At 54.3% G+C, this 57671-nt stretch carries 49 protein-coding genes (1 of these 49 running past the window's edge); 25 read left to right on the top strand and 24 right to left on the bottom strand.

All coding sequences use genetic code 11. The annotated features are described in order from the left end of the window. A protein-coding gene (locus KKG35_15860) for a DUF4384 domain-containing protein (GenBank protein ID MBU1739605.1) crosses the window boundary here: on the top strand, positions 1 to 700 show its 3' portion. 152 nt of this gene lie to the left of the window's left edge; 700 of the gene's 852 nt are visible here — the last part of the coding sequence; its start codon lies beyond the left edge, outside the window; the stop codon is at positions 698 to 700. Between the two features lie 382 nt (positions 701 to 1082). Here the strand turns inward: KKG35_15860 and KKG35_15855 are convergent, their stop codons facing one another. After that, the gene (locus KKG35_15855; protein MBU1739604.1) at positions 1083 to 3509 is read right to left on the bottom strand and encodes a caspase family protein; all 2427 of its coding nucleotides are present in this window, start codon (positions 3507 to 3509) and stop codon (positions 1083 to 1085) included. Between the two features lie 261 nt (positions 3510 to 3770). On the opposite strand from KKG35_15855, the gene KKG35_15850 reads away from it, so the two are divergent. Continuing rightward, positions 3771 to 5195, top strand: a complete 1425-nt coding sequence (locus KKG35_15850) for an autotransporter outer membrane beta-barrel domain-containing protein (GenBank protein ID MBU1739603.1) — start codon at positions 3771 to 3773, stop codon at positions 5193 to 5195. A 344-nt stretch (positions 5196 to 5539) separates the two neighbouring features. Here KKG35_15850 and KKG35_15845 read toward each other — a convergent pair whose 3' ends face one another. Continuing rightward, entirely contained in the window at positions 5540 to 5677 is a 138-nt protein-coding gene (locus tag KKG35_15845; protein ID MBU1739602.1) for a hypothetical protein, read from the bottom strand. 188 nt (positions 5678 to 5865) lie between these two features. Between KKG35_15845 and KKG35_15840 the strand changes: the two genes are divergently transcribed. Beyond that, on the top strand, positions 5866 to 6975 hold the full coding sequence (locus KKG35_15840) for a GGDEF domain-containing protein (GenBank protein ID MBU1739601.1): 1110 nt from the start codon (positions 5866 to 5868) through the stop codon (positions 6973 to 6975). A gap of 64 nt (positions 6976 to 7039) precedes the next feature. On the opposite strand, the gene KKG35_15835 is transcribed toward KKG35_15840, so the two are convergent. The 5 genes from KKG35_15835 to KKG35_15815 all read right to left on the bottom strand — a co-directional run bounded on the left by KKG35_15835 (position 7040) and on the right by KKG35_15815 (position 13259). Further along, positions 7040 to 7882 (bottom strand): glycosyltransferase, encoded by an 843-nt coding sequence (locus tag KKG35_15835; protein MBU1739600.1) that lies wholly within the window; start codon positions 7880 to 7882, stop codon positions 7040 to 7042. Between the two features lie 5 nt (positions 7883 to 7887). Next, positions 7888 to 8847, bottom strand: a complete 960-nt coding sequence (locus tag KKG35_15830) for a biotin--[acetyl-CoA-carboxylase] ligase (protein ID MBU1739599.1) — start codon at positions 8845 to 8847, stop codon at positions 7888 to 7890. Then, a complete protein-coding gene (locus KKG35_15825; GenBank protein ID MBU1739598.1) occupies positions 8838 to 9485 on the bottom strand; it encodes a hypothetical protein in 648 nt (215 codons plus the stop codon). Before KKG35_15825 ends, KKG35_15830 begins: the two co-directional genes overlap by 10 nt. A 92-nt stretch (positions 9486 to 9577) precedes the next feature. After that, positions 9578 to 11833, bottom strand: coding sequence for an acetyl-CoA carboxylase carboxyl transferase subunit alpha/beta (locus tag KKG35_15820; GenBank protein MBU1739597.1), 2256 nt, complete (start codon positions 11831 to 11833; stop codon positions 9578 to 9580). Between the two features lie 19 nt (positions 11834 to 11852). After that, positions 11853 to 13259 (bottom strand): acetyl-CoA carboxylase biotin carboxylase subunit, encoded by a 1407-nt coding sequence (locus tag KKG35_15815; protein MBU1739596.1) that lies wholly within the window; start codon positions 13257 to 13259, stop codon positions 11853 to 11855. Positions 13260 to 13695: 436 nt separating this feature from the next. Here KKG35_15815 and KKG35_15810 point away from each other — a divergent pair, with 436 nt between their 5' ends. The 9 genes from KKG35_15810 (at position 13696) to KKG35_15770 (ending at position 23562) form a co-directional block, all read left to right on the top strand. Beyond that, entirely contained in the window at positions 13696 to 14562 is an 867-nt protein-coding gene (locus KKG35_15810; protein ID MBU1739595.1) for a hemolysin family protein, read from the top strand. Positions 14563 to 14608: 46 nt separating this feature from the next. Further along, positions 14609 to 16213, top strand: coding sequence for an apolipoprotein N-acyltransferase (gene lnt / locus KKG35_15805; protein MBU1739594.1), 1605 nt, complete (start codon positions 14609 to 14611; stop codon positions 16211 to 16213). After that, positions 16203 to 17298 (top strand): peptide chain release factor 2 gene (prfB, locus tag KKG35_15800; protein ID MBU1739593.1). Its coding sequence is split into 2 segments (ribosomal slippage): positions 16203 to 16264 and positions 16263 to 17298, totalling 1098 coding nucleotides; the frame shifts between segments, so codons are not numbered across the junction. Before lnt ends, prfB begins: the two co-directional genes overlap by 11 nt. A gap of 145 nt (positions 17299 to 17443) precedes the next feature. Continuing rightward, positions 17444 to 18655: a (Fe-S)-binding protein gene (locus tag KKG35_15795; protein ID MBU1739592.1), complete on the top strand. Its 1212-nt coding sequence runs from the start codon at positions 17444 to 17446 to the stop codon at positions 18653 to 18655. A gap of 108 nt (positions 18656 to 18763) precedes the next feature. After that, on the top strand, positions 18764 to 19177 hold the full coding sequence (locus KKG35_15790) for a hypothetical protein (GenBank protein ID MBU1739591.1): 414 nt from the start codon (positions 18764 to 18766) through the stop codon (positions 19175 to 19177). Between the two features lie 15 nt (positions 19178 to 19192). Then, the gene (locus tag KKG35_15785; protein ID MBU1739590.1) at positions 19193 to 19615 is read left to right on the top strand and encodes a thioredoxin domain-containing protein; all 423 of its coding nucleotides are present in this window, start codon (positions 19193 to 19195) and stop codon (positions 19613 to 19615) included. A gap of 394 nt (positions 19616 to 20009) precedes the next feature. Next, positions 20010 to 20993 carry a PhoH family protein gene (locus KKG35_15780; protein MBU1739589.1) on the top strand — a complete coding sequence of 328 codons (984 nt, stop codon included), beginning with the start codon at positions 20010 to 20012 and terminating at the stop codon, positions 20991 to 20993. Further along, positions 20993 to 22156 (top strand): pyridoxine 5'-phosphate synthase, encoded by a 1164-nt coding sequence (locus KKG35_15775; protein MBU1739588.1) that lies wholly within the window; start codon positions 20993 to 20995, stop codon positions 22154 to 22156. Before KKG35_15780 ends, KKG35_15775 begins: the two co-directional genes overlap by 1 nt. Positions 22157 to 22362: 206 nt before the next feature. After that, the gene (locus tag KKG35_15770) at positions 22363 to 23562 is read left to right on the top strand and encodes an aspartate aminotransferase family protein (protein MBU1739587.1); all 1200 of its coding nucleotides are present in this window, start codon (positions 22363 to 22365) and stop codon (positions 23560 to 23562) included. Positions 23563 to 23789: 227 nt separating this feature from the next. Here the strand turns inward: KKG35_15770 and KKG35_15765 are convergent, their stop codons facing one another. Next, positions 23790 to 24296, bottom strand: a complete 507-nt coding sequence (locus KKG35_15765) for an MgtC/SapB family protein (protein MBU1739586.1) — start codon at positions 24294 to 24296, stop codon at positions 23790 to 23792. 278 nt (positions 24297 to 24574) lie between these two features. On the opposite strand from KKG35_15765, the gene KKG35_15760 reads away from it, so the two are divergent. Beyond that, positions 24575 to 25318, top strand: coding sequence for a dienelactone hydrolase family protein (locus KKG35_15760; GenBank protein MBU1739585.1), 744 nt, complete (start codon positions 24575 to 24577; stop codon positions 25316 to 25318). A gap of 78 nt (positions 25319 to 25396) precedes the next feature. Here the strand turns inward: KKG35_15760 and KKG35_15755 are convergent, their stop codons facing one another. Continuing rightward, positions 25397 to 26770 (bottom strand): HD domain-containing protein, encoded by a 1374-nt coding sequence (locus KKG35_15755; protein MBU1739584.1) that lies wholly within the window; start codon positions 26768 to 26770, stop codon positions 25397 to 25399. A gap of 289 nt (positions 26771 to 27059) precedes the next feature. Here KKG35_15755 and istA point away from each other — a divergent pair, with 289 nt between their 5' ends. The 3 genes from istA to KKG35_15740 all read left to right on the top strand — a co-directional run bounded on the left by istA (position 27060) and on the right by KKG35_15740 (position 30399). Then, positions 27060 to 28610 (top strand): IS21 family transposase, encoded by a 1551-nt coding sequence (gene istA / locus KKG35_15750; protein MBU1739583.1) that lies wholly within the window; start codon positions 27060 to 27062, stop codon positions 28608 to 28610. A 13-nt stretch (positions 28611 to 28623) separates the two neighbouring features. Continuing rightward, the gene (gene istB, locus KKG35_15745) at positions 28624 to 29379 is read left to right on the top strand and encodes an IS21-like element helper ATPase IstB (protein ID MBU1739582.1); all 756 of its coding nucleotides are present in this window, start codon (positions 28624 to 28626) and stop codon (positions 29377 to 29379) included. Positions 29380 to 29706: 327 nt separating this feature from the next. Then, the gene (locus tag KKG35_15740; protein ID MBU1739581.1) at positions 29707 to 30399 is read left to right on the top strand and encodes a response regulator; all 693 of its coding nucleotides are present in this window, start codon (positions 29707 to 29709) and stop codon (positions 30397 to 30399) included. 165 nt (positions 30400 to 30564) lie between these two features. Here the strand turns inward: KKG35_15740 and KKG35_15735 are convergent, their stop codons facing one another. Both KKG35_15735 and KKG35_15730 read right to left on the bottom strand, forming a co-directional pair. Further along, a complete protein-coding gene (locus KKG35_15735; GenBank protein ID MBU1739580.1) occupies positions 30565 to 30846 on the bottom strand; it encodes a type II toxin-antitoxin system RelE/ParE family toxin in 282 nt (93 codons plus the stop codon). A gap of 6 nt (positions 30847 to 30852) precedes the next feature. Then, the gene (locus tag KKG35_15730) at positions 30853 to 31071 is read right to left on the bottom strand and encodes a ParD-like family protein (protein ID MBU1739579.1); all 219 of its coding nucleotides are present in this window, start codon (positions 31069 to 31071) and stop codon (positions 30853 to 30855) included. 536 nt (positions 31072 to 31607) lie between these two features. Here KKG35_15730 and KKG35_15725 point away from each other — a divergent pair. From KKG35_15725 to KKG35_15710, 4 genes are all read left to right on the top strand, one after another. Further along, positions 31608 to 34895 (top strand): hypothetical protein, encoded by a 3288-nt coding sequence (locus KKG35_15725; GenBank protein MBU1739578.1) that lies wholly within the window; start codon positions 31608 to 31610, stop codon positions 34893 to 34895. 86 nt (positions 34896 to 34981) lie between these two features. Further along, entirely contained in the window at positions 34982 to 36763 is a 1782-nt protein-coding gene (locus KKG35_15720; GenBank protein ID MBU1739577.1) for a hypothetical protein, read from the top strand. Further along, complete coding sequence (locus tag KKG35_15715) at positions 36760 to 37029, top strand: hypothetical protein (GenBank protein ID MBU1739576.1); 270 nt, start codon at positions 36760 to 36762, stop codon at positions 37027 to 37029. The genes KKG35_15720 and KKG35_15715 overlap by 4 nt, the downstream gene beginning before the upstream one ends. 24 nt (positions 37030 to 37053) lie before the next feature. Continuing rightward, entirely contained in the window at positions 37054 to 37650 is a 597-nt protein-coding gene (locus tag KKG35_15710) for a DUF2238 domain-containing protein (protein MBU1739575.1), read from the top strand. A gap of 9 nt (positions 37651 to 37659) precedes the next feature. Here the strand turns inward: KKG35_15710 and KKG35_15705 are convergent, their stop codons facing one another. Together KKG35_15705 and KKG35_15700 are read right to left on the bottom strand one after the other, a co-directional pair. Then, on the bottom strand, positions 37660 to 39096 hold the full coding sequence (locus tag KKG35_15705; GenBank protein ID MBU1739574.1) for a FapA family protein: 1437 nt from the start codon (positions 39094 to 39096) through the stop codon (positions 37660 to 37662). 286 nt (positions 39097 to 39382) lie between these two features. After that, on the bottom strand, positions 39383 to 40369 hold the full coding sequence (locus KKG35_15700; GenBank protein MBU1739573.1) for an NAD-binding protein: 987 nt from the start codon (positions 40367 to 40369) through the stop codon (positions 39383 to 39385). A 610-nt stretch (positions 40370 to 40979) separates the two neighbouring features. On the opposite strand from KKG35_15700, the gene KKG35_15695 reads away from it, so the two are divergent. After that, a complete protein-coding gene (locus tag KKG35_15695) occupies positions 40980 to 41657 on the top strand; it encodes an adenylate kinase (GenBank protein ID MBU1739572.1) in 678 nt (225 codons plus the stop codon). Positions 41658 to 41759: 102 nt separating this feature from the next. Here KKG35_15695 and KKG35_15690 read toward each other — a convergent pair whose 3' ends face one another. The 4 genes from KKG35_15690 to KKG35_15675 all read right to left on the bottom strand — a co-directional run bounded on the left by KKG35_15690 (position 41760) and on the right by KKG35_15675 (position 45873). Beyond that, positions 41760 to 41966, bottom strand: coding sequence for an SAP domain-containing protein (locus KKG35_15690; protein ID MBU1739571.1), 207 nt, complete (start codon positions 41964 to 41966; stop codon positions 41760 to 41762). A gap of 163 nt (positions 41967 to 42129) precedes the next feature. After that, positions 42130 to 42966, bottom strand: coding sequence for a phospholipase A (locus KKG35_15685; protein ID MBU1739570.1), 837 nt, complete (start codon positions 42964 to 42966; stop codon positions 42130 to 42132). A gap of 106 nt (positions 42967 to 43072) precedes the next feature. Then, complete coding sequence (katG, locus tag KKG35_15680) at positions 43073 to 45268, bottom strand: catalase/peroxidase HPI (protein MBU1739569.1); 2196 nt, start codon at positions 45266 to 45268, stop codon at positions 43073 to 43075. Positions 45269 to 45429: 161 nt separating this feature from the next. Then, entirely contained in the window at positions 45430 to 45873 is a 444-nt protein-coding gene (locus KKG35_15675; protein ID MBU1739568.1) for a transcriptional repressor, read from the bottom strand. Between the two features lie 321 nt (positions 45874 to 46194). Between KKG35_15675 and KKG35_15670 the strand changes: the two genes are divergently transcribed. Beyond that, positions 46195 to 47214 carry a cyclic nucleotide-binding domain-containing protein gene (locus tag KKG35_15670; protein ID MBU1739567.1) on the top strand — a complete coding sequence of 340 codons (1020 nt, stop codon included), beginning with the start codon at positions 46195 to 46197 and terminating at the stop codon, positions 47212 to 47214. Between the two features lie 50 nt (positions 47215 to 47264). On the opposite strand, the gene KKG35_15665 is transcribed toward KKG35_15670, so the two are convergent. The 3 genes from KKG35_15665 to thiL form a co-directional block, all read right to left on the bottom strand. After that, positions 47265 to 47945, bottom strand: a complete 681-nt coding sequence (locus KKG35_15665) for a lysophospholipid acyltransferase family protein (protein ID MBU1739566.1) — start codon at positions 47943 to 47945, stop codon at positions 47265 to 47267. Then, positions 47936 to 49927, bottom strand: a complete 1992-nt coding sequence (uvrB, locus tag KKG35_15660; GenBank protein MBU1739565.1) for an excinuclease ABC subunit UvrB — start codon at positions 49925 to 49927, stop codon at positions 47936 to 47938. The genes KKG35_15665 and uvrB overlap by 10 nt, the downstream gene beginning before the upstream one ends. A 303-nt stretch (positions 49928 to 50230) precedes the next feature. Continuing rightward, the gene (gene thiL, locus KKG35_15655; GenBank protein MBU1739564.1) at positions 50231 to 51226 is read right to left on the bottom strand and encodes a thiamine-phosphate kinase; all 996 of its coding nucleotides are present in this window, start codon (positions 51224 to 51226) and stop codon (positions 50231 to 50233) included. 85 nt (positions 51227 to 51311) lie between these two features. Here thiL and KKG35_15650 point away from each other — a divergent pair, with 85 nt between their 5' ends. After that, positions 51312 to 51482 (top strand): hypothetical protein, encoded by a 171-nt coding sequence (locus KKG35_15650; protein ID MBU1739563.1) that lies wholly within the window; start codon positions 51312 to 51314, stop codon positions 51480 to 51482. Positions 51483 to 51497: 15 nt separating this feature from the next. On the opposite strand, the gene KKG35_15645 is transcribed toward KKG35_15650, so the two are convergent. Continuing rightward, positions 51498 to 51866 carry a hypothetical protein gene (locus tag KKG35_15645; GenBank protein ID MBU1739562.1) on the bottom strand — a complete coding sequence of 123 codons (369 nt, stop codon included), beginning with the start codon at positions 51864 to 51866 and terminating at the stop codon, positions 51498 to 51500. A gap of 198 nt (positions 51867 to 52064) precedes the next feature. Here KKG35_15645 and KKG35_15640 point away from each other — a divergent pair, with 198 nt between their 5' ends. Both KKG35_15640 and KKG35_15635 read left to right on the top strand, forming a co-directional pair. Further along, a complete protein-coding gene (locus tag KKG35_15640) occupies positions 52065 to 53501 on the top strand; it encodes a DegQ family serine endoprotease (protein MBU1739561.1) in 1437 nt (478 codons plus the stop codon). Positions 53502 to 53536: 35 nt separating this feature from the next. After that, positions 53537 to 54301 (top strand): hypothetical protein, encoded by a 765-nt coding sequence (locus tag KKG35_15635; protein ID MBU1739560.1) that lies wholly within the window; start codon positions 53537 to 53539, stop codon positions 54299 to 54301. 160 nt (positions 54302 to 54461) lie between these two features. Here KKG35_15635 and KKG35_15630 read toward each other — a convergent pair whose 3' ends face one another. The 3 genes from KKG35_15630 to trpC all read right to left on the bottom strand — a co-directional run bounded on the left by KKG35_15630 (position 54462) and on the right by trpC (position 57507). Next, entirely contained in the window at positions 54462 to 55640 is a 1179-nt protein-coding gene (locus KKG35_15630) for an ATP-binding protein (GenBank protein MBU1739559.1), read from the bottom strand. Between the two features lie 299 nt (positions 55641 to 55939). After that, on the bottom strand, positions 55940 to 56593 hold the full coding sequence (locus KKG35_15625) for a phosphoribosylanthranilate isomerase (protein MBU1739558.1): 654 nt from the start codon (positions 56591 to 56593) through the stop codon (positions 55940 to 55942). A 140-nt stretch (positions 56594 to 56733) separates the two neighbouring features. Then, positions 56734 to 57507 (bottom strand): indole-3-glycerol phosphate synthase TrpC, encoded by a 774-nt coding sequence (gene trpC, locus KKG35_15620; GenBank protein MBU1739557.1) that lies wholly within the window; start codon positions 57505 to 57507, stop codon positions 56734 to 56736. Between the last annotated feature and the right edge of the window lie 164 nt (positions 57508 to 57671).

Below are 57671 nucleotides of genomic sequence, written 5' to 3'. Positions count from 1 at the left end.
CAAGGAGCATGATCTGCAGTTTGTCGAGCGCCGGGATCTCAAGTTGATCATGGAGGAGTGGCAGCTCAATATGGCCGGTTTAACCGAAGGCGATGTCGGGGCACGGAGTCTCATTGATGCGGATTTTCTGCTCATCGGCAAGGTTCTCCTGGAAAAATCAAAAGTGCGCTGTGATCTGAAACTGTCCAATCTGCAGAATGGTGAAATTATTGCCACGGCCAGGGTCTGGCGCGAGGCGGACCCCGTCTATTATCAGTGGGTCGCCCAGGCCGAAGCTGAATCGGCCTCACTCTTGAGCAAGTCAAATCAGGCCACCAGCGCCGATACATTTTTGCGACTGTGGACCGATGCCCCGAAATATGAGATCGGTGATCGTATGAAAATATTTTTTGAAGTCGCCAAACCCCTTTATGTGAAGATTATCGACGTCACTCCGGCCGGTGATGTGATGACTATTTTTCCCAACCCCTATCAGCCTGATAATTTTTGCCAACCGGGGAGACGCTATCAGATCCCTCCTCCGGATGCCGACTTCAGCCTGGAAGTGACGCCGCCGGCGGGAGTGGATCGCATCAAGGCCATCGCCAGTGAAAAACCGTTACCGGTCAGCGAGGAGATCCGCACCCGGGGGATCCGCTTCACCAAAGAAGTCATGACGAGCTCCCCCACCAGGGCCAGTATTTCTTTTGCCATCAATTGAATGAACTCCCCCGGCCAAGTCGCGAGGGAACAGAAGTCAGCAGCCGGAATTCAGGAGTCAGAACGAACCGAACCACACTTCTCTTGCGGTTCCATTTTATCCTGGACCCTGACTCCTGGCGCACGCATTCCTCACCTGCGCACACTTCCCTCCCGCAATTTTCTCTGAATTATGGCAGCGAGCTGCGGGGAATTACACGCGAATTGAACTTCAATGAACTTGCCGGCGGCCGGGAAGATAGCATCAGGACAATTACCGACGGCTGGCCGAAATCATAAATCCGTGAACGTCCGAGGGCGGCGGGTGAATTTCTGACCCCGCCACCGAGCAATATCTTTGTATGTAATTACAGCCGCTTGAGGCGGCAGATGGTACTAAGCCGTCACGGATTCAGGGAAATGGCAAAGTCGATCCCCCTGGAGCTGGTAATGGGGCGTTGGGCGGAGGTGTTGTGCTTTTTAATGAGCAGCGGCATCTGCTCATTGATATAGGCCAGGACCTCCTGCACCGATATCCTGCCGTCGGACGGTTGCAGGTCTGCCTGTCCATCCAGGGCATTGAGCAGGGTAAAGGTAAAGACGCCGTGGCCCAGCTCTTCCAGTTCGCTGGCATATTGCTGACTGGTGGAGGCGGCGGCAATATGGATTCCGGTGGCCCGACTGAGCAGGGAAAAGGGACGTTGATCCTCAAAGGCGGCGAAGGCCTGCATCGCCGCCCCTGATTTACACGCATCCAGGAGCAGCACAATGCGCTGAGCCTGACTGTTGCCGAGGTGTTCCTGCAGTATTTTAGATGAGATCCCCTTGGCCCGGATACCCTGCTCATCTTTCAGGGCGCCCATATCATATGGTATGTAAAACCACTCATCCCCGACCGTTTCACCGTGTCCGGCAAAGTAGAGGACAATGGTGTCCCGGGCCGGGATACCCTCCATGTCGGCTAGCATCTTGCTCACCCCTTCCCGGGAGGCCTGACTGTCGAAAAGATGATGGGTCGAGATGTCGGCGAAAAATCCCGATTTCGCCCTGCCGAAATAGCCTGAGACCGCCCTGGCATCGGGGACCCCGAAATTCAGATTCAGGGCCGGGTTCAGATATGTATTGATCCCCACCACAAAAAGGTGCAAGACCGGAGGTTCAAGCGGCTTTGCGCCGCTATAGTTCACGACAATTTCCGCACCTTCGCTTTCAATGCGGTTTTTACCAAAACCTACGGCGCGGAAATGGTTTTCATCATCCTCCAGCGCGACCGTAAAGGTCTTTGTGGAATTATTCCCATTGTTGCTTCGGCCGACCATGCCCCCGGGAACAATCTTCTGATTGTGAAAGAGGCTGATGGAATCAATGCCGCCGCCTTCATCAATGGCCTCCACCTCCACAGTGATCTGTCGTTTTTGAAAGCTGCTGTCCGGTGAAGGGGATATGATGCGCACCTGGGGGGGCAGCTCAAAGCCGTCACTGATGCTGGGGAGATCACCCGAGGCGGGATCCTGACCGGCAAAGAGACGCCCGAGAAGGGCCGGTCGATAATATCCCTCAATAAAGCCATCCACCTTGAAGGCGCGTTTGCCGACGGTCCATAAAATGGCATCCAGTCGATCCTCGAGTTCGCCATCCAGGGTGCCGTCAAAATAACCGGCAGGACTCACCACGGCCCAGCCCTGCTTCATAGAAACCAGGCGCGCCATTTCCTCTCCGGACGCCGTATCCCAAAAACGGGAGGTTTTATCTGCGGAGCATGACAGCAGCTCTTTGCTGGAGGGGCTGTATTTGAGATCGTTGATGGCGCCGGTGTGCCCGGGCATTTCCTTGAGCAAGTTCCCCTGGGCTGCAGACCAGGTTTTGATGATGTTGTCATCTCCTGCCGAGGCGATCTCGGTGATGTTGGGGCTGAAGCTTACCGATCGCACCGCACCAACATGCCCGGTGATGGAAAGGAGCTCTTTCTTGGTGCCGACCTGCCACGAATGAATTTCCCCATTGGCCAGACCCGCCGCCATAAGGGCGCCGTCATTCCCCAGCGCGAGGGCCGTCACCACCTTGCGGTACTGGAATTCCCCCACCATTGCACCGGTCTGCCAGTTCCAGAGAATGACCTTGCCGGAGTCGTCCCCGGATGCGGCGAGAAAGCCGCTCTCCGCCACGGTGAGGGCGGTGAGGTTGGCTGAATGGCCATCGAAGGCGCGTATTTTTTTGCCGGTGTCCAGATCCCACACCCCGATTTGGGTTTTGCTGTCGGGGGCAAGACAGTATTGGCCTTCATAGGAAAATTCCGGCGCAGATCCGGCCCCGCCGGTGAATTTCAAGCCACGTGTTTTGAGCCCTTTTGCCGCAAACGGGGTAACGGCCAGGAGGGTTGGGTTGCCTGGCTGGGAGGTGTTGATTTCCCGAATGATGGTGTCCGTTGAGATATCCCGGAGCAATAATTTGCCGTGCCCGTCGACGGTGATCAGCCTGTCCTGTCCCGGCACAAAGGCCACCCCTTTGATTGGACTGGTTCCCCGGCTGAGAACGCTCTCCTGCCGGCCGGTCGTCATATCCCAGAGGTGGGCCATGCCACTGTCTCCAGCGGTAACAAACCACTGGCCGTCCCTGCTTATGGAGACACTGTTCATTGCCCCGGCATAGCGGGAACGAATGGTAAAGGAGGGTTTAAATATCTGCCTGGTATTGGTGCTGATGGCCTTGGCAATGGCTCTGGTTGCTGCAGGCCGAAATTTTGGGCCGCGGGCAAAAGCCGGGTCATGGAGGGCGGGAAGGATGATAAGGAGGCAGATAAGCAGGGTGATGATTCTCTTGCTGGAATCCATTGATTTCCTTTTCATTCTTTTAGGGGTCAAGGCATACGTATTATTCGAGAAGCTCTGAATGGGCGAACATGGAGCGGTGCTGAACACTTATGAAAATACAGAGAATAACGGTGTGAGTCCACCGGAATATTAATAGCTTGCGTCTGCCATTTTGGGTTTCCCAGGGAAACCTGACCATGGTATGATGGCCGGGATTTTCCCTTTGAGCTGTTTTTGCAAGAGACACCCCAATCAATCTTATTGAGCTGACGGAGAATGACAATGAAAAAGAATGGGTTTATTCTCTTATTGCTTGGATTCGTGGTCTTCCTTTCCATGCCGGCCTTTGGCGCAGATTATGTCCAATCCATTGCAGTAGGCGGCACCTATGACGTTATCTTCCACAATTGTGGTTCAGGAACACTCAACGGCTATCTCACAAATGTTGCGGACAATACTATTGCTCCTCTTCACGGTACCTTCTCCGACGGTGGCGCCGGCACCCTTTCCCCTGCCCGGGAATTGGCTGATTGCGGCACGGCCACAGGTGTTGTCCCAACCGAGATTGTCCGCTATACTGCGGATCCCGGCTATAATGGCGCTGATACTTTTCAGTTTTTCAACTCATTCACAGCAGCTTTTGACAATTACTCCCTGACCATTGGAACGCCCCCTGCACCTCCCGCGATCACTGGGAACAGTGCCTCTTCCGTTGTAAGTGGTGGTAAAAACCTGATCTCTTCGGTAAATTTTTTAACAAAATTTATCTCCATACGTACGGTTAGTATTTTTCGCCGTTCAGCTTCGAGAGCAGCTCGCGGTCTGGAGGCCTCCCTTGCCGGAAGCAGGAATAAAAGCACCCCTTCTCCTGCTGCTGATTCTCCGCCGAAGGATCTTTTTGATGACCGGATCAAACTCTCGATCAGTCAGAATCAATTGGGAATCTCCGCCGGTGACCAGATTGATCGCCAGGGGATTTGGGGGAACCTTGGTTACACATCAACTGGTGACAGGAATCTTGTTACCGAGTCTGATTCCGACCTGTACACCATGGTGGCTGGGTATGACTACATGTTCACCGAGAACTTTGCTGCGGGAACAGCCCTGACGTATGAAAATATCGATGAGAATTCACGGTATAACCTGGGATCATTGCAGACCGATGGCTATTCTCTGGCACCGTACCTCACCTGGCAGGTATCCGATGCTTTCTCATTTGATCTGATTGCCGGTTACACCTATGTTTCCTACGAGCAAGACAGGCTCTCCGGGACCATCACCAGTTCGTTGAATGCCCAACGGTATTTTATGCAAAGCACAATCAATAATTTCTATTACCTGAACAACTGGACCTTTGTGGCAAATGTTGCCTATCTCCATGCCCATGAGAAACAGGAGGGATTCACTGAGAGCGACAACACGGTGGTCCCCGGCAATGCGATTGATATCGCCCAGTTTACCGCCGGGGTTGAGGTGGCGTATGGCTTTACCCATGCGGAGCCTTACTTCCTTCTGGGATTCGAGTATGACACCAAATACGATGAAATCGCCGGACTGGATTACGACCGCACCGGAGGTGATATCGGCTGCGGAGTACGGATGAATTTTCTGGAGACTCTGACCGTGGATTTAAGCGGTTCTTCAAAGTTCGGCCGTTCCAATATCGATGAATACAGCCTGCAGGGCAACCTGCGGTATGCCTTTTAATCCAATCTGAAGGTCTGATCCCCCTCGACTGACCGGATATGCTTCCCCGTTTGAACATGCATAGCGAAACGCATTCCCCGCAGCTCGGAGTGTCGCAGGCTCCGTTACCTGCTGCGGGGTTAGTGAGCGAATCTGATGTAAGTAACCTTCCATACGGAGATTCCCCGTGGCTCGAAGTCGCACTCCGTTTGCTATCTGCCGCGGGGAGCTTCAATGGCCAGAAATTTCTCACTGAAAGGGAGGAACCAATGGCAAGAGATATCAATCCGGATCAGATATCACCCCCCCTCCCCTTATGTTGGGATCTTCCCCCTGCGCGTGAATCGGGTCCTTCTAATAGATGGTCACCATCTCGATAAGAGACTCACCCCAATCCCGACAAGACCTTCGAGCTCCATCACAGCCAGCCGTTCTTTGGCGGAAAGATTGCCGGAAAGAATTGCCATCAGGAGAACGACGATGATCGGGATAATTTTTTTCATGTCGCCTTCAAAGGGAAACATCCGCAAGTCCGATCAGCAAAACAGCTCTTTTCATCGCTGTCAAACAGTCGACAAGCAGGTGCTACCACAGAAGAGAAAGGATAGAGGCACCCATTAAAATGATCTTTTCAATGATTACTATGGTATATCATAATGGATATTCAAAACGTGAATCTGGGTAAAGGACCATGGAATCATTTCAATGGGGCGACCATTTTTTAACCGGTCTGCCCGAAGTTGATGCTCAACACCACTACCTTGTCAATATCATCAATCAGCTCAGCAACCTGCTGACTGAAGATGAAATCCGAATCCGGGATGTGGATGAGATCTTCAGCAAGCTGGCTGATTACGCCGAATTCCATTTCCGGAATGAGGAAAAATTGATGGAAGCAGCCGGCTTGGACGCCAGGTATCTGGATAACCATGTCGGGGTCCATCGAGGTTTTCTGGAAGAGGTAACCTCCATCTATTCCGGTATTTCCGCCGAAAGACTCGATCAGGCACGCTTTCTTCTGAGATTTCTCATCTATTGGCTCGGGTACCATATTCTCGGAAATGATCAGGACATGGCGATGCAGGTCAAGGCCATCAAGTCGGGGATGAACCCGAGCGAGGCATATAACAGCCTGGAGCAGCAAAGATTGAGTGCAACCGCACCGTTGCTTGAGGCCCTGAATGGTCTGTTTGAGCAGGTAACAATGCGAAACCGGGAGTTGAAAATGCTGAATGAGTCGCTTGAAGAACAGGTGGCATTGCGTACCAGAGAACTCTCAGAAGCCAATCTGCATCTTGAAGAGTTGTCCCGGACAGACGCTTTGACCGGGCTCCCCAATCGACGCCATGCGATGCGAAGCTTGTCGGCCCTTTGGGATGAAGCTTTAAAGAAAGATCTGCCCCTGGTTTGCGTAATGATAGATGCGGACCATTTCAAGGAGGTAAACGATGACTTTGGTCACGATGCCGGCGACCGGGTACTCAAGGAACTGGCAATTACCTTAATGGATTCATTTCGAAGTGATGATATCGTCTGTCGGCTCGGGGGCGATGAATTTCTCATTATCTGTCCGGCTACCGATAAAGAGGGGGGCCTGCATATAGCGGAAGTCACCCGAAAGGCCGTATCGGAACTTCGCATCCCCACCGGCGGCAAGCCATGGCATGGCAGCGTCAGTGTCGGCGTTGCGGTCCGATTGCCCGAGATGAAAACCTATGACGAGTTGATCAAAGCCGCCGATAAAGGTGTTTATGCCGCCAAAGAAGCCGGGAAAAACTGTGTGAGATTGGTAGCCAAATGACAACGGCGGCTCATGGAGAATTCGTTTTAAAGGCAACGGAAAAAGTGGATTCACCCTGTGTTCCCTATATCAGGGAAGGAGCACGATACTCACTTGCGAGTTTGAGAAAGGCCCTTCCCTCTTCCTCCCGGCCATGTTTCAGGCAGCCGTTGCCGTAGACGGTGCATTTTCGGCAGAGTTCCTCAGAGGCCAGCTCTGTTTGCCGAACGGAGAGAAGGGCGGATTCCAGCAGTTTGACCAGGGACTGGATCCGATATTTGTCCATCCCCTCCCGGTGGATGGCAGATAATTGGTCCGGGCGACCGCCGTCCTTGATCGTCAATGGTTTGGGAACCAGCAGGAAAGGATATCTGCATCCGGCACGGAGCCACAGGTCGTAATCCTCGCAACAGGGAAGCGACTCATCGAAGAGTCCGACCAGGTCGAAGAATTCCCTGCGGACCATAACGGTCGACATTCCGACCACGCACAGCTCAAGGCTTCGTTCGAAAATATCGCCGCCGCTCCTGGCATGCTTCTTCTTCTGACTCAGAATCTTTCCCTGTCGATACCAGACTTCATCGGTATGGGAGATCAGGTGTTCAGGCGAACTCTCCAGTGCCTCGACCTGAATCTTCAATTTATCGGGCTCGTAACGGTCATCGGAATCGAGAAAGGCCAGAAAGCTGTATTTTGCGCCCTTTACCCCGGCATTTCTGGCGGCTGAAACACCCCTGTTCGGCTGATGGATGTAACTGACAGGATGACCATAGGATGCAACGATCTCTTGTGTTCCGTCATCGGAACCGTCGTCAACGACGATAATCTCAAAATTTCGATATGACTGGGCAAGGACCGAATCAATGGCCTTTACAAGATGGGCAATGCGATTGTAGGTGGGGATGATGACGCTGACAGATGCAGGCATGGCCGCTACGACAGGTATATGATCTCACCGCTGTTCTGAACAACGGTCGTTCCGTCCGGCAACTCCATGACAATCCGCCCTGCCTCATCAACATTAAGGACAACCGCTTCGAACTGCGGATTCTTCTGAACATCATGGCCGAAAATCACCCTGCGGCCGACGGAATCGCTCAACTCTTTCCAGCGGGCGACCAGCAGGTGGTCTCGCCCGGCAAGGGCCGAAAGAAGAAGCTCCGGATCCTCCGCCTGGCCGCGACCGGCAAAGGCGAGAATGTTTTCCTCTTCATAATGGAGCAGACCGATATTCCAGGACAGGTTGGCCAGGAACGTGGCCGCCAGCCGGTTCACATCGGACTCAACCCCGGTCAGCTGTTTTAAGGAGGTCGCGGCGGAAGAGATCTCGGGAGGGAACTCCTCGTTATTCACGTTGATCCCGATCCCGAGGAGAATATACTCATCACCGCTGACCGGACCGCGCATGGTCTCGGCCAGAACACCGCATAGTTTTTTCCCCCCGCAGTGGACGTCGTTCACCCATTTGACGGCGGCCTCGGGGACGATCTCCCTGATAGTCTCGCAGGCGGAAACTCCCGTGGCCAGGGTATAGAGAGAAGAGGAGGAAGGAAGGAGGGTATTGACCAGAACCACGGTCATCCACAAGCCGCCGGCCGGGGCGTGCCAGGAACGCTGAAAGCGGCCGCGGCCGCCCATAAGCTCGTTGGCCAGAATAACCAGGCCGCTCGGGAAAGACTTCCCGCCAGCCTCATGCTCGCGGATCATCTCGCGGGCCCGGTCCATCCCCCGCTCAAGACGGTCGAAGCGGTGGATGGTCGAACCGACAATCGCCCCATAACGGCAAACGGCATCAACGGTTTCTGGTGGGAAAGTATGACTGCGGTCGGGAGCGATCTCGTCCCGGGTGATCTGCCGGACAACGGCTGGAGACAGGATATTGATTATTCCCATTCAGCCTTGACGCGGGTAATGATCTTCTGGATTACAGGCAGCTTTTCCTTGGGACAGATCCCGACCAGGGGCTCGCCCTGTTCAATGCTCTCGCCGTTTTTAAAATACACGGAATGAATGATTCCCGGCTCACCGGCATAATACACCGGCGTTTCCCGTTTCATCAACGACATGGTGAAAAGCTCCTCGCCCGGTTTGATGGAGACCTTTTTCTGGCCGTATTTCTCAATCCTGGACTGGATTTCCATGGAAAAGAAGTACTTGGCCCGCTCAGGAGCCTTGAAGGAAAAGAGGACCTGCTTCAGGATGCCGTCGATGATCTCCCGTTTCTTCAGGGGGTGTTTGATGGTAATGATTTTCTCCCCCGCCTCAACAAAAAGTCCGTCGAGATCCGTCCTCACAAAAGAGACGATTCCGTTGGTCGGTGAATGGACCTGTTTCGGGTTGCGTTCCCGGTTCAGCATATAGAGAACGGTCCCGGGAATATGGTCCCATTCGCCTCCGCGGCCTTCGACCTGGTCACCGACCGCCACCCTGAAGCGCAGCTGGCCGGTGTGGATGGAATGAATATCCACATGGTCGTAAGGGTCGGAGCGATACTTCCTGAAAACCTCGTCAAAATCTATATCTTCGTTCATATCGTTCTGTATACGTTTGGGTAGTCATGACTTCTGGAGAAACAATCTTTAAACAATTCCAAGGCCGCGCCGGATAAGGTGCGGCCGCCCCATCATCGGTAATAGAGCTTGCCGCCGCCCATGGTTTTCAGGCTCTTGTGCAGATTACGACGGAATTCACGCCGGTCCCAGATTCCCTGGATATGGCCCCGCCGCAATGCATTCCGGGCACTGTGATAATCAGGCGGCACTTCGTCACCGGTGGTGTCACGGATCACCCGCGGGCCGGCGAAACCGATCCGGCTCGACCTGATCGCGAACTGATAATGCGAACAGCCGAGAAAGCTCGCTACCGGACCGGCATAGGAGTTATTGTCGTAGACCACGATGTACAGGCCGCCGGCATCGATGTATTCACGCACCGCCATGGTGCATTTGGGCATCTGGATGACGCCGAGGGTGCCTTCCTGGATTCTGATGCCGCCGGTGGTATGCACGTAAAAGAGCAGCGGCCGCCGTTTGAGTTTGGCCATCTCGCAGGCCTGGACGATTTTTTCACCTTCGGCGGAACCCACGGTGCCGTTCCGGAAATCGCTGTAGAGCATCGCCACGACGATCTCAAGCCCCATGACCTTGGCATCAAAGGTGATCACCGAACTCTTGCGGCCGGTCTTCTCCCGGGAGAGATCCAGACGCTTGTCCAGCCCGTCATAGGAGAGCGGATTCATGGAACTGATTCCGCCGTTGAACTCACGGATCGAATCGCGGTCAAACAGGTGTTTCAAATACCACTCATATTCCAGCGGGAAATGATGGCCGCACGCTTCGCAGACCCCGCAGAACTCACCATAGAGATCAGGGACCCAGAGGTCTTTGCAACCGAGTTTCTGGCTGTTGGGACAGGTGATGGTCCGGTCCTCATTGGCCAGTGGGCTGGTGTAGATATCACCGAACTCCTCAATCCCGCTGGCAGTGTCCCTCTCGATCAGGGGCCTGGAGATCCGGTAATCAGGACGCCGGGAAATGAAATCATAGGCAGCGGTTAATGGCGCCGTGACCTTCTTGAAGAAAACAGAGCCTTCGCCGGAAACATCCTTGATGATCTGCTGGGCATACTTCTGCTGGCTGCGCAGCACATCATATTTGAAACCGTAATACACCCGGGCCATCCGGTTTTTCACGCCGTGGAGAAAAGCGGTGGAGGAGGATGGTTTGCCGCTGAAACCCTTGAGGGCCATGTTCCGGTATTTTTTGGAACGGAAAGACTGCAGTCTTTTGACCTCATCGTCATTCAGTTCCCAGGAGACGTCAACATAGGAATCACCGTTGGCCGGAGATTCCTCGGCTTTTTTCATATTGACTTCATAGGCCCTGAAGGTCCGGAGGCTCTTGGTCTTGAGGACCACTTCGTCGGTGGCCCGGATCATTTCCTCCTTCACTTTCTTGAAGAAGGCGAAATCATCACGTCTGGCCCCCAGGAGCGGTTCCTGAATAATCCGATCAATGGTCCCAAGCTTGAGATTGTCCTGGGCAGTAATCTTCAGGCGATCGGCACAGGTTTCCACCAGCTCCTTGGGAAGCTTCTCCCCTTCGCGAATTTTACCTTCAATGGCCGCAGCACCCTCCGGGGAAATCACGGAATAATACCCATGGGAGAACATCATCCGGAAGTCGGACATGCCAACGGCCTCGGCGCCGCCCGAGCCGCCCTCGGAGATAATCGAAACCATCGGCACCCGCAGTTTCGCCATCACGTAGAGGTTCCTGGCAATCTGCTGGCCGGCGCCGGGATAATCTTCAACCGGGAACGAGCCGGGAGTGAAAATATAGAAATGAATCGGGATCCCTTCCGTCTGGGCGACGAGCATATAGCGCAGGGCCTTTTCATTGCCCCATGGCTTGCTGCTGCCGCCATTGCGGTATTCCTCGCCATGACCCTTCTCATGGCCGATCACCATCACCTGCTGGGTGACCGCCTTGTTCTTGAGCTGGCGGACGATGGTCGCCTTGGCAACCACCATCGACGGGTCGATATTGGCGTCCTCTTCTCCGCCAAGCTCGGTATAATCCTCATAGATATTCTCAAGGATGTCTTTCAGAGAGAAACGCAACGGACTCCTGACAATCCTCACCCGCTCCATGGGTGAGAGATTCTCCTCACCCCGCTCCTCCAAAAAAAGGACTGCGTCTTCAAGAGCCCTGATGTCTGCAGCGAGTTCACCTTCGGAAAACTCGTAGAAATTCTCCTTGAGGTTGTTGTACTTGTCCCGCAGGCCGGCAAGATTTCCCCACTCGAAACCCTCTTTCACCTGGGAGATGTAACTGATTCTGTCTTCTATCTTGAGGAGTCTTTTTCTTAAATCTTCCATGAATCCATGCCTGATTCCGTCAGAAGGTCAGCAGACGGTCAAAGTTGTCATTCAGATACGAGGTGTTCACCAGGATCGGGTCCCCGGCAGCGTTGTGTCCTTCAATTACCACATCTTTCAGGAACTGCCTGCCACGCTCCTTGGCTTCGGCCATGGTATCGCCCCAGACCAGGGCAAGCGCCAGATTCGGGTCATAATCGCTGGGGATCATGTAGGCCCGGTCGGTCGGCACATGGGTGTATACAGCCGACCACTCGTGCTGAGGGAACTCGAAACGGGTGATCGTCCCGATCCATGGCGAGAAACCCCTTTTGGTGTCCTCGGCCACGATCCTGAGCTCAATGCTCGCACCCTTGAATTGAATATCATCCTGGGTGAAGCCGATGCGGTCGCCAAGGGCGAGCCTGATCTGCTCGCGGATCAGGTTCGGCTGCTTGCCGTTCAGATAGCTGATCCGGGCTGAAACATCATTTTCCACCTGGATTCTGGTGTTGACCTCGAGGAGATAAGGCTGACCGTTTCTGGCGACAATCCACTCCCAGGTCCCGACGTTGTCATAGCGGACGTGGGTGGCAAGCTTCAGAGAGTATTCCACAATCTGGTCGAGAACTTCTTTCGCATTGAAATCGTAAGTAAAACAGCTGTCATCAAAACCGGGGGCCGCTTCAAGCCTTTTCTGGCGGCCGGTACTCTGGATCGTACAGTTCCGGGTCCCGAAATGGACCCTCTCCCCGTGCCTGCTGCAGGTCAACTGGACCTCAAGGTGATTGTAGTCGCGCAGGCACTGCTCGATCAACACCCCGCCGTCGCCGAACTGACGCTTGGCATAATTCTGCACCTGCCGATAGACCCGACGGAAATGCTCAACCTGATAGACCTCTTCGATCCCCATCCCGCCGCCACCGGCTGCCGCCTTGACCAGGATGGACGGGTTGCGGATATCCTGCTCAATCTGATCGGCCAGAAGCTGCCTCGCGACATCTTCAGCTTCCATCTCGTTGTAGATTGGTCCGTCTGTTCCCGGGATAGTCGGAATCCCGAGTTTCTTGGCGATTTTCTTGGTGTTGATCTTGTCGCCGAGGTCCCGGATGACCTCCCAGTTCGGACCGATAAAGGTCAGGGGCCGATCCCGGACGGTCACCCTTCTGGCAAAACGGAAATCCTCTGAGAAAAACCCGTAACCGGGATGGATGGCGGTACATTCGGTATGATCGGCCACGGAGAGAATATCGTTGGGATCGGTGTAGCTCGCAATCCGCCAGGCGTTGTTGCGATTGGTTCGGCTGTTGATATTGAGTCTGACATGTCTGGAATCTTCATCGGCAGGAGTGTAGACCACCACATAATCCAAACCCAGATCTTTGCAAGCTTCCATGATCCGGATGGCAATCTCGCCCCGGTTTGCTATGAGCACTTTTTCTTTCATATCTCTACCACAACTCTTCGGTCCGGCATAACGCATCCATAGTTAATCCGGGCTGAGTGACCGGAATGATCACCTGACCAGCAAAAAACAGGTGAGCGGAAATAAAAAAAAAGGCTGCCAGAAAGCTTTCTCGCGTGGCTGACCGGACAGCATGATTGAGGAATTTACCAAAATCACCCGGGCTTCGCTCGTCAAAAGTCTCTTCTTGACACCCTGATTAAAATAGGCAACTGTCTTTCCAGCGGCCGCCGATCACCATTTTTTTCTGTAGCACACGGCAATTCTTGCATAAAGAGCCGACTTTATAACGATTTTATGTCGATACGTCAATTTTTTTCTGGCTGGCCATCTTTTCATTGGCCGACTTCAGCTGCCTATGTAATAATACACGGGAAACGCCCTCGCAAAGGGCGAACCACTTGAAATTTTACCATTAATGGACATGGACAAAGACCCTTCTTCAGATTCGCCAGGCGAATCGAACATATTCAAACGTTTCATTCAGTTTTTAGGTTTCGATCGCACTATTGATTCCCCGGAGGAACTCGAACACGAAATCCAGGAACTCCTGGATGACGGACAGGAACAGGGGCTGATCTCTTCGGAAGAAGGGAAAATGATCCACTCCATTCTTGAATTCCGTGATACGGTTGCCCGGGAGATCATGACCCCGAGTTCCGAAATGATCTCCGTGCGTGCCGATTGCCCCTATGACAAGCTTGTGCAGATCATCATCACCCATGGTTTTTCCAGGATCCCCGTATATAAGGATAAGCCGGACAACATCATCGGGATTATCTTTGCCAAAGACCTCCTCAAGTATATGAACCCAAAGCAGACGCTGGTAGCCGCAGACCTGATCAAGCCCGCCTATTTTGCTCTGGAAAACATGAAAATCGTTGATCTGCTGCGAGATTTTCAGCACAAAAAAGTACACCTGGCCATCATCACCGACGAATTCGGCAGTGTCAGGGGGTTGACCACCCTGGAAGATGTTCTTGAAGAGATCGTCGGTGAAATCACCGATGAAACAGACCGTCCCGATACCGACATCAAGATCCTTGATGACCGAAACATTATCGTCGATGCAAGAATCGACATCGAGGATGTTGAAGACCATTTCGGGGTCACCCTTCCCGAAGGCCCCTACGAATCCATCGGCGGCATGATCATCCACTCTCTGGGCCATCTGCCGGGTGCCAATACGTCCTTGACCGTCGGCGCACTGAATTTCACCGTGCTCTCGGCAACCCGTCGTCGCGTCAACGAAGTCAGAGTCACTTCAGCCGCTGCCAAGCCCTGACCGCCTCGCTGATCGCCTGATGAAAGACATGAGCCGGACGGAAACAATGAACAGCGTCGGAAGTTTTTTCAAACCAGCACGTATCCGGAGTGCGGTCTTGATATTCCTGTCCGCCCTGCTGCTCCTGTTCGCTTCTCCCGGCCCGACGAATACCGGCGCCATTGTCTGGATCGCCCTCGTTCCTCTTCTCTTCGTCGTCTGCCGGCAGGATACTACTCCCTTGAAGGCCGCCGCGGCAGGACTCTTCTGCGGTCTCCTCTACTATACAGCCCTTCTCTCCTGGATCATGATCGTCCTCGGCAACTATGGCGAGATGCCGATCTGGATATCCCTGCCGGTCCTCCTGATTCTTGCTCTGTACATGTCGATCTACCCGGCAATTTTTTCTTTTTTGACCAACAAATTCCAGAACCGATTCACCATCATCTGGACCGCTCCGGTCATCTGGGTAGGCCTGGACTGGCTGAAATCCATAGCTTTTACCGGCTTTCCGTGGATGGATCTGGCCTACACCCAGTTCCGGACCCCGCTCCTGATGCAGTCCGCCGATCTTGCCGGCCACCACGGGGTCACCTTTCTGATCGTTCTGGTCAACTGCCTCCTGTTCAGCACAATCAGCAGCCGGTTCAGGAAAACCGGGCGCAGCCTGAAGTCCCTGAAACCTGCATTTCTGGCTCTGCTGCTCATTGCCTCATGCCTGGCCTATGATTTTTTCAGATTCCACCAGCTGGAGGAAATCGTCGCACACGCCGACCGGATGAACGTTGCGGTCGTCCAGGGAAATATTGATCAGGGGCAGAAATGGCTGCCGTCCCTGCAGCGAAAAACCTTGAACAAATACCTCGAACTGTCCCGAGACATCGTCGCAGAGGAAAAACCGGAACTGATCATCTGGCCGGAAACAGCCATGCCTTTTTACCTTCAGGAATCAAAACACCTCGACCGGATCAGGGCTCTGGGTCTCACCGAAGAAAGCCCCTTCGTGCTGACCGGAGCGCCATACCGGGAAGCAGCCCCATTGACCGGCAAACCACTGTACTTCAACAGCGCCTTCCTGATTCCCGGCGGAGAAGAGCGCCTCCTCCGCTATGACAAACAGCACCTGGTGCCCTTTGGAGAGTATGTGCCGCTGAAACGGCTCCTGCCTTTTCTGGCTCCTTTTGTCGAAGCGATTGCCGATTTTTCCCCCGGCAAAACCACCATTCCATTGCCTTGTCATGATGGCCGAGTTGGAGTATTAATCTGCTTTGAATCTATTTTTCCGGCCCTTGCCCGGTCCCAGACCATTGCCGGAGCAAACCTCCTGGTCAATCTGACCAATGACGCCTGGTACGGCCGCTCCGGCGCCCCCTGGCAACACCTGGCGATGGTGGTTCTCCGGGCCGTTGAAAACCGGCGAAGCCTGGCCCGCTCCGCCAATACCGGGGTCAGCGGCTTTATCGATCCGCTGGGACGGATAGCTCATGAATCACCGCTTTTTGAGGATTTTACCGCCGGCAGACAGATGGTCTTGCTTGAAGAGAGATCTTTCTTCACCTTCGGGATCGGCTGCTATTTTGGCCTGTTCTGTCTGCTGGTCATGCTTATATTAACCTTCATCTCATACAAAATTCCGGCCCGATCCGGTAAAGGAGACGCTCATGTCAATTGAACTCAAGCAGAAACTTCAGGACCTCAAAGGCCGCCTACTTACCCTGCGGAGCCATCTTTGAAGTAGATGAAAAGAAGGAAAGAATTGCGGAACTTGAGCAGCAGACCCTGAAACCGGGTTTCTGGGGCAACCAGGAAACCGCCACCGCCGTTCAGAAAGAACAAGGGCGGCTGCAGGGCGTTGTCGAGCACTGGGAGAACTGCTGGAAAGAGTGGGAAGAGGCGGAACTGCTGCTCTCCCTCGCACTCGAGGAAAAAGACAGCGATGCTGAAAACGAAGTGGCGACCCTTCTTGACCGGCTGGATAAGGACGTCGATGCCTCGGAATTGCTCTGCATGTTCACCGGCGAGCACGACGCCAACAACGCCATGCTCTCGATTAATGCGGGCGCCGGCGGCACCGAGGCACAGGACTGGGTCAGCATGCTGCTGCGCATGTATCTGCGCTGGGCCGAGGAAAGCGGCTTCAAGACCGAGATTCTCGATCAGCTCCCCGGTGACGAAGCGGGGATCAAGAGCGTCACGGTGATGATCAGCGGCAATTACGCCTACGGATACCTGCGCTCGGAAATGGGCATCCACCGGATGGTGCGCATTTCTCCGTTCGATGCCAGCGGCAGACGCCACACGTCCTTCGCCTCGGTCTTCATTTTCCCGGAACTGGACGACGATATCGTTGTCGATATCAACGAAAAAGACCTCCGGATCGATACCTATCGGGCCAGCGGCGCCGGCGGCCAGCATGTCAACAAGACCAGCTCGGCAATCCGCATCACCCACCTCCCTTCCGGAATCGTGGTCCAGTGCCAGAACGAGCGCTCCCAGCACCGGAACAAGGACACGGCAATGAAGATGCTGAAGGCGAGACTCTATGAACGGGGAAAGGAACTCCAGAAAGAAGACCAGCAGGAACTGCACGGCGACAAGAAGGAAATCGCCTGGGGCAGCCAGATCCGCTCCTACGTCATGCAGCCTTACCGGCTGGTGAAAGACCACCGCACCAACTGTGAAATGGGCAATGTCGACAGTGTCATGGACGGCAACCTGGATCCTTTCATCAAGTCATTCCTGTTATGGCAGAGATGATTCCACACCGGGGGACGGGATCAGGATCATTCATGGTCCGGCGCCACCGCCCTTCGGCTTTGCGAACTCCTTCCGCAACGGATTGTCCCGTCCCGCATTTTCCGCATGACCCGGTGCGGAAAATGCGGGACGGGGATAACCTCCGATGATCGATACCCCTTGCGCCAAATGCGGCTCGTGCACCGCCGTCTGCCCGGTGTACCAGGTGACCGGCCGGGAATCCGATACCGCCCGCGGCAGAATCCATCTTCTGGAAAAACTGGCCGGAACCGAGCACTCCAGAGAATTCAGCAGGATTTTCTCCCGCTGCCTGCTCTGCAACGCCTGCTCCTTCAGTTGCCCCAGGGGAATCAACCTGCCGGCGATGGTCATCGAGGCCCGGAGCAATGCCCCGAACCTTCTCACCATCGCCACGCTCAAAAAAACGGTGGCGGAAAGATGTCTTGCCGGTGACCCCCTCCTCAGGAAACTCGCATCGGTTCTCAAGTTGTCGAAACCTCTTCTTGAAAAACTCCCCGAAAGTAGCGGCCTGCGACTCAAGCTTGGCATCCTTGCCGGAACGCCGTCCGTTCCCGAACCGGAACCGGACCCTCCCTCTTCCGGAAAAGAGCGCCGTAACCAGTTGTTGCTTTTCAGTGGCTGCCTGGCAACCCATCTGTACCCGGAAATCACCTCGGCCTGCCGGGAGCTGGTCGCCAACGGGCGGGATTTCAGGATCACCGCGCCCGTTCAGCATTGCTGCGGGCTCGCCTCTCTAAGCCACGGCAATCTGGAAACAGCAAAAGATCTGGCGAGAAAAAACATCGCCTCTTTTGCCGACAGCACCAGTCCGATCCTGACGACCTGCGCCTCCTGCTTCAGCCACCTCAAATCCTATCCCGACCTTTTTGCCGACGATCCGGAATGGAGGGAAAAATCAAAGGAGTTCGCCGATCGCCTGCTGGAGTTCGCATCATTTTTGGCCAATCATCCCGGGGCGAGGGCTAACGAGAATCCGGCCGGGACAAAAAAACGACGCGTCCTGTATCACGACCCGTGTCACCTCCGCTTCCGGTCCGGGGATTTTACAACCCCTCCTCGTAAAATTCTCTCGTCACTCAGGGATGTGGAACTCGTTGAGCTGCCGGGAGGGCCCAGGTGCTGCGGGCTTGGCGGACTATTCAACCTCGCCCATCCCGATCTTTCCGGCCGAATCGGGGCGCAGCTTGTCGAAGAACTGCTGGAGGTCCGGCCGGAGGCAATCGTTTCGACCTGTTCTGGATGCCTTCTCCAGCTCAAATTCCTTACCGCTGCTGAAAAAGATCTGCAGGTCGAGGTGTATCATCTGGCTGATTTTGTGAACCGGTGCAGACATTGATAAACTTGCCCGAACACCCTCATTCCCCCTTGCAGAAATAAGGGTGATTGCTATAATCCTCATTTGCAACCTGACAAAATTCATCAAACAGTCAAGGAGTCTCTTTTTATGAAAGTTTTACGACGTATTACATCAGTCCTGGTAACGGCGGCCCTGCTGATGCCCGGCGTCTCATCTGCAGATGTCGACTGGCAGGCCCGCTCAACCCTGAAACCGGCGAGCAAACCGATCGACGTTGCGGTAACCGCCGACGGCAAGCACACCTTTATTTTGAGTGAGGGTGGCAAACTGTTCATCTACGATGAAGAAAGCAAACTCCACGACACCCTCGAAGTCAGCCCGGACATGAACAGGGTTGCCGTCGACGGTGTCGGCGCCCGGGTGTTTCTCAGCAACGGTAAGGATGGATCGGTCCACGAGCTGATTCTTGAGTATGTGGCCAAGCTCGATTACACCGGGTCCGCATTTCTCGGCAACAATGCGGCGCCCGTGGTCCTGGCAGTCTTCAGCGACTTCCAGTGACCTTACTGCGCCCGTTTGGGGCCGCTATTCGAGCAGGTGCTCGAAAAAAATCCCGACACTCTCAAGATCGCTTTCAAGAACTTTCCGATCAACAGTCACAAAATGGCCAGACCTGCAGCGCAGGCCGCCCAGGCCGCAAATCTGCAGGGGCTTTTCTGGCAGTACCACGACAAGGTATTCGAAGACTATAAAAACCTGAGCGATGAGAAATTCATCACAATCGCCCAGGAGGTCGGTCTCGATCTGGACCGTTTCCGGAAGGATATGAACAGTCCGGAAACCCAGCAGCTGATCAACCGGGACATGAACGACGCCGCCAATGCCGGGGTCAGGGGCACCCCCACCCTTTACCTGAACGGCCGACTGGTCAAGGATCGTTCTCCGGCAGGATTGCAGAGCATGATTGATGCGGAATTGAGAAAGCTGAAAAAGAAATAACCTTACTGCATGAATAAAGCCTGCCTGTCTGGAAACAGATATTGATCTTATGGAAATGCCGGACGTGTTCGTTGCGCCCGGCATTTTTTTTCTGATTGCCACCGAGTTTCAGCCGGTTTTCGGCCAACAATATAAGTTTTGATATTGTTGGTTTATTCAAATATCGGTGTGGAGTAGAACATAAGTTGAACCATCCTTCGACAGGCTCAGGATGAGCTGTATCAAGCTTAAGTTGAGCAGCTTGTCTGCTTTTAGGAAAATTACACCCGAAGGGTGAAAATAGTAATTCCGCTCACTCTGACAGTGAGCCTGTCGAACTGTCGAAGAGTCATTGGCTGAAATTCGATGGTAAACAGCTTTCTTTTTTGACCTGAAGAGATGAACATAATCTGAAATGGAGACCCGCTTGTCATCCTCTCATACCCTTCAATTCAACGACAACGATGCCGCCCGCATTCTCTACGGCAACCTCAACAAGAACCTGGAATTGATCGAAAGCGCCATGGATGTCACCATCAAGGTCCGGGGTACCGAGGCGGTGATCAGCGGGCGAAAACATGACATCGATATCGCGAGATCAGCGCTCAACCAGCTCTACGAGATGATCGTCGGCGGCTTCCCCGTCTATCAGCAGGATATCGCCTATGCCCTGCGCATCCTCAACCGGACCCCGGGCGCCGTGCTCAAAACCATCTTTCAGGACCAGGTCTTTCTTTCCGCCAACCAGGGAATGATCTCGCCCAAAAGCATCAACCAGAAGAAATATATCGAAGAGATCCGGCAGAACGACATTGTCTTCGGCATCGGCCCGGCGGGAACCGGCAAAACCTTCCTCGCCGTCGCGATGGCCGTCGCCGCATACACCGGCAATCAGGTCAAGTCGATTATCCTGGCGAGACCCGCGGTGGAAGCGGGTGAAAAACTGGGGTTTCTGCCCGGCGACATGGCCCAGAAGGTGAACCCCTACCTCCGTCCGCTCCATGACGCCCTCTACGCCATGCTGGGCCGGGAGAAAACCACCGCCCTGATCGAGCAGGAGGTTATCGAAATCGCCCCGCTCGCCTTCATGCGGGGCCGGACCCTGAACAACGCCTTTGTGATTCTCGACGAGGCCCAGAATACCACCCGTGAACAGATGAAGATGTTTCTGACCCGCCTCGGCTTCAACTCACGGGCGGTCATCACCGGTGATATCACCCAGATCGACCTGCCCGACAGCAAAAATTCGGGCCTGATCCATGCTGCAAAAATACTCAACAATATCAAAGGGATATCTTTTTCAAGGTTCACTGAAATCGATGTCGTGAGACACCCGCTGGTCCAGGAAATCATTATCGCCTACGGTAAAAACACTTCCGGAGGAGCCAGGAAAAAATAATGCCAGTCCTCTTACGATCAGAATACCGGGGCCCGGTCCGGGTCAGCAGCGGGGAGATACTCCGCACGGCTGAGGCGCTACTGAAAATCTGCCGACTGGAGGATCACGAGTTGAGCCTTCTGCTGGTGGACGACGAACAGATGACCCTCCTGAACCGCGACTACCGGGCAAAAAACAAACCGACCAACGTCCTTTCCTTTCCGATGCTGGACGCCCCCCCCGGGCCTGGCCCGGAAATGATCGGCGATATCGTGATCTCCATCGACACCGCTGCCCGGGAAGCCGCCGAGCGAAAGGTCTCCTGCCACCAGCGGATCACCCGGCTCATGGTCCACGGGCTGGTCCACCTTCTCGGTCTGGACCATGAAAGATCGGAAAAGGAAGCCCGCCTGATGGAGGCGAAAGAGCGGGAATTACTTGATGAACTGCACAAAAAAATGAGGAGAATGAGCATGATCAGTCTGGCAATCAATGTTGACCATGTGGCCACCATCCGGCAGGCCAGGGGCATTCACGAACCCGATCCGGTGACTGCTGCGGCAATCTGCGAACTTGCCGGCGCAAGGGGCATCGTTGTCCATCTGCGTGAAGACCGCCGCCATATCCAGGACCGCGATGTCCGGATTCTGCGCGAAACGGTCCGGACCAAACTGAACCTGGAAATGGGCGCCACCGAGGAAATCATCAAAATCGCCCTCGATCTGAAACCGGACATGATCACCCTGGTCCCGGAAAAACGGGCGGAACTGACCACCGAAGGCGGGCTCGACGTCGCCGGACAGAAAAAAAAGCTCGCCAAAGTCGTGAAACGGATGAGCGACCAGGGAATCCCGGTTTCGATGTTTATTGACCCGGATTCCCGCCAGATCGCAGCCTCCAGAGAGGTCGGCGCAACCTTCGTCGAGATCCATACCGGCCGCTACAGCGATGCCGAAAGCGAGAGCGAGGAGCACCACGAGTTCGAACTGATCGCCGCCGCCGCCGAAGAGGCTTATGAGAGCGGGCTCCGGGTCAACGCCGGGCACGGCCTGAATTACCTGAATACCACCAGAATCGCCGCCCTCGGAACCATCGAGGAGTTGAGCATCGGACACGCGATCATGGCCCGGGCCATCTTTGTCGGCCTCGACCAGGCGGTCCGGGAAATGCTGGCGTTGATCTGAGAAGCCGGGAGGAAGAAGCCAGAAGTCAGAAGCCAGAAGCCAGGAGACATGAGCCGGGAGCCGGGAGTAGGAGGATTTAAGTCCTATACTTGTCGGGGAAAAGATTTTATTCTGACTTCCGGATTCCAGCTTCCCCTCTTTTTAGAAAACTGGCTGACTTCTCGTGAATCGATAATGTCAAAAAAAATCCTATTGAGAGCACATTAATGACCAGCGTAAACACTTTCAGTGCCGAAGACCGGTCGATGGTTCCTTTCTTCGTCAAGCAGAAGATCTCCATCGAGCGGGGTGAAGGGGTGTATGCCTGGGACGAGGAGGGCAACCGGTATCTTGACTTCACCGCCGGCTGGGGGGTCACGAGCATCGGTCACGCCCATCCGGTGATCAGCGCGGCGCTGGCCGAGCAAGGCAAAAAGATTCTCCAGTGCCCGAACTCCGGCCTCACCTACTCGCCGGTCCGGGCAGCATTGGTCGACCTGATGCGGGAAATTCTTCCGAAAAACCTCACCAGAATCTTTTTCGCGAGCAGCGGCGCGGAAGCGAACGATGCCGCGATCAAGCTCGCCCGCAAGGTGACCGGCCGGATCGATATCATCTCCACCCACCAGAGCTTCCACGGCCGGACCATCAGCACCGCCTCGGCCACCGGCCAGGCCAGGCACCGGGAAAAATTCAATCCGCTGATGCCGAACAATCTCTTTGTAAAATTCGGCGACCTTGCTGATCTTGAGAGAGCGCTCAACGACAGTGTCGCCGCCTTTATCCTGGAACCGATCCAGGGTGAAGGCGGGGTGATCGTCCCCTCCGGCGAATACCTGAATGAGGCGTTGGCCCTCTGCCGGAAAAATGGATCGCTGATGATCATCGATGAGATTCAGACCGGATTCTGCCGCACCGGGCCGATGTTCGTCAGCGGCTCAGTCGGACTGGAACCTGATTTCCTGACCATGGCCAAAGGCATTGCCGGGGGCTTCCCGTTCGGGGGTTTTGCGATGAGCGAAGAGGTGGCGGCAAAAATCGAGATCGGCGATCATGGCGGCACCTACTGCGGCAACCCGCTTGGCTGCGCGGTCGCCCACGCCGTGATAAAATATCTGGTGGACAACAACATCTCTGAAAATGTTGAAAAAGTCGGACACTTCGCCAGCGAAACCATGAAGGGGTGGCACCGCCAGTATCCGAAACTGATCACCGACGTCCGGGGCAAAGGGCTCCTGCTGCTGATCCAGTTCAAAGATGACAAAACTGCGGCCAGGATCAGTGACGACTGTCTGGCAAAACGCCTTTTTGTCCGACAGACCCAGGGCAACGGAATCAGGATCTTCCCGGCTTTAAACATCACCAACGACGAAATGGCCGAAGGGCTTAACATCCTGCAGGAAGCGATCGCAAAGGTTGCCGGCTGAGAACCACTCGGCACAAGACACCTGGGGCAACACAGTTGCGAAAAGGGAATCTCCGGAGTCAGACACTAGTGTCACGTCAACTCTGAACCGTCACATCTTCCTCGTCGTTTTTCGCGCCTCCTGCGTTACCTGTTGGGTTACATAGCGCTGCTATGCAACCCAACACGTGCCTTGCCGGCACAAAAAATGCCGGAGAAATATTATGACATTTCATCCTTGACGCGACACTAGTCCTCTGTGAACCCTTCACCCTTGTGATATTTATGGTGCACTCCGCGGCGGAGTTTCTTGAAGGTGGATTCCAGAAACTCAACCCCCCACAGAACTCCGACGGCCACCAAGGTAATGGAGAGGGCCATGGGCAGATTGCCCAGACCGATGGCCGCGCCGATGCCGGCGAGGACCCAGATGATCGCGGCAGAGGTCACTCCCTTGACCAGCCCCTCCTTCGACATGATCACCCCGGCGCCGATGAAGCCGATTCCGGTGACCACCTGGCCGAGGACCCGGGAAGGATCAAGGGTGTATTCATTCAGGGAAGCGGCCAGGCTCACGAAGATATGGGTACCGAGACAGATCAGGATGCTCGTCCTGATCCCCGCAGGTTTACCTCTGAGCTGCCGCTCAAGCCCGACAATACCGCCGCAGAGCACCGTAGCGCCGATCCTGGTCCAGAAAACAATCCCGGTGGGATCGAGAACCGCGCTGTTTGACACCAGATTTTCCGTAATCATAAAATTGCCGGTTTCATTAAAGGGTCATTCCGAGTCAGATCATGCAATCCTCTTTTAACTTATTTCACAACTCAATGGAATCATATTCCAGGACAAATGAAGGATCCTGGAGGTTTCTTTTCCTGAAGAGGCAAAGAGCAGATCAGAGGGAAAAAACCCCGGCAATCTTTTCGGACTCATTTGCCGGAACTCACCCCAATGAATATTGTGGCAACAGGACAAATCGTTTCCAAAAATGATGTGACATCTCTTATGATAAATACTCCAAGGAGGGTGCTATGAAAAAAATCATACCGGCTGTTTTTCTGATCCTGCTCGGCGCAACTGCCGTCTATGGCGCAGGGCGATCCGTCGATTACCAGGTGAACGGGGAGTCTTTCGAGGGCTACTTTGTCTCACCGTCTCCCACCGCGCCGCTTGTTCTCCTGGTCCACGACTGGGACGGGTTGACCGGCTACGAGGTGAAGCGCGCCGAGATGCTTGCCGGACTCGGCTATGCGGTTTTTGCCGCCGATCTTTTCGGTAAAGGGATCCGCCCCACGGAAAACAAGGACAGAAAGCAGCATACCGGCGAGCTTTACAAAGACCGGGTAAAGATGCGCGCCCTTTTAAACGGGGCGATGACCACGGCCGGGGCACTCGGCGCCGATATCGATAACGCGGTGGCGATGGGGTATTGCTTCGGCGGGGCGGCGGTCCTTGAATTCGCCAGGTCCGGCGCCGACCTGAAGGGTTTTGTCACCTTCCACGGCGGACTTGCCACCCCGGAGGGCCAGGACCATTCGGCAACGAAAGGGAAACTCCTGATCATGCACGGCACCGCCGACCAGAGCATCACCATGGACCATTTCGCAGGCCTCGCCAAGGAACTGGAAAACCATCAGGTCCCCCATGAAATGATCACCTACGGCGGCGCGCCCCATGCCTTTACCGTATTCGACTCGGACCGCTACCGCGAAGACGCCGACCGGAAATCATGGCAGAGATTCGGTCAGTTCCTGAAAGAGGTGACCGGCAGATAGAATTTTTCAAGGGCGCAACAAAAGGCCGGCAATTGATTGGCAGCAGCCGGCCTTTTGCTGCTTGATTTGCACTTCGAATCAGGCGCCCCCTTCCTTTTCCTCCTGCATCATCCTGACAAACTCGTCAACCAGTTCCGGGTCCCATTGTCCTGAGTCCCGTTCTTTTTCAAACAGCGAGAGAGCCTTCTTGAAACCGGCGCCCTTGCGATAGACCCGGTCGCCGGTGATCGCATCCCATGAATCGGCAATCGCCACGATCCTTGCCAGATAAGGGATCTCGTCTCCCCTCAATCCGTCCGGATACCCCAGACCATCCCATCGTTCATGGTGAGAGCGGGCAATATCGGAAAAATGTCTGAACTTTTCAAGGGGCCTTAAAATTGCGGCAGTCAGGAGGGGGTGCTCCTGTATCTTGGCATACTCTTCCTCCCGCAACTTTCCCGGTTTGTTCAAAATACTGTCCGGAATGCCGATCTTGCCCAGATCATGGATCATGGCGCCCTGGGCTAGAGATTTCAGCTCGTCCCCGGATATACCGACCCGCCTTCCCAGCTTGACCGCATACCTGGCGACGTTTTCCGAATGGTTCGCGGTGTATTCGTCCCGTGCCTCCAAGGCTTTGGAGAGTGAGTTCAGGATCGCAATATAGGCCTGATTCAGTTCATGAAACAGAGCTTCGATGCTCCGGGCCATCTCATTGATCGACCGGCCAAGCCTCCCGATCTCGTTTTTCGGACCATATTCAACCCTCGCTTTGAACTCCCCTGCCGCGATCTTCTTTGTCACCTCTCCCAGTTGCCTGAGCGGAGCAAGGACTCGCCAGTTTACGATGAGAAAAATAAAGAGGACCATGCCGACCAGTGCCACAGAGAGCATGAAAACAATCCGCTTCTCATACAGATCGTCAATCTCTCTGATCATCTCGAAGGTTCTGTTCAGGTTGATCTCCACTTCAAGCCCGCCAAGCACCTCGTTTTTGTAATGGATCGGAACGATTACATCGACCGAGTGGATGATGTTGCCGTTTTCATCAACGTGATTGCTCTCTATCTCCCTCCCCAGGTAAGGCGCATTCTTGCGGATAACCTCGCCATATTCCGCCGAAAGGTCCTTGGTCAGTTTATCAGGCTCATCCATGAAGGCGAATATTTCACCGGCTCTGTTGTAGCAGTAGATATTGATGATCGAAAAACCAAGCTGGCTGATATCATGGGTCTTGGCGCCATAGAGAACTCCGCTGACCCTGAGCGAATCATAGGGGTCCGGCAGGGCCTGGATCTCCCGCTCAATCCCCAGCAGATATGCCAGCGCCTGTTTCTTTGTTTCGTGCAGGATACTGCCCTCGATAATCTCTTCGGAATAATTGAACTGCACCAGGGTCATTACCGACAGCCCCAGGGCGATAATGAGAATGACCTGAAAAGAGAGGGTCTGAAAAAATTTGATCCGCATAATGATCATTGAACCACAAAAGAACTCATCGGGTGAAGAGGCAATGTGACATGCAAAAAAACAGGCCGCTGTCCAAAGGGCATGCCAACTGCATGAGTATTCTCCGGCAAGTCTGCCACCTAATGTACACGAAGCCTGCCACCCATTGTACGGCAAAGCTGCCACCCATTGTATTTGATTCCTGCCACCCATTCTCCGGCAAAGCTGCCACCTGAATTTTGGATTTAGCGACGTAGGACAGCCGTTGGTATTGTGAGCCTTTTTTTCAATATGAAGAAAGGAGACACAGATGCCGGCAGAGAGGTTGTCTATGCGAAAAGTAAGAGAAGTCCTACGGTTAAAATTTGACTGTAATTTAAGCAACCGGAAAATTTCCAGCTGTTGCGGGACAAGTCGACCGACGATTGCTGATTATCTGCGTCGTTTTTCGGTGTCCGGCCTACCATGGCCATTGCCGGATGATCTCAGCGACGAGAATGTGGAGCGGTTGCTGTTTCCACCGCCCCCGCAGGTTCGGCGCGATGCCCGTTTGGTGCCGGATTGGGCGGTTGTACATCGCGAATTGAGAAAAAAAGGCGTTACGCTCTTTCTGCTCTGGCAGGAGTACAGAGAAGGCAATCCAAACGGATATCAGTACAGTTGGTTTTGCCGGAAATATCATGCCTGGACCGGCAAGGTGGATCTTGTCATGCGCCAGGAGCATCGTGCCGGAGAAAAGATATTTGTCGACTATGCCGGTCATACTGTACCGATCATTGACAGTCATACCGGCGAAATCAGGACAGCTCAGGTTTTCGTAGCTGTCCTTGGAGCCAGCAGCTACACGTATGCCGAGGCAACCTGGACCCAAGGTCTGCCGGATTGGATCGGCTCTCATGTTCGCACATTTGCGTTTTTCGGCGGTGTTCCTGAAATTGTGGTGCCTGATAATCTTAAAAGCGGCGTTTCCAAGGCCTGCCGCTATGAACCGGATCTCAATCCAACATACCAGGATCTTGCAAGCCACTATCAGGTCATAGTTCTGCCGGCAAGGGTAAGAAAACCACGGGACAAGGCCAAGGTGGAAACAGCCGTTTTGGTGGTGGAACGCTGGATTCTCGCCCGCCTGCGCAATCATACATTCTTTAGTCTGGCAGAAGTCAATCAGGCGATCAGAAAGTTGCTTGTTGAACTCAATGATCGTCCATTCAAAAAAATACCCGGCAGCCGCAAAAATCTTTTTGAATCACTGGACAAGGCAGCGCTTAAACCTTTGCCTGCTCAACCGTACCAGTATGCAGAGTGGAAAAAGGCCCGGGTGCACATCGACTATCATGTTGAGATCAATCGGCACTACTACAGCGTTCCGCACCAGCTGGTTAAAAAACAAATCGATGTTCGCATCTCGGCCAATATCGTCGAGTTCTTTCACCAGGGGACGCGAGTCGCCAGCCATGTCAGAAATAATCTCCCGGGGCGCCACACCACCAGCAAGGAACATATGCCGCCGGCCCACAGGCATTATGCCAAATGGTCGCCCGAGCGTTTCATCCGCTGGGCGAACTCAATCGGCCCGCAGACCGCCGAACTGGTGGAAAAGATACTCGCCTCACGGCCTCATCCGCAACAGGCATTCCGTTCTATTCTGGGCATCCTGCGACTTGAAAAAAGTTACGACACCGAGCGCCTGGAGATGGCCTGCCTGCGAGCTTTACATCTGGGGACGACTTCCTACAGAAGTATCGAATCGATCCTTAAAAACGGCCTGGAAAAAAAGACCCTGCATGATCCGGTGGAACAGCAGTCCCTGTTCAATCATGACAATATCAGAGGATCTCATTACTACAAACAGACACATTGAAAAAGGAGATACCATGCTTACCCATCCCACCCATGAAAAACTGCAATCCCTGCGCTTCTTCGGCATGGCTAATGCCCTCGGCGAACAGCTGCAGATGCCCGAGATCAAGGAATTATCGTTTGAGGAGCGTCTCGGGTTGCTTGTTGATCGCGAGATGACGGAACGAGAAAATCGCCGTATGGCAAAACGGCTGAAAAAAGCAAAACTCCGGCAGAGCGCTTCTGTGGAGGACATCGACTTTCGTCAACCACGTGGCCTTGACCGGGCTCTTGTTTTAAAACTCGCAGACTGTCATTGGCTTAAAGAACATCAAAATCTGATCATTTGCGGGTCAACCGGGGTGGGCAAATCCTATCTTGCCTGTGCTTTGGCGCAAAAGGCCTGCCGGGAAGGACATACGGCTCTCTATCTTCGCCTGCCCAGGCTCTTCCAGGATCTTTCCCTGGCAAAAGGTGATGGGCGGTATGGCAAGTTACTTGATGGTTTTGCCAAAACAAATCTCTTGATCCTTGACGATTTTGGCCTCAAACAACTCAATACGGAGCAGCGCCATGACCTTTTAGAAATTCTTGAAGACCGACACAAGCTGCAATCAACCATGGTAACAAGCCAGGTGCCAGTGGATCACTGGCATGAACTCATCGGGGACGCAACTCTTGCCGACGCCATTCTGGACCGGCTGGTTCACAACGCGCACCGGATAAATTTAAAAGGAGAATCTATGAGAAAAAAGAATTCAAACTTGAAGAAAGAGGCCCATTCGGAGTAAAGAAAAAACTCCTGCGTCGCTTCGCTCCGACAGGTGGCAGCTTTGCCGGAGAATAGGTGGCAGCTTTCACGTACATTAGGTGGCAACCTTCACGTGGACTGGGTGGCAGACTTCCGGGGAATACACAAACTGCAGAACAACGCCCGATTCTATTGAAACTCCCCGCGGCAGATAGCAAACGGAGTGCGACTTCGAACCACGGGGAATCTCCGTGTGGAAAGTTACTTACATCCATCAGATTCGCTCACTAACCGCTGGATTCCGGAATCGGAAAAGTGATATTCTGAAAACACCGGCACAAATAATCTGTCAAACTGGAATCATGTCATGGATGAACCGACGATCTACATTGTTGATGACGAGCCGCATGTCTTATCGAGCCTGAAACGCTTCTTCATGGGTGAGGGGTATTCGGTCGAAACATTCACCGACGGGAACTTGGCCCTGGAAAACCTCGCCGAAAGCAAAGTGGCTGTGGTCGTCACCGATTACATGATGCCGGGGATTTCCGGAATCGAGGTTCTCCAGAAGGCCCGCGAGATTGCGCCCGACACGGTGCGGGTAATGATCACCGGCGCCCTCGATCTTGAACTGGCATTAAAGGCCATCAGCAGCGGCGAGGTGTACCGGATCGTCGGCAAACCCTGGAACGACCTGGAGTTGAAAACCACGATCTCTCAATGTGTCGAACAATACAACCTGATCCAGGAAAACTACCGGCTGCAGGAAAAACTGCTGGACCAGGCGAAGATCGAGATGGTCAAAGCGCTGGTCGTCACCCTCAATCACGAGATCAACAACTCGCTGGTCTTTCTCTCCATCGGCATCGACAAACTCACCCGCTCCTTCGCCGAAAACAAAATCCCCGAAGACCATGAAATGTACATGAAGGAAATGAAAACGAGCTGCAACCGGATCGCCGAACTGATCAAGAAACTCCGCAACATCGAAGAGATCAAACTAACCGAATACCTGACCGGCAGCGGCACCATGATGATCGACGCCAAGGCTTCGAGGTAGTGACAGCTCCGGCGCAAAGTCATCCCCTGCCCCGTCGCCCTTCACGCCAAACAGCCAACACATCAAAAGCCCGGCCTTGAAGAAGATCAGGAAAGCCATGAAATCATGACAGTCATCCTTACTCCTTACTGAACTACTAAAAGGTGCCCCCCCCTGTACTATGCATTATTTTTTTTTCAGATAGGACTTGAGGTCACGATAATAATTTTCATGCGCCCCAATCATGATGAATTCCAGCCCATCCGCTACAACACGATATGAAAGCAGATATAATGTGGTTTTGATTTTGAATTTGTGAATAAAAGCACCCCTTAAATCACCTTTTTTTTCGATGCCAATTGAGGGGTTCCGGGCAATTTCTTTTATTTCGTTGTCGAGATCGTTTTTTTCATTCGGGTTAAATTTTTTGACTTTATTTTCAAATGACCTCGATTGATAGATTTTCATTTGCGCTCAACCGAATTGGTACTCAGTTTTATCCCCTTGCTTTAACTCTTCTATTCCAACAAGTATTTCCTTTATTAAATCATAGGTTAAATCCGGGTTTTCCTCTGCGTATTTGCCAATTCTGGCCCAATGCTCAATTTGTCCTGTCAGCGACCGATGGTCAATTTTGCTAATTTTTTTTGCTTCGTTTACCAATTCCTCTGAAATACGCACCGCCATAGCCATTTTCCCACCTCCGTGACTTGGTTGTTAATGATGTCAACATATATCAGATTGCAGCACAATGCAACTTTGTGCTGCATTGTGCTTCTTGCGGCATCGAGATAGGACGGCGGGACGTGGCTGCGGAACTGATCAAGAAACTCCGCAACATCGAAGAAATCAAACGAACCGAATACCTCTCCGGCAGCGGCACCATGATGATCGACGCCAAGGCTTCGAGATAGTAAACCCTGGATCAGGCACACCCCCGGCATTAAATCTTTGCCGGCTGCACGACTTTGAAATGAAAGAAGACAAGCGTGATCGCCATTTTGCAGAACCAATCGGCCCCCCCAACATGCCGAGCCTCCGAAAAGACCTCACACAGTCATAACCTGCAAGCACCAATGAGGATTATCAATAACAAACATATCTTTGATGCAATTTCTCCTCTATGCCGGTAATCTCATGCCTGACAGTCAATCCTCTTTGGAAATATCTTTACTTGTAATTAAGTATGGTGGCCCGGAATTTTTATGAGCAATCTTAAATGATTTTTTTTGACAGGAATTGGTGTTTTGACCGTGCGTCCTGCTGAAAAAGACTTCAGTCCTCGCTCGACTGGACCAGCAGGCCCCCAGTTCGAGGCGAAAATCGGAACGCATTATGCGCTTGCCTTGCTGGCGAGCACTGAGCCGCTCGGACTGCCGGGTGCGATCGTCGATCGGCTTGAGTTTCAGCGAGGCGGGCAGGGGCATCCGCTTGATGACGTCATCGTGCGGGGTGCGACGCCTCAGGGCGAAGTTCGGTGTCTTGAGATTCAGGTCAAACGATCGATGGCGTTTACGGAAAACGACGCCAATTTTCAGTCTGTCGTGGACGGGATCGTCAGGGCGCGAAAGATCGAGCCGGATCGACGCTTCGCCGTCGCAATTGAGCGGACGACAGGCGTGATCGAGAATGGCGTGCAGGAAGTGCTGGAACTGGCACAGCAAACGATCGATGCCGCGTCATTCCTAAAGCTCCTTGAGACGGATGGGCGCAGCAACAAAGATATGCGGGCGTTCGTGGCCGCATTCAGAGCGCTCCTCGCAGCGAAAGACGAAACGGGGAACGACGTTCTCCATGACGTCCTTCGGTCATTTTCGGTGCTGACTTTCGACTATGCACGTCCGAACTCAATGGCGGAGTATCATGACCGACTGCGTGCGCGATATTTGGCGTCTGAGAAAAGTGACGCCGGTCTCTATGACTCGTTATTCGGACTCGTCCTTCGCGCCGACGCCATTGGCGGTGAATTGAACCGGGACGAATTGGTTCGAAAGCTGAACGACCTCGGCGTAAGCGTCGGCGCGGCGCCAGGGCTTGCCGTTGTGCGCCGCCATATCGAGGAATTGAGTCGCCACGCACTCCAAGACATCGGTCTTACGGTTAAGGATTGCCGGCTCGCACGGGAAAAGCCCCGGCGCGAATTGGAGGAGCTGCTTCAGGAGGCGGAAACACAGGGTGGCGTGGTTGAAATATCGGGACCCAGTGGGGTCGGTAAATCCGGCTTGCTGAGATCCGCTATCGAGGCGCGCGAAGCGGTCTCGCGCATTTTGGTGTTGGCTCCGGACCGAACGCCACCTGGCGGCTGGCCAGCGATGCGCGCCCTTTTCGGCATCGAAGCCGCAGCTGACGAATTACTGAGCGATCTTGCCTGCGACGGCGGCGGCTATCTCTGCATTGACGGCCTCGACCGGTTTCGCGACAGCGCGCAACGAAAGACGGTTATTGACCTCTTGCGGGCGGCGCTGCGTTGTCCGGGCGTGACGGTGCTGTTCACCGCGCGGCCCGGATGGGAGGATGAGGGCGCCCTCTGGATTGGCGAAGAGGTGTTCGCGCACTTGTCTGAGCGCGGACGCATGATCGTGGAAGGGCTTGACGATGAAGAAGCCGAGGCGCTCGCCAAGGCCGCCCCGCAACTCGCTCCCCTGCTGAGGCCCGACCACCCGGCGAAACCGCTCGCCCGCAATTTGCTGAAATTGCGACTGTTGGTCAGCACGCGCTTCAATAAGACGGAAGCGATCAGCGAAGCTGCGCTAGCGAGAGACTGGCAGGTATCCGGCGCGGTGGGGTCGGGCGAGCGAACGAGAGGCGAGATACACTCCCGCAAGCGGGTGCTCAACGCTGTCGCCAAGGGCCTCATCGACAATGCTGGGCTTGTCGATGTTTCCGGACAGGACGCGCAGGCAGTTGCAGAATTGATCGCAGACGAGGTGCTCGTCGAGATCCATCCGGATCGGGTCCGATTCCGGCATGATCTGTTTACAGACTGGGCGGTCGCCTGCATTCTATTCGATGATCCTGGCGTGATTGACAGGCTGGGGTTGGGCATCCCGCCGCCCTTTTGGATGGCGCGCGGGTTCGAGCTGGCGTGTCGGATGCTCGCCGAACGTAACGAGGACGAGGCGTGGCCGAAACTGCTCGCGCACTTGGAGGCGGAAGGCACCGCGCCCGGATGGGCGGGGTTGGCCCTGTTGGCGCTCGTCCGGTCCGAACGCGCTGAAGTGCTGCTCGGGCGATATGACGCTTTTCTGCTCGAAGATGAAGGGCGCCGCGCGGCGCTGTTGATCAGACGCTTTGTAGCGTCGCATACGCAGTCGGCTACCTCCCTGTTCAAGGAGGTCCTGCCGGAAGGGATCGCTGCGCCGGTAGGGATGGCCATTCCGAAAGGGCCGGAATGGATGCGGATGATCTTGTGGTGTTTGCAGCGGTTTGGCCAGTTGGGAGCGACAGCGTTATCGGCTGCGGTCGATCTTTTCCAGAATTGGCTTGTCCTTGCAGCGTTCGGCGAAAAGACCGTGACGCCGATCTTGCTCGATCGCTACGCCGATATTCTGGTTGCTGCTATTGAACGGAGGGACCGTCCTTTGCCGCGATATGGTGAGCCCCTTCCGGAAATCAAATACGCCGTGACTGGCGATGCGCTTGATACGGCCCGACTCCATCTTGCGCTATGGGCGATGAACTCTCCTGGCGCAGCGGCACGTTATCTTAACGCTGTCAAGGACTCGAAGCGGCCGGAAGCGGCGACGAGCCAGATCCTCGAATTTCCTGGACGGTTGCCGGGCGCAGCGCCTGCTGAATTCGCGGCCGCCTTTCTGCGCGCGCTCGAAGATGACGAGGAGGAAAACGAATTTCGTAGGAAGCTGGCGCGCCGCCGCTCCTATGTGATGTCTCGTGTTGACGGTCCTTTCGTGCTTGGCCGATGCGGCATCGGTGTATTCACGGAAATTCTTCAAGCTGCGCCCGCTACGGGTGTTGAGTTCATCAGAACCCTGATCGAGAGCGCGTGTGCGCATGAGGAGGATGATCCGGAATTTTCGGTTCAGTTCCTGGGAGAGACGCACAGGATTAGGGCGCTGTTCAGTTTTGGATGGTCACGCGGGCGCGCGCCGTCGGCCATGCTGACCAAGGCGCTAGCGGCGATGGAGCACTGGGCGCATAGAAGACTCGACAGTGGCGAGACGCTTGAAACTGTAATCGGAGACATCATCGCCGAGGGGGCTATCTTTGGCGCGCTTTGGCTTCTCATTGTCGATCTTGTCCTGTCTCATTCATCACTGAATGGAGCGCTTCTCCGAAACATCCTGGCGTCTCCGGAAACGCTGGCGCTAGACGCTGGCCGCGCCAATCTCGACGCGGTCGATCAAATGGGCGGAGGTGTGCTGGGACGCGCCTGGCGGGCGGGACCGGCAGCCGATCAAGCTGTCGAGAAAGATTTAGCGGGTCGCGTGTCACGCAGCGTCGCACTGCATGACGTTCTACCACAGATGGTCTTCAATCTGCACACGAGGAAGAACTAGGCGCACTGTGGGCACAGCTTGAAGCGGCAGTGAACCGGCTTGGGCCGTGGACCGACGACGCAGTCGACTGGGCGTCTCCGCAATTCATGGCCTCCCATGTGCTCCGCCTCGCCTCTCGGGACAATTATGAACTTGTAGCCGGAAAGGACGCGGCGGGCGAGGAACGCAAGGGATGGATTTATAAATGGCCGCCCGGACAGAAAAAATGGCTGGAAGAGGTGGCGGCAAAGGCGAATGCGGAGCAATTGACGTTCACCCGGTCGTTGGCGGTCCGTGCTGCGATGGACGACGAAACAAAAGTCTTCAATGTAAGCGCCGCCGATGCTGAAATGATTCTGGACGAGACTTCCGCCGCCGCCCCAGGCGAAGAGGAGCCGTCGCATGGTCCGAACGATCCCTGGCTTGCGCGAGTTTCCGCCGCGGCGTTTCTAGCCCGAGTTGTGTCTAAGGAAGACCTAGTGCGGCGTCGACAAGAGATTATATCGATCTTCGAGCAGGCGCTGCAATTTCAGGACCGGTCGATAGCCCTGCCGCGCGATGATGTCATGTATGACGCTCACGCGATGGCGATCACCGGGCGTCTTTATCTTACGGCCATTTCAGGAGATGAAGCGGATGCGGAAAATCTCCTGCAGGCCGTGGCCACATATCCCGCGAGCGCTGCGCCAGCATTTCTACGTCATGGAGGCATCGTCGAGAAGATCGACCAAAAGCTTTTGATCTCGCTTAGCCGAATCGCGCTTCTCGCTTGTATGATTCCACGACGCGCGCATTATGGGGAGGACGAAGCAGCTTATGACATACGCCGCGCTGATTTGGAGTCGCGCATTACCTCTCGGATCGAAGCGGAGCGGCAATGGCGGGAAGGTGGCTCGGAGCCGGACTGGCCGACGCCACCGCCACGGCGAACGCGACGTCGAAAACGGACCCTGATAATGGGAGGAGCAGGCGGCGCAAGGAAACTTGCCCCGCACGAATCGGAGTGGCCGGACTATTATTACGATGAGAAGGCCGGGGCAGCATGGTTGCGGATTCTCACACGCCTTGGCCCAAGCGCCGGATCGACGTCGATGGCGGTGATGCGCGCCAATCGCGACTGGCTTCTGGAGACGAACAGGTCGGGGGAGGACGGAGAAGACGACAGCGACATCGAGCGTGTCTGGACGCGCGGCTTGATGGACTTTGCGGCGGCGCATGCCCGTCACTGGTCGGATGAAATATGCCAGGAACTGGTATTCGACGTTCTCAAAGCCTTTCCAGATGAAGCTTTCATCGACGCTGCGGCGGCGTTCATCGTGCAGAGTGATCTTCATCATATTGAAGGAGATACGGCGGATCGAGCCTATCTGTTGTCGGTGCGTGAGGCTTTCTGGCCACGCCTCAAGGAGACATGGCATTGGCGCAGCCATCTGCTGTCGTCGAGAGATGGCCGCATGGAGATTCACCTAAAAGAGCTTGTCAGCGCATTCTACATGCGGTTGCATTACGGGTTAGGCGATGGACAGTCTTATACAAAGGGTTTATCCGACCCTGAACTGGCGCCGTTCATACCGCTGCTGTCGGAGATCGCCGGTGAGGCACCATCATGCCCGACCATTTCCCACCTGTATCTGAATGTCCTCGAATGCTTAGACCCATCGAAGGTTGAGGGGCCGCTAGCCTTCACGGCGGAACGATGGACGAAAGAAGCGAATAATCGTTTCTGGAACGAGTTCGGCGTCGGGCGCCGGGTTCTCTCTATCGGACAAAAGGCGGTTGTTTTATCTGATATTTCTGCATGGAATGCTGTTTGTGAGGCACTCATGGAGGCGGGCGTGACGGTTGAGACCGAGTTTTTAGAGCGCCTTCACGGGGAGTCAAGCCAATGAGTATGGGAAAATACGCTTTACTTAACGACTTTGCTATTCGATCTTTTCGCGATGTAGCTGACAGCGATTATATTGCCGCGAGAATGGCATACCGTGCACAGTTGGTTCAACAGTTTCTTTGGTCTGGCCTCCAAGCTATGGAAAAGTATTTGAAATGCATTTTATTATTGAACCGAATCAAGGCGAAGAATGTAAGGCATGATTTGGCAGTTGCCCTGCGTTTGATTGAAATAAAGATGAATAACCTGAAAAGATCAACCATTTGAAAATTGCAGTCTGACTTCTTGCTTATGAAAAAACTCTGGATTCTCATTTTTTTCGCCGCGCTGATCTGGTCAGGCATTCAGCCGAAGGATTATTTCACCTGGTTTCTGGAAGTGGTCCCCGCTCTCATCGCCATCGTTATCATGTGGAAAACGTATGATTCGTTCCGCCTGACCACCCTTGCCTATATCCTGATTCTCATCCACTCGGTGATCCTGATGGTCGGCGGCCATTACACCTATGCCGAGGTGTTGCTCTTCGACTGGCTGAAGGAAGTATTGGATCTGGAGAGAAACAATTACGACAAGGTCGGGCATCTGGCCCAGGGATTTATCCCGGCAATCATCGCCCGGGAGATCCTGGTCCGGAAAAGGGTGGTGGCAAGGGGCGGCTGGCTCAACTTTATCGTGGTCTCCATCTGCCTTGCCTTCAGCGCTCTGTATGAACTGATTGAATGGTGGGTAGCCGAACTGACCGGGGAAAATGCCGAGGCATTCCTTGGTACTCAGGGATATATCTGGGACACCCAGTCGGACATGGCCCTCGCCCTGGCCGGCGCCATCCTCGCCCTGCTTCTTCTGGCAAAAATCCACGACCGGCAGCTTTCTTTACTGCGAGACTAAAGAGAGTCCTCACTCGCCCCGGGCGGCTTTTTCCTCATCCTTTAATTTTCGCAGGTGGATCTGCAGGGATGGGCGGTCGTAATAGACCGCGACGCTTTCATTCAGATCGGTCATCATCCGGGCTACCGGGCCGATCCGGACGGTCACTCCGGGGTAGATGGTCCCGTAAACGTGCATGGTGGCATCGACCATCTTGTCCATCTCTTCCTTGATGCTCGCCTCCATCTCGTTCAGCTTGTCGACCTTCTCCATCAGTTTCGGCATGACTTCGTTGTATTTTTTCAGTTTCTCAAGCCTCTCGGCGGGGAATTCTGCGCCCATCTCCTTCTTCATCTTGTTGAGCCCGCTGATGTCCCTGATCAGGGTGTTCAACCGCTCAGACCAGATCGGCAGCTCCTCCGCGAGCTTCTCCTTCTTCGCCTGGAGGGCAAGATTGATACCCACGGTAATATCGGTATTCACCTCACCATCGGAACCGACATCGGTGATATAAACCGAGCCGCCGACGATGGTGCTGCCGCCGATGATCGTCCCCTTCTGCCTGCCGTAGAGATCTCCGGCGACCTTGACCGTGGACTGGAGGATGTATTCTCCCAGAGTGAGATTGCCGGTCGTCTCCACCCTTGGGCCGTTTTCGACGAACTCGACGGAAACATCGCCCATTGCCTTGATGACGGCTTCATCCCCCACCACGCTGCCCTTGACGACCAGATTGCCCCCGGCCATGACCAGGCTGTTGTTGACCTCGCCGCCGATATTGATGTCGCCCCGGCATTTGATCTGGAAACCGGGAGGAACACTGCCCTTGATATGCAGCGCCTTGCCGCCGAAGGCGATATTGCCGACACTCATATCGATATCGCCGGTAACGGTATGCTCTTCATAAACACCCGGCTTGCCGTCGACCAGCATGAATTTGCCGTCAAGGGTCGAGAAGACCTTCATCTCGTCTTCAGACATTTCAACGCCCTTGCCACCTTTCAGTTTGCAGTCCTTGCCGGGTTTCGGTTCAAGATGGGTTCCGAGCACATCGGTTCCAGGGGTTCCCGTTGTTGGCGGCACCTTTTCCAGGAGCAGCATCCCCTTGGTGACATTGACAATCGAACCCAGCTCACGAAAATCAACCTCGCCCTGCTTGCCGTCTTTCATCTTCGGGGACCGGATATCGGAAGGTTTGACATGCATCCTGATTTTGGCGTTTTCACCATGGACCGGCTCCTTCCCCTTGGCCACCAACCAGGTTTCTTCGGTGAATTTCTCTGGTTTCTCAAGAACGCCGTACACCACCCCGGCCTCCCTGACCTCCCTGAAGAACTGCTCGAAATCAACAGCCGCGAGCCCGAGGTCGTCATTGGACTTGACCAGAGCCTTCATCCTGTCCTTGGAGACCTTCAGAAGAAATCGCCCTGCGAATATATTCAGACCTTTGCCATCGGCTAACGACATCTTTTCGCCCCTGTTCAAGTGCGTTTCCTTAACAACGTGCAGTATCAGGATAGCATCAAAAAGATCAAACTCTCAAGCACAAGCCGCCCCGGGAACAATATTCATCAGAGAGGCAGACCCGAGACCCTGTTACTTCGTCCCTTATCAGTCTATCGGAAAATGGCGGAAAAACATAAATATGGCAGGAAATTTACAGCAATGAACTGCCCGCGGCAGTGAGCAAATGGAAAGGAACTTCGCGCCGCAAGGAATGAGACCGTGAGGTGATTAAGACGCCCTGCTCCGGTCAGACCTCCGCTTCAAGGTCCTTGATGTCGGTCTGGGCCCCCAGCAGCACCAGAGTGTCGGAGGCGTTGATCTCCGACCGGGGATTGGGATTGAAGATCATCTCGCCATGGTGCCGTTTAATGGCGACCACGATCAGATTGTGGTTTTTCCGGATACCGGTATCGAAAAGGGTCTGACCGACAAAAGCCGATTTTTCGGAAACCACCATCTCTTCGAGGCGCAAACCAAGTTCACCGCCATGGACAGCGAGATCAATAAAATCGATAACCGTCGGCCGGACCAGCTGCTGGGCCATTCTGGTGGCGCCGATAAAGTACGGGGAAAAGACCTTGTCCGCTCCGGCCCGGATCAGTTTCTGTTCGGCCCCATCGTCGCCACTGGACCGGGCCATGATAAACAGGTCCGGCCGCAACCCCCTGGCGGAAAGGGTGATATACACGGTGTCGGCGTCGGACGAGACCACGGCGATCAGCCCTTTCGCGTTATCGATCCCCGCCTCTTTCAGGATTTGGTCGGTCGAGGCCTCACCCTCAAGCACCAGATACCCGCTGTCGATGATACTCTGGATCTTGTGGTTGCTTTTCTCGATCACCACAAAGGGACGCTTGTTCTCATCGAGGATCTTGCAGATCACCTTGCCGATCCGCCCGTAACCGCAGACAATGAAATGATCCTTCAATCTGGCCACCTTTTTTTGCATTTTCATCCTCCCGAGGGTTCTCCGCAGGCCGCCTTCGACCACGACCTCTGTAATCTCCCTGAACAGAAACAGCACGAAACCGATGCCGATAAAAATCAGAAAAATCGTAAAGATCCGGCCTCCCGGGCTCAACGGGATCACCTCGTCATAACCGACCGCCGCAATGGTGATGACCGTCATGTAGAGGCTGGAAAGAAAGTCCGCACCATCGATCCACATGAACCCTAATGTCCCGAAAAGCAGGATGACCAGCAGTAGCAGAATGGCGTTCAGAATCCTTATCATCCGGCCCCCTCGATCACCCTCTGTCCGTTGTCGGGTTTTATTCCTGCAGAATACACCTCATGCCTCCGCTTGATATTGGCCTCCGAATCTCGCTGTAAGCCAATACTAGATAGCATGAATTCCCGGGGGAACACAATAAACGATCAAGTGTTCCGTTAAAAAATCCGATAATTACAAGTAACAGGGATTGTTCCCGACCAAACCAGGAAGGTACCCCGATGACCAAGAGAAAAGCGATACGGATCCTGATGCAGAGCCCCTTTTATTTCCGAATGGATCTCGCCGCACGCAAGATTCTGGTGCAAGAGTTCTGCAATACCCACCATGGATAAAAAACCACTCTGAACTGTTCTCCAGGCGCGCCCTGAACACCACATCCGTAAAATTCGCCCTGCCCCGCCATAAGATCAACCAGTTGTAATCATTGAACTTTTCACAGTCACATCCATAACTTCTCTGCAACGAACTGAATAGCCATTCATATTAGGTATTGCATCAGCAGATATTTCTTTTATACTCACAGAGCTGATCATTATTGATCTGTTTCTTGATCGATCCCGGTCTCTGCGACCGGCCATACTTTCCATTCAATTTATATAGAGGAGCAGTTATGAACATTTTAGTTTTCGGCCCTAACGGCAGCGGCAAGGGCACCCAGGGTGCCATCATCCAGAAGAAGTACAACTTTTCCCACATCGAGTCCGGCGCGATCTTCAGAAAGAACATCGGCGGCGGCACCGAACTCGGCAAGAAGGCCAAAGAATACATCGACCGCGGCGACCTGGTGCCCGACAATATCACCATCCCGATGATCCTGGACCGTCTGAAAGAAGACGACTGCAAGGGCGGCTGGATCCTCGACGGTTTCCCGCGCAACAAGGTCCAGGCCGAGACTCTGGCCAAGGCACTGAAAGACGCCGGGATCAAACTTGACTACGTGATCGAGATCGTGCTGAAACGCGAAGTTGCCAAACTGCGGATCACCGGCCGCCGTCTCTGTGTGAACGACAACAACCACCCGAACCACATCGCCTTCGACGCCATCAAACCGGTGGAAAAAGACGGCAAACTGGTCTGCCGGGTCTGCGGTGGTGAACTGAAGACCCGCGCCGATGATCAGGATGACGTGGCCATCGACAAACGTCACGACATCTACTACGACGACAAAACCGGCACCATGGCCGCGGTGAATTTCTTCAAATCACTGCCCGGCACCAACGTCATCTCCGTTGACGGTGAGCCTTCAATCGATGCGGTCAGTGCGGAAATCATGAAAAAAATGGCATAAAGCCTGTTTCATCATAAAAGCAAAAAAAGCCCGGGGAGTTGAATTTCCCCGGGCTTTTTTGGTTTGAAAATCTACGCTGAAAGTGCTTTAGACAACCAGAGCCTACCACACATCCTGTCCGGTGGCCGGCGTGATAATGCAGTCACTTCTCCAGCAACACTCCATCTGGGAACAATGGACATTATCGGAGCCGAAACAGTCGACATTGCCTTCCGTTCTCTGAATGGTTTTGATCAGGTCGGATTTATTCATCTTGCCCGCCTTGATCCCCAGCACTTTCGCCCGTTCCTTTACTTCATTCATTTTCATATTATCTCTCCAGTCAGCAAATATTCGTCACATCTTAAACCCGGTATTCACATACCGTGATAGGCCCACCTGGGAACAGCCCATCGTCATGATCCAGTTTGGACCTTCCGATTCACGGGAGTCAAGAAAAAAAAATCCGCCCCGCTCTTCCGCTTTCGACCAGTTATCGCACAAAAGAAATGCCTATCCGCAGAGCCTCTGTCCGGTCCCGATATTCAATCAGGCTTTCCGCCAGAGCATTAGCATACTGCGCATGAAGATAAATATTCAGGTTGTCCTCCACATGATTTCCGACCGGGTAGGAAAGATCAACCTGCACCGAACCTCCTGCCCTGGCCAGGCGAAATCCGGAAGACAGGACCAAACTGTCCGCTTTTCCCATTATGAAATTCAACTCGAAATTGCCCCGGTAATCACCAAGATCTGAATTATTTTCACTGTTATCGACATACACCCAGACTTTTGGAGCAACCCCTAACCCGAGCTTCGCATTGGCTCTGAACAGGACAAAAACCGTTCTGAGATACAGGATGTTGGTACTCCTCGACAGCTCCCCGGCCTGGCCGTTTGATTCATGCAGAATTCCGGACTGAAAAAAAAGCCCCTGCAGCCATGCCGGTCGTGAAGTCACGTTTCTGGTCAGATGGAACAGTTCCGGTTTGTAACTGGTGTCCTCGAAAGGAAGAGAGTTGGCCTCAAGATTCCAGAATGACGTCTGGGTATAACCGAAATGAAATCCCTGGACCCAGGGGTGGTTTCCCGCCAACGACCCGGCCCTGCTGAAAAACCGATATTTGAAGCTGAACTGAAATTTGCTTTTTTCCGGTTTGACACCAACCAGAAAATATATCGGCTCATAAGCCGAAATATTTGGCAGATACGGCTGGTAGAGCTGGTACAGCGAATCGAGGTATTCATACTCCGGCTCGTTTCCGGACTCGCCACTCTCGGCACAACCTGCCGGCGAGATGCCAACGACCAACGAAGCGACCAGGATCAATGTCGCGATCAGGCATGCCAATACAAATAAATGGAAAGCATCAACGATCCTTTGCCGAGATCTTGAAGCTTTCCATTCATAACCAGTCAAAACATTCGGGACACGATCAGGCAAGGTCAAAGCGATCAAGATTCATCACCTTGTCCCACGCCTTTACAAAATCACGGACAAATTTTTCCTGTGAGTCTCTACATCCATAGACTTCCGCGACCGCCCGGAGACGGGAGTCCGAACCGAAGATGAGATCCACCCGGGTGCCGGTCCACTTCAGCTCGCCGCTCGCGCGATCCCGACCCTCGAACACGTCTTCATCTTTGGCGGTTTTCTGCCACGTTGTGTTCATGTCGAGCAGATTGACGAAGAAGTCATTGGTAAGCGTCTCCGGCCGACTGGTGAAAACGCCGTGCCTTGACTGTCCGAAGTTTGTACCCAGCACCCGCATGCCACCTACCAGAACCGTCATCTCGGGCGCGGTCAGGGTCAGCAGTTGCGCCCGATCGACCAGCAGTTCCTCGGCCGATACGGCGTATTTGTTTTTCTGGTAGTTGCGGAAACCGTCCGCTTTCGGTTCGAGGACCCCGAATGATTTCACGTCTGTTTGCTCAAGAGACGCGTCGGTACGTCCCGGTGTAAAAGGAACGTTCACTTCGTGGCCACCCTTCTTCGCCGCCTGCTCGACGGCAGCGCAACCGCCCAGAACAATCAGATCGGCAAGCGAAACCTTCTTCCCGCCTTTCTGGGCACTGTTGAACTCCTTCCGGATCCCTTCGAAGGCCTGCAGCACTTTCTGCAGCTGATCCGGCTGGTTGACTTCCCAATCTTTTTGCGGCGCAAGTCGAATACGCGCCCCGTTCGCCCCGCCCCGCATGTCTGATCCGCGGAAGGTGGACGCCGACGCCCAGGCGGTCGTAACCAGTTGGGCGATCGATAGCTTTGAAGCGAGAATCCTGCCCTTCAGGTCGGCGATGTCCTTCGCATTGATCAGCTCGTGATCGACTGCAGGGACCGGATCCTGCCAGATCAGCTCCTCCGCCGGAACCTCCGGGCCGAGATACCGCGCCCGGGGGCCCATGTCGCGGTGAGTCAGCTTGAACCACGCCCTGGCAAACGCGTCCGCGAATTCCTCAGGGTTTTCCAGATAACGTCGCGCGATCGGCTCGTAGATCGGATCGAAGCGCAGCGAAAGGTCCGCCGTGGTCATCATCGGCCGCTGTTTCTTCGCCGGGTCGTGGGCATCAACCACCAGGTCCTCTTCGGCCACGTCCTTGGCCAGCCACTGATTCGCACCGGCCGGGCTCTTGACCAGTTCCCACTCGTATTTGAACAGTACTTTCAGATAACCCATATCCCATCTGGTCGGGTTCGGTTTCCAGGCGCCCTCGATCCCGCTGGAGATCGTATCGCCCCCAATGCCGCTGCCGAAATCACTCTTCCAGCCGAGCCCCTGCTGTTCAATGGGCGCGCCTTCCGGTTCAGGACCTACATGGGAGGCAGGACCTGCGCCATGGCATTTGCCGAAAGTGTGGCCGCCGGCAACCAGCGCAACGGTCTCCTCGTCGTTCATGGCCATGCGTCCGAAGGTCTCCCGGACGTCCCTGCCGGAGGCGACCGGATCCGGCTCGCCGTTCGGTCCTTCGGGGTTCACGTAGATCAGGCCCATCTGCACTGCGGCGAGAGGGTTTTCGAGTTTCCGCTCGCCGGAGTAGCGCTTATCGCCGAGCCATTTATCCTCGCTGCCCCAGTAGATGTCCTCCTCAGGCTCCCAGACGTCCTCACGGCCGCCGGCGAAACCGAAGGTCTTGAATCCCATCGACTCGAGGGCGCAGTTGCCGGCAAGGATCATCAGGTCGGCCCAGGAGATTTTCCTGCCGTATTTCTGCTTGATCGGCCAGAGCAGACGGCGAGCCTTGTCGAGGTTCACATTGTCCGGCCAGCTGTTGAGAGGCGCGAGACGTTGCGAGCCGGACCCGGCCCCTCCCCGCCCGTCGCCCATACGGTAGGTGCCCGCGCTGTGCCAGGCCATCCTGATGAAGAGCCCGCCGTAGTGACCCCAGTCAGCCGGCCACCAGTCCTGGGAGTCGGTCATCAGAGCATAAAGGTCCTTCTTCAGGGCCTGCAGATCGAGTTTCTTGAATTCCTCTATGTAGTTGAAATCATTGCCCATCGGGTTGGAATTTGTTGAATGCTGGTGCAGAATATTAAGGTTCAACTGTTTCGGCCACCAGTCCCGATTCGATGTGCCACGACCGGCTGCCTGACCGCCGGATCTGCCCGTGACGGGGCACTTGCTGTTTTCACTCATAATTTTCTCCTTTCGTTGTGTAAATTTATCTGTTCATCTGAAACTGATTCTATAAAAATTTCTCTTCAACAATCAACCTGCTATTTTCTCTGAACAATTACTTATTACTATTTTATATTTGATAGGAACATTTCTTATTCTATCGGCAAAAAAAATGGCTTTCACCCTGCACATGCCCTGCAAATGCCTTCGAGTACCGCATTTCTTTTAACCACTTTTCCCCAGCCGGCAATCTCAGCGGGAATCCTGACCTCATCGAAAATTTCCCAGGAAAAATCGGTGATAGTGCCGCACTTCCCACAAACGGCGTGGTGGTGACTGACCATTTTCGCCTCATAGCGGGCCTGACTCTCAAGGGTCTGGACTCGGGTTATCAGCTTATGCTTCTCAAGTGTTGCAAGGGTCCGGTAGACCGTATCCAGGGAAATGGTCGGCAGTCTCTTTATGATCCGCTTATAGAGCATTTCCGCTGATGGATGATCAGTGGCCTGGGCCAGTTCGCGGTATACTTCAAGCCGCTGGTGGGTCACCTTCAGCTCCGCTTCGCGGCAGGCAGCTTCAAATTCTGTCATCATCTGAGAAAGAGCGTTTTTTATCATGGCCATAAATGCAACTTATTACAAGTTAGTAATTTTTACTATTTAATTTTTGATTTTCTTTTCTCCCGGTCAACCGCTCCGTGTCGGTCCTCGCAAAAAGATTCGCTCACCTACCCTGTAGAAAGCCACAGGGAATGGACCCTGACGGACACTCGTCCACCATGAAGGGTACAACCTTATCCCTTTGCCTGTTCATTCCCACGGGGTGGGTTCAATCTCTTTCGTTCATCGATAATCTAAATTGCCAACTGGCGCTTGAATTGTCTTGAGAAACAATGGTAGCCTTTCTTATCCGTAATCAAAAATTACGATCTTAAGGAAATACCAGTGAACGATTTGCAGAAATATGAAGAATCTTTTACCGACCATCCCCGGAATCAAGAGAACCTGGAAGAGATCAATTCCCTGCTCTTCAAGATCACAAAATATGCGCAGCAGGGTGATATTGAACGTGCCGAATCACTGCGGGACAAGATCTCCGTAATCGACCCTCTCGCCCTGAGCGAGGTAATTCAGGCCCAGGACATTATCGAATCCGCGAGATCAAAACCCTCGGGCAGCGGCCACCAGGGATTGTGGAAAGAACTGTATGGTCAACTGACCGATGCTGAATCCCTCATTCTCTACAACTTATTGAAGAAATCATCCTACAAGCCCGGGCAGACAATCTACGAAGAAGGGGATATGGACCGGAATCTCTATTTTCTGGAGTCCGGTCAGGCGAAGCATGTTTACACGCGGAACGGCAAGGAGACATTCATCAGGAAGATCAGGGGCGGCGATATTGCCGGCGAGGACAATGTCCTGAACGCCAGTTTCTGCACCACCTCACTGATCGCCATGACCCCGGCGGTGCTGCATCTTCTCAACCTTGACCGACTGCAGGAAGAGGCCCCGGACGGAACGCTCCTGAAAAAGATCAGGGAATTCTGTGTCAGTAAAGACAAGCTGCATGATCTGCTGAAAAGCAACTCGCAGGACAGGCGCAGGCACCTGCGTATCGCCTTGGAAGGCTCAATCCTGATCAGGCACCCGGAACTGCAGGGGGCCAAAAGCCTGCGGGGAAAGCTGCGGGATGTCTCCGCCGGGGGCGTTTCTTTTCATATCCAGGCCGGCAACCGGGAAATGCTGCAGATGCTCCTCGGCAAAGACCTGGACCTGAAATTTTATCTGCCCCCCCATATGCAGGAAATAAAAAGAACCGGGCGGGTGCTGTCGATCAGGGATTGCGACCCGGATTTTGCCGGGAAAGGCACCTATTCAATACATATGAAGTTCGCGGAACCGCTGGCCGAGCATATCATTGTCGAGGCGGCCAGGTATCTCAGGATGGTCAAGCCGGCCTGAGACCGAGATCCCGAATTGAATTTCCCGCCCCCTGAATGCGGGAAAAAACATCAATGTTCGGCAATCCCGAACTTCCCCCAGCTTTTTTTATAGAGAGCGTTCAGACTCTCCTCAAGACGCAGGCGATACTCTTCGAGCTGCTCCGACCTGATCCCGGGGGGGACCTCAATGGGTTCACCGCAGAGAAACTCGATCCGGGAAAAGGGTTTCGGCAGGACAGTCCGGTCCCAGCTCTTGAAGGCGATATAACGGTCGGCGGCGGCAGCGATCGGGATGATCGGCACTCCGGTTTTGCTCGCCAGCAGAATTGATCCGGCTTGGGCAATCCGGGGTGGCCCCTGGGAACCGTCGGCGATCAGCGTCGAACTGATGCGCTTCTCCCCGACGATCCGCACCATCTCCTTCAATGCGGCGACGCCCCTCCTGTTGCTGGAACCCCGGGCGGTGATAAAGCCCATGCTCTCAACCATTCTTGCGATGTACTCGCCATCTTTGCTGGCACTGACCATGGCGAGGATCGACCGGCCATGCCCCCGCTGGACCACGAAAACAATGCTGTAATGCCAGAAGGCGGCGATATACGGCTTCCCTGCCGCCTCGAACTCTTCAATAACCCGCCAGCTCGGGTCATTCATCCGGCAGGTTAGGAACAGGATCCGGGTGAGCCACTTGAAGAGCGTCGGGATCAGTACAAGGGCCAGCCGGTCAAAAATATTTTTCATCACAGGCATTGCAGTTCCTTTTCCTTGAGGGCTTTTATTCTGTCCCTATATTCGGCGGCCTTTTCAAATTCCAGCCCTTCGGCGGCGACAATCATCTCTTTCTCAAGGCGCCTGATCTCCTTGCGCAGCTCGTTCAAGTCGGCAAACTCCAGCACCGGTTCGGCCGCCAGCGGAAGTTCCGCAACATAGTCCTTTTCGTACACCGATTCCATGATATCCTTGATCGTGGAGCGGATCGTCTCCGGGGTGATCCCGTGCTGCTCGTTATACTCCCGCTGGATTTTACGCCGCCGCCCGGTCTCCTCGATGGTCCTTTGAATCGAGCCGGTGATGGTCTCGGCATACATGATGACCCTGCCGTCGGCGTTCCGCGCCGCCCGGCCGCAGGTCTGAATCAGGGAGCGGTCGCTGCGCAGAAACCCCTCCTTGTCGGCATCGAGGATCGCCACCAGGGAAACCTCCGGGATATCCAACCCCTCCCGCAGCAGGTTGATCCCGACCAGCACGTTGTACTCGCCCAGGCGCAGGTCGCGGATATGGTTCATCCGCTCCAGGGTCTTGATGTCCGAGTGCATATAACGCACCCGAACCCCGAGCCCGGCATAATAGTCGGTAAGGTCTTCGGCCATCTTCTTGGTGAGGGTGGTGACCAGCACCGCCTCGCCCTTTTCCTCACGCAGTCTGATCTCTTCCAGCAGGTCGTCCACCTGGGAGGTTGCGGGCCTGACCTCGATCACCGGATCCATCAACCCGGTCGGACGGATGATCTGCTCAGCGACCCGGCCGCCGGCTTTTTCAAACTCATATTCCCCGGGAGTCGCCGAAACAAAGATCACCTGGTGCACCCTTTCATCGAACTCCTCAAAGCGAAGGGGCCGGTTGTCCAGCGCCGAGGGCAGACGAAACCCGTACTCCACCAGGGTCGTCTTGCGCGAGCGGTCGCCCCGGTACATGCCCCTGACCTGGGGCACCGCGATATGGCTCTCGTCGATGAAGGTGATAAAGTCGGGCGGGAAATAATCCAGCAGGGTCGGCGGCGGCTCCCCGGGCGATCTTCCGGTCAGAAAGCGGCTGTAGTTTTCGATCCCGTTGCAGTAGCCGAGTTCCGCGATCATCTCCAGATCGAACCCGGTGCGCTGGTCAAGACGCTGCGCTTCAACCAGCCGGCGTTCCCGTTCAAAAAAGGCGAGCCGCTCTTTCAGTTCCTCCTTGATGGCCGCCGAAGCGATCAGCAGCCTTTCCCGGGAAGTGACGAAATGGCTGCCGGCAAAGACCGTCAGCTCATCGACATTCTCAAGGACCACCCCCCGCAGTGGATCAACCATCCGGATCGCTTCGATCGTGTCGCCGAAGAGTTCCACCCGGACCGCCTGCTCTTCCTCATAGGCGGGGAAGATTTCGATCACATCCCCCCTGACCCGGAAGGTTCCCCGATGAAAGGACACATCATTTCTCTCGTAGAGCATATAGACCAGCCGCCGCTTGATCTCCTCCAGCGGATATTCATCCCCCGCCTTCAGGAACAGGTGCATGTTCCGGTATTCCTCGGGCGAACCGAGGCCGTAAATGCAGGAGACGGAGGCGACGATCAGTACATCCTTTCTGGTCAGCAGAGAACGGGTCGCCGAATGACGCATCTTGTCGATGGCGTCATTGATCGACGAGTCCTTGTCGATATAGGTGTCGGACTGGGGGATGTAGGCTTCCGGCTGGTAATAATCGTAATAGCTGACGAAGTATTCGACCGCCGCCTCGGGGAACAGTTCCTTGAACTCGGAGAAAAGCTGGGCGGCCAGGGTCTTGTTCGGGGCGAGAACCAGCGCCGGGCGCTGCATTTCCTCGATCACCTTGGCCATGGTGAAGGTCTTGCCCGATCCGGTGACCCCCAGCAGAACCTGCTCCCGCGCACCTTCGCGTAACCCCCGGCACAGGCTGGCGATCGCGGTCGGCTGGTCCCCGGAGGGAGTAAATGGGGTGGAGAGTTTGAACATTATGAGCCGATCAAAAGGAGCTTTGTTTAGGTACCAGCAAACGATTGTCTCGTTTTACAAACATTGAACATTGAAGCTCCCCCGCAGCCAGCCACGGGGAATCTCCGTATGGAAGGCTACTTACATCAGATTCGCTCACTAACCCCGCGGCAGGTAAGGGAGCCTGCGACACTCCGAGCTGCGGGGAATGCGTTTCGCTATGCATGTTCAATATCCAACATCGAAGTTCCAACAATGAACGAAAGAGTTGCTATCAATTTTGGAAAATGGTCATTCCTTGTTGGATGTTTGACATTCATCCTTTCAGCGGAAATGATCATACCCCTGATCACCGATTTCACGCCTTCGGCCATCTTCCAGGAGAAACACCCCGCCGTCACCGACAATTCTGCCGACCTTATACATTTTCCGCCCGGTTTCTTTTTTTACCGTCTCCAGCAATCGGTCTACGGACTCCGGGGCGACAGTAAAGAGAAGCCGGTAATCCTCACCCCCTGACAGGGCAAGAGTATCCGGCACCAATTCAAGCTCTGCCGCAGCTTGCCTCACAGATGGAGAGATCGGGAGCAGATTCGCCTCAATTTCCGCTCCGCAGCCGCTCTCCCTGCAGAGATGGGCGAGATCCGTTGCCAGGCCGTCGGACATGTCCATCATCGCCTTCACCATGCCGGTTTCGGCAAGAATGATTCCCAGGCGAATCTCCGGTTCCGGATCAAGATGGGCCTTGAGCAGTTCAGGCCAGCGCTCCCGGGTCGATTCGAGCCGACCGGATCGACACAATTCCAGACCAGCGGCCGCCTCTCCCAGAATGCCGCTGACCATGATGCAATCACCCGCCTGGGCCCCTGATCGGCTGAGAACCCGACTCCTGTCAACTTCACCGATAACCGTGACCGACAACGTAATCGGACCTGGACTCCTTACAGTATCACCGCCTACCAGCGCAACATTCCAGAATGATAATTGCTGCAGAAAGCCGGAGATAAATGCCTCAAGCCATTGTTCTTCAACCGCTTCAGGAAGAGCGAGGGAAAGAAGGGTGTATTTCGGGCTGCCGCCCATGGCCGCAATATCGCTCAGATTGACAGCGGCAGCCTTCCTGCCCAGGAGTTCCGGTGGGTGCCAGGTTGCATTGAAATGAATTCCCTCCATCAGCATATCGGTGGTCAACAGCTCGAGAAGACCTTCCCCCCGAGCGATCACCGCACAGTCATCCCCAATGCCGGCAACCAGGTTTTTTGCCGTTTTCGGGCAGGAGCGCCGGATTCTCTCAATGATCTCTCGTTCTGCGATCTTCATTTTTTTTCAAGTAAGAATAAACAGGGCCGATAAGTAAGTCATAGCGAAACAAAACAATACGAAACTTATTAAGGAATGAACGATCATGGAAATCATCTGCTGCGTCTGCAACCGGAAAAAAAGCGCCAAGGGCTGGATCAAACAGTTTCCCGACCGCAACAAGGTCCAGTCGCACGGTTATTGTCCAAAATGCTACCGGCAGGTCGTCGAAAAAGTACAAGCAAGGATCCTCAGGGAAGAAGCGGCCGCCGCCTGACAGCCGCACCAGCCATTATTTTACCACCTTCAGGGCCGGCCCCTTCTGCCGGTCCTTTTTTTTGTCCTTTTCTCCCGGAAGGTATGGCGGGGAGCCGAGATCGACCGCCTTGATAAATCTTTTGTCTCCACCCATGGTGAAAATCTCGCAGCCGGTGAACTGCTCTTTGCGAAGGGTCCAGGTCACAGACTGAACAGGCAGGGTCAGAAGCTGCATGGAGACATGCCACCATTCATCCCGCCGGGTGGTGTCTCTCTCAAAATTCCTGACCAGGGCATAGACAACAGCCTGAGGGTTTTCGGTGAGAACGAGAACAATATCCCCGATCTCGGTGTCATCCTTAAATTGAATGATTTTTTTCAGTTCCTCGACAATCTGCTCCAATCCAACCCTCCTCTTCTGCCGGCCGGAAAAAATCATTTCCTTGGAACCGGCTGATCAATCAGGATTAACCTGACTGCCTCTCCATGTAAATTAATTTTCCCCTTCTTCCTTTACAAAGATGTCCGCCAGTGATTAAAATTCAACACGTTGGACCAATTTCAATTCATATCCTGAATCCTGAAGAGGAGTATTGATACCATGACCTTCCATCTCAAGAAAACAGCCTTTTACCTCCAACTACTGGCACTCACGATCTTCATGACCTCCCCGGGCCATGTTATTGCCGCAAATGGCGTTCCGGAAAGCTTTGCCGATCTCGTTTCCGACATGGGACCGACGGTCGTGAATGTCTACTCGACCAAAGTTTTGACTTCTTCCCGAGGAAGAGGCTTCAATCCCTTTCATGAAGAGCAGGAAATACCTGAGTTTTTCAAGAAATTCTTTGACATGCCGACACCAGACCAGCCTCAGCCGAAGCGGGAGCAGAAAGCGCAAAGCCTTGGTTCAGGGGTCATCATTTCTGCCGACGGTTATATCGTCACCAACAATCATGTGATTGAAAACGCCGAAGAGATAAAGATCCGGCTGACCAATCATGAGGAATACGATGCTGAAGTGATCGGACGTGACCCGAAAACAGACGTCGGCCTGATCAAAATCAAACCAAAAAAAGATCTCCCCCATATCACCTTCGGTGACTCCGACACCTTGAGGGTAGGAGACTGGGTGGTTGCCATCGGCAATCCGTTCGGTTTTGAAAACACCGTCACCGCCGGTATCGTCAGCGGCAAGGGACGCTCCATCGGGGGTGGCCCCTACGAGAACTTCATCCAGACCGACGCCTCGATCAACATGGGCAATTCCGGCGGCCCTCTGTTCAATCTGAAGGGAATGCTGGTCGGCATCAACACCGCTATTTTCAGCAGAGGGGGAGGCAACATCGGTCTCGGTTTCGCCATTCCCGTCAACATGGTCAAAAACGTGGTTGACCAGCTCAAGGAACACGGCAAGGTGACCCGCGGCTGGCTCGGGGTCATGATCCAGCATGTGACCGCTGATCTGGCCGAGAAATTCGGTCTTGATCGCCCGATCGGTGCCCTGGTAGGTGAGGTTATGAAGGACAGTCCGGCCGACAAGGCGGGAGTGAAACAGGGAGACGTGATCACTAAATTCATGGGTAAGGAGATCAACCAGATGAGCCTCCTGCCCTCACTTGTCGCCCAGACCGATGTGGGAACTGAAGCGGAACTGACCATTATCAGAAAAGGCAAGGAAAAGAAACTGACCGTCAAGATCGGCAAGCTGCAGGAAGACGATGTTGACCTCGCTTCCGCCGGCGACGAAAGCATCAGCAACAAACTCGGACTCACCGTTCAGGAAGTAACCCCTGAAATCGCCCAATCTCTGGGAATCAAGGATGAGAAGGGGCTTCTGGTTTCCAATGTTGATCCGGACTCCCCTGCCGCCAGATCGGGGATCAAGAGGGGTGAAATGATTCTTGAAATCAATCAGGAGCCGGTTGAAACCGTCAAGGAATTCAAAGCAATCATGGAGAAGGTCAAATCCAAGGACAGCATCCTGTTCCTGACCAAGAAGGATGACCACACCCGCTACGTGGTGATCAAGAACAATTAATGGAACAGAAAATCACCATCGGAATGGAGAATTCAATGTTGAACAGACAAGATAGAGACAACCGGAAAAAGATACTTTCCGTGGTGGCCATCGCCGTTCTTTTGACCATGCTCGCTTCGTGCTCCTACAAGGACCGGGTCGCGCCGATCCAGCTTCCGGAAGCAGCCGACAACATGATTGACGTCGGGGGCCTGAAGATCGCCGCCAGAGCTTTCACCGACAGTGAACTTGCCGCCCAGACCTTCGGCTTTGATATCAGAAAAGCTGGGCTGATGCCGGTCCAGCTGACCTTCCAGAACGACAGCAGCCGGGATGTCACGGTCAATCCGGACCAGACTTTCCTGATCGATGAGGAGAAGAACGCCTGGCCGATACTTTCCAAGGAAAAAACCTACCAACGAACAAAAAACTTCGTAGACGTTGGTGAAACCGCGAAGGGAACCGGCAAATCGGCACTGCTCCTGGGTGCGGCAGGCGCAGTGGCAGGATTCGCCATCGGGATCGTCAGCGGCAACAATGTCGGTGAAGCCATGGGCCAGGGGGCGGTGATCGGCGCAGCCGCAGGAACCATCATGGGCGGGGCGGATGCCTATGCAAAGACCGGTCGGCGCATCCGCCAGGATCTGGCTGAAAAATCGATGCAGAATCAGCCCATTCTGCCCGGCCAGATCGCATACGGAGCGCTCTTCTTTCCGGGAACCCCAAAAGACGAGGCCCAGACCGCCAAAGAACTGCGCCTGGCCCTGAAATTCGCCGGCACCGTCCCGCAGATCGTCGTTCTTGATCTTTCCGGCAAATAGGGAGTGAGTGACGGGGTGATCAGTAAATCGCAGCTGAGTGTTTATTTGAATGTCTGGCGAAGCCGTTTCGCTTGTACGAGCTGAATCGGCCGACTTTCATGTTTCGTCCGATCCGGTTCAGCCATGCCGGTTAGCCGTATAGCGGCAACCGGCAACCGGATCATTTATTTTCTCGACCGGCCGTCAGTCCGGCAAGCTCTTTCCAGGCCAAAACCCGTGCGCCTTGCCGTTGATACCCCTCGTTACCACCGTAGACGATCCAGGGCGACAGAGAATCTTCTCCGGTCAAACCTCGCCATTTATTGACCCCGACCAGCCAGTCGGCGGCAAAGGTGGCGCCTGACTTTACCTCCACGGCCTGAAGTTTCCGGCCGGATTCGAATAAAAGATCGATTTCGTGACCGACATTGTCCCGCCAGAAATAAAGGTCGGCGGGTTGGCCCTGGTTGTAACGCTGCTTGATGAACTCGGAAACCACCAGGGTTTCGAACAGCGCCCCCCTCTGGGCATGGATGTTGAGGGTTTCGCTGTCGCGAATGCCGATCAACCAGGCGGCAAGCCCCGGGTCGAGAAAATAGAGTTTTGGGGTCTTGACCAGACGCTTGCCGAAATTGCGGAAATAAGGCGGCAGACGGATGGCGATGTAACTCGCCTCCAATACGCTCAGCCATTCCCGCGCCGTTACATGGGAAATTCCACAGTCGGCGGCCAAGGATGAGAGGTTGAGGAGTTGGCCGGTGCGTGCGGCGCAGAGTTTCACGAAGCGTTGAAAGAGGTCGAGATCCCTGACGCCCAATACCTGCCGAACATCCCGTTCCAGATAGGTGGCAACGTAGTTGGGAAACCAGAGGTCCGGAGTGAGTGGGCGGTCATAGAGCGGGGGGTAGCCACCGCGCCACATGAGCTCGTCCAGACCCTCGGCAAGGAGTCCCGCTCCGGCCAATTCCGACATGGAAAAGGGCAGCAGTTGGATGAGGCCCACCCGTCCGGCCAGCGACTGGCTGATCCCGGAACGCAGACCGAACTGCTGCGAACCGGTCAGGATAAAATCCCCCATGCGGCGACGGCTATCGACAAGGGTTTGCAGGTAGGAGAAAAGATCCGGGACGCGCTGGGCCTCGTCGATGATCGCCCCGTCATTGAAGCGGGCCAGAAAGCCCCGGGGATCACGTAAGCTGAACTCTCTTTCTTCCGGATCTTCGAGGCTCACATAAGCCCGATCCGGGAACAACGCCCGAGCCAGGGTGGTCTTCCCCGACTGCCGCGGCCCGGTCAGGGCAACAATGGGAAACCCCTCGGAGAGCTGCAGGGCTCTGGTCTGAGCGTGGCGTGGAATCATGCCTGCCATCTTACAATATGAAGTCTCAAACTTCAATCTGCAAGATGATAAGTATCAGCTTTTTCGCGTTTCGCCAAAAATTTGACCAACCGATAAAAACCGTATTCCCGTATGGCGCGAGAGACACGAGGGACGCTCTGAGGAAATCGCTTTTCCTTGTAGGCGCGAGGAACGCTCTTAAGTATAATATGTCGAAATGATAAGGTTGTTTCCCATTATGAAATTCGATGGGAATCAGCTCATAAAGAACGGCAGGCATATAACCAGGCCACCATTTTCTACTTATTTGCAAGCCTTCTCTAAAACTGTCGGTCCATTAATTCCGCATCAAATCTGCGAACAATACTGACCAATTCATTAATTTTAACATGATCTTTAATGCCAGGTTCGGTTTCAACCCCTGAATTCACATCAACCGCAAATGGGTTCATGGTCCTGATCGCAGTCTCGACATTGGCGGGGCCGATTCCCCCGGCGAGAATGACCGGCCCGGGAATCTCCAGTCTGCCGGCAATCTCCCAGTCAAAACTCTTGCCGGTGCCGCCGGCCATTGTTTCGTGATAGGTATCCAGAAGGTATCCGGCAACCACACCTTTAAAAGACTGAAAATCAGCGCCAGGCGTATCATTTTTCACCTGGAAGGCTTTGATGACCGCTCTGGGCATCAGACGGCAATAATCAACATTCTCCTGGCCATGCAGCTGAATCATGGTCAACCCGCAGTACTTGGCAATGTCACTCACCAGATCGGGGTCTTCGTTGACAAACACCCCGACGGCATCGACAAACGGCGGGATCTCACCGACAATCTCTCTTACCAGTTCCGGTTCCACTTTTCTGGGGCTTTTCGCTGCAAAGATAAAACCGAGGGCATCAACCCCTGCGGCAATCGCATGTCTCGCGTCCGCCCCATTGGTAATTCCGCAGATCTTTATTCTGGTCCTGAAATTCATGCTCCTTCTTCCACGAGTGGCAAATGCTTTTCGTTATTGGATTATTATTGTCATCCATCCTTCAACCCCTTCAAAAGGCTCAAGGTGAACGAGGGACTGTTGTATACCTGGCCGAGAACGTCGCACCCCGGCAACCACCGTTATGATCTTCCCAGGAGTTCCCGCAACGCACCTGCCCGGTCTGCCGCCCGCATCAGGCTCTCTCCCACCAGGACTGCGGCAACTCCGTTTTCGGCCATCTTCCTCACGTCGGTAGAATCCCTGATTCCCGATTCCGCAACCACCGGGATCTCGCCTGGAACCATGGCCTTGACTCGCAGCGTGGTGTTGAGATCCACCGTGAAATCCCGCAGGTTCCGGTTATTGACCCCGATCAGCCGGGAACCGGCCTCGATTGAAACCTCGGCCTCCTTCTCGTCATGAACTTCCACCAGACAGTCCATTCCCAGCCCTCCCGCCATCTCCAGGTAATCCCTGATCTGGAACCGGTCAAGAATCGCGGCGATCAGCAGTATGGCGTCAGCCCCGTAGCGGCTTGCCTCCTTGATCTGGGCCTCATGGATAATGAAATCCTTGCGGATCACCGGCAGATTGACCTCCCGGCGGACCGCCGGAATATAGTCAAGCGACCCTTGAAAAAAATCAACATCGGTCAGCACGGAAAGAGCGCTGGCCCCGCCATCCTGGTACTCTCTGGCGATCTTCACCGGATCAAAATCCTTGCAGATCACCCCCTTGGATGGAGATGCCTTCTTGGCCTCGGCGATTACTGCTATCTCCTCAGCCTCCAGGAGATGCGCAATAAAACCTCGGGGCGGATCAACCGGCTCATGAAAACTCTTCACCGGTTTCTGCAGAAGCGCCTTGACCTCCTCACGCTTCCTGGCGACAATTACATCCAGAATATCTGACATTTTTTAATGTTTAAACCTTATAAACACAACTTTCCGGGTTTGGATATTCTCCCGATAATTAAGGAGTCTCGGCGACTTGATAGTGCATGTATTCCACATGAAGCCAGAATCCAGAAGTCAGAAGCCAGGAGAAAAGCTTTAAAATCAGTCATTCTGACTACTGG

The organism is Pseudomonadota bacterium, from assembly GCA_018823285.1.
Classification (GTDB): domain Bacteria; phylum Desulfobacterota; class Desulfobulbia; order Desulfobulbales; family JAGXFP01; genus JAHJIQ01.
Note: the sequence above shows the minus strand (reverse complement) of the source record. Positions and strands in the feature narration are given on the sequence as shown.

Bases quoted from the DNA above. Each gene is read 5' to 3' on its own strand.
- KKG35_15700 (MBU1739573.1), bottom strand. From the start codon at position 40,369: ATGATAAGGATTCTGAACGCCATTCTGCTACTGCTGGTCATCCTGCTT.
- KKG35_15665 (MBU1739566.1), bottom strand. From the start codon at position 47,945: ATGCCTGTGATGAAAAATATTTTTGACCGGCTGGCCCTTGTACTGATC.
- istA (MBU1739583.1), top strand. From the start codon at position 27,060: ATGCCGGCAGAGAGGTTGTCTATGCGAAAAGTAAGAGAAGTCCTACGG.
- KKG35_15760 (MBU1739585.1), top strand. From the start codon at position 24,575: ATGAAAAAAATCATACCGGCTGTTTTTCTGATCCTGCTCGGCGCAACT.
- KKG35_15690 (MBU1739571.1), bottom strand. From the start codon at position 41,966: ATGAAAATGAATGAAGTAAAGGAACGGGCGAAAGTGCTGGGGATCAAG.
- lnt (MBU1739594.1), top strand. From the start codon at position 14,609: ATGAACAGCGTCGGAAGTTTTTTCAAACCAGCACGTATCCGGAGTGCG.
- KKG35_15815 (MBU1739596.1), bottom strand. From the start codon at position 13,259: ATGAAAGAAAAAGTGCTCATAGCAAACCGGGGCGAGATTGCCATCCGG.
- KKG35_15705 (MBU1739574.1), bottom strand. From the start codon at position 39,096: ATGTCGTTAGCCGATGGCAAAGGTCTGAATATATTCGCAGGGCGATTT.
- istB (MBU1739582.1), top strand. From the start codon at position 28,624: ATGCTTACCCATCCCACCCATGAAAAACTGCAATCCCTGCGCTTCTTC.
- katG (MBU1739569.1), bottom strand. From the start codon at position 45,268: ATGAGTGAAAACAGCAAGTGCCCCGTCACGGGCAGATCCGGCGGTCAG.
- KKG35_15780 (MBU1739589.1), top strand. From the start codon at position 20,010: ATGGAGACCCGCTTGTCATCCTCTCATACCCTTCAATTCAACGACAAC.
- KKG35_15845 (MBU1739602.1), bottom strand. From the start codon at position 5,677: ATGAAAAAAATTATCCCGATCATCGTCGTTCTCCTGATGGCAATTCTT.
- KKG35_15740 (MBU1739581.1), top strand. From the start codon at position 29,707: ATGGATGAACCGACGATCTACATTGTTGATGACGAGCCGCATGTCTTA.
- KKG35_15820 (MBU1739597.1), bottom strand. From the start codon at position 11,833: ATGGAAGATTTAAGAAAAAGACTCCTCAAGATAGAAGACAGAATCAGT.
- KKG35_15730 (MBU1739579.1), bottom strand. From the start codon at position 31,071: ATGGCTATGGCGGTGCGTATTTCAGAGGAATTGGTAAACGAAGCAAAA.
- KKG35_15790 (MBU1739591.1), top strand. From the start codon at position 18,764: ATGAAAGTTTTACGACGTATTACATCAGTCCTGGTAACGGCGGCCCTG.
- KKG35_15775 (MBU1739588.1), top strand. From the start codon at position 20,993: ATGCCAGTCCTCTTACGATCAGAATACCGGGGCCCGGTCCGGGTCAGC.
- KKG35_15640 (MBU1739561.1), top strand. From the start codon at position 52,065: ATGACCTTCCATCTCAAGAAAACAGCCTTTTACCTCCAACTACTGGCA.
- KKG35_15810 (MBU1739595.1), top strand. From the start codon at position 13,696: ATGGACATGGACAAAGACCCTTCTTCAGATTCGCCAGGCGAATCGAAC.
- KKG35_15755 (MBU1739584.1), bottom strand. From the start codon at position 26,770: ATGCGGATCAAATTTTTTCAGACCCTCTCTTTTCAGGTCATTCTCATT.
- KKG35_15715 (MBU1739576.1), top strand. From the start codon at position 36,760: ATGAGTATGGGAAAATACGCTTTACTTAACGACTTTGCTATTCGATCT.
- KKG35_15835 (MBU1739600.1), bottom strand. From the start codon at position 7,882: ATGCCTGCATCTGTCAGCGTCATCATCCCCACCTACAATCGCATTGCC.
- KKG35_15710 (MBU1739575.1), top strand. From the start codon at position 37,054: ATGAAAAAACTCTGGATTCTCATTTTTTTCGCCGCGCTGATCTGGTCA.
- KKG35_15695 (MBU1739572.1), top strand. From the start codon at position 40,980: ATGAACATTTTAGTTTTCGGCCCTAACGGCAGCGGCAAGGGCACCCAG.
- KKG35_15635 (MBU1739560.1), top strand. From the start codon at position 53,537: ATGTTGAACAGACAAGATAGAGACAACCGGAAAAAGATACTTTCCGTG.
- KKG35_15735 (MBU1739580.1), bottom strand. From the start codon at position 30,846: ATGAAAATCTATCAATCGAGGTCATTTGAAAATAAAGTCAAAAAATTT.
- KKG35_15770 (MBU1739587.1), top strand. From the start codon at position 22,363: ATGACCAGCGTAAACACTTTCAGTGCCGAAGACCGGTCGATGGTTCCT.
- thiL (MBU1739564.1), bottom strand. From the start codon at position 51,226: ATGAAGATCGCAGAACGAGAGATCATTGAGAGAATCCGGCGCTCCTGC.
- KKG35_15830 (MBU1739599.1), bottom strand. From the start codon at position 8,847: ATGGGAATAATCAATATCCTGTCTCCAGCCGTTGTCCGGCAGATCACC.
- trpC (MBU1739557.1), bottom strand. From the start codon at position 57,507: ATGTCAGATATTCTGGATGTAATTGTCGCCAGGAAGCGTGAGGAGGTC.
- KKG35_15625 (MBU1739558.1), bottom strand. From the start codon at position 56,593: ATGAATTTCAGGACCAGAATAAAGATCTGCGGAATTACCAATGGGGCG.
- uvrB (MBU1739565.1), bottom strand. From the start codon at position 49,927: ATGTTCAAACTCTCCACCCCATTTACTCCCTCCGGGGACCAGCCGACC.
- KKG35_15850 (MBU1739603.1), top strand. From the start codon at position 3,771: ATGAAAAAGAATGGGTTTATTCTCTTATTGCTTGGATTCGTGGTCTTC.
- KKG35_15630 (MBU1739559.1), bottom strand. From the start codon at position 55,640: ATGATTCCACGCCACGCTCAGACCAGAGCCCTGCAGCTCTCCGAGGGG.
- KKG35_15765 (MBU1739586.1), bottom strand. From the start codon at position 24,296: ATGATTACGGAAAATCTGGTGTCAAACAGCGCGGTTCTCGATCCCACC.
- KKG35_15650 (MBU1739563.1), top strand. From the start codon at position 51,312: ATGGAAATCATCTGCTGCGTCTGCAACCGGAAAAAAAGCGCCAAGGGC.
- KKG35_15855 (MBU1739604.1), bottom strand. From the start codon at position 3,509: ATGGATTCCAGCAAGAGAATCATCACCCTGCTTATCTGCCTCCTTATC.
- KKG35_15795 (MBU1739592.1), top strand. From the start codon at position 17,444: ATGATCGATACCCCTTGCGCCAAATGCGGCTCGTGCACCGCCGTCTGC.
- KKG35_15720 (MBU1739577.1), top strand. From the start codon at position 34,982: ATGGCCTCCCATGTGCTCCGCCTCGCCTCTCGGGACAATTATGAACTT.
- KKG35_15825 (MBU1739598.1), bottom strand. From the start codon at position 9,485: ATGAACGAAGATATAGATTTTGACGAGGTTTTCAGGAAGTATCGCTCC.
- KKG35_15840 (MBU1739601.1), top strand. From the start codon at position 5,866: ATGGAATCATTTCAATGGGGCGACCATTTTTTAACCGGTCTGCCCGAA.
- KKG35_15675 (MBU1739568.1), bottom strand. From the start codon at position 45,873: ATGGCCATGATAAAAAACGCTCTTTCTCAGATGATGACAGAATTTGAA.